The sequence below is a fragment of the Alteromonas sp. CyTr2 genome, assembly GCF_947311905.1.
In the GTDB taxonomy this organism is placed as follows: Bacteria; Pseudomonadota; Gammaproteobacteria; order Enterobacterales; family Alteromonadaceae; genus Alteromonas; species Alteromonas macleodii.
In genome coordinates this window covers 1-54,468 of the sequence record NZ_CAMZMZ010000030.1, presented here as the reverse complement: position 1 = coordinate 54,468, position 54,468 = coordinate 1, and the positions used below count along the sequence as shown (strand labels likewise).

At 44.3% G+C, this 54,468-nt stretch carries 47 protein-coding genes; 16 read left to right on the top strand and 31 right to left on the bottom strand.

The genetic code is table 11. The features are described from left to right. The first annotated feature begins 324 nt into the window (after window positions 1-324). On the top strand, window positions 325-1,035 hold the full coding sequence (locus tag QME20_RS14905) for a hypothetical protein (RefSeq protein WP_281716182.1): 711 nt from the start codon (window positions 325-327) through the stop codon (window positions 1,033-1,035). Between the two features lie 93 nt (window positions 1,036-1,128). Here QME20_RS14905 and QME20_RS14900 read toward each other — a convergent pair whose 3' ends face one another. Next, window positions 1,129-1,632, bottom strand: coding sequence for a DUF2938 domain-containing protein (locus QME20_RS14900; protein ID WP_281716181.1), 504 nt, complete (start codon window positions 1,630-1,632; stop codon window positions 1,129-1,131). Between the two features lie 92 nt (window positions 1,633-1,724). Here QME20_RS14900 and QME20_RS14895 point away from each other — a divergent pair, with 92 nt between their 5' ends. Continuing rightward, window positions 1,725-2,144, top strand: a complete 420-nt coding sequence (locus QME20_RS14895; RefSeq protein WP_281716180.1) for a helix-turn-helix domain-containing protein — start codon at window positions 1,725-1,727, stop codon at window positions 2,142-2,144. Between the two features lie 60 nt (window positions 2,145-2,204). Here the strand turns inward: QME20_RS14895 and QME20_RS14890 are convergent, their stop codons facing one another. Both QME20_RS14890 and QME20_RS14885 read right to left on the bottom strand, forming a co-directional pair. Beyond that, complete coding sequence (locus QME20_RS14890; protein WP_281716179.1) at window positions 2,205-2,693, bottom strand: GNAT family protein; 489 nt, start codon at window positions 2,691-2,693, stop codon at window positions 2,205-2,207. A gap of 5 nt (window positions 2,694-2,698) precedes the next feature. Then, on the bottom strand, window positions 2,699-3,430 hold the full coding sequence (locus tag QME20_RS14885; protein ID WP_281716178.1) for an SDR family oxidoreductase: 732 nt from the start codon (window positions 3,428-3,430) through the stop codon (window positions 2,699-2,701). 119 nt (window positions 3,431-3,549) lie between these two features. Between QME20_RS14885 and QME20_RS14880 the strand changes: the two genes are divergently transcribed. After that, window positions 3,550-5,076 (top strand): ATP-binding cassette domain-containing protein, encoded by a 1,527-nt coding sequence (locus QME20_RS14880; protein ID WP_348648756.1) that lies wholly within the window; start codon window positions 3,550-3,552, stop codon window positions 5,074-5,076. Between the two features lie 223 nt (window positions 5,077-5,299). Here the strand turns inward: QME20_RS14880 and QME20_RS14875 are convergent, their stop codons facing one another. From QME20_RS14875 to QME20_RS14865, 3 genes are all read right to left on the bottom strand, one after another. Further along, window positions 5,300-5,983 carry a DUF1826 domain-containing protein gene (locus QME20_RS14875; protein ID WP_281716176.1) on the bottom strand — a complete coding sequence of 228 codons (684 nt, stop codon included), beginning with the start codon at window positions 5,981-5,983 and terminating at the stop codon, window positions 5,300-5,302. 1 nt (window position 5,984) lies between these two features. Further along, window positions 5,985-7,187: a zinc metallochaperone GTPase ZigA gene (gene zigA, locus QME20_RS14870; protein WP_281716175.1), complete on the bottom strand. Its 1,203-nt coding sequence runs from the start codon at window positions 7,185-7,187 to the stop codon at window positions 5,985-5,987. A gap of 81 nt (window positions 7,188-7,268) precedes the next feature. Then, window positions 7,269-8,225 carry a helix-turn-helix domain-containing protein gene (locus QME20_RS14865; protein ID WP_168462841.1) on the bottom strand — a complete coding sequence of 319 codons (957 nt, stop codon included), beginning with the start codon at window positions 8,223-8,225 and terminating at the stop codon, window positions 7,269-7,271. 104 nt (window positions 8,226-8,329) lie between these two features. Here QME20_RS14865 and QME20_RS14860 point away from each other — a divergent pair, with 104 nt between their 5' ends. Continuing rightward, window positions 8,330-8,875, top strand: a complete 546-nt coding sequence (locus QME20_RS14860; RefSeq protein ID WP_281716174.1) for a cysteine hydrolase family protein — start codon at window positions 8,330-8,332, stop codon at window positions 8,873-8,875. Between the two features lie 32 nt (window positions 8,876-8,907). On the opposite strand, the gene QME20_RS14855 is transcribed toward QME20_RS14860, so the two are convergent. From QME20_RS14855 to QME20_RS14845, 3 genes are all read right to left on the bottom strand, one after another. Then, window positions 8,908-9,468 carry an isochorismatase family protein gene (locus tag QME20_RS14855; protein ID WP_262385765.1) on the bottom strand — a complete coding sequence of 187 codons (561 nt, stop codon included), beginning with the start codon at window positions 9,466-9,468 and terminating at the stop codon, window positions 8,908-8,910. 82 nt (window positions 9,469-9,550) lie between these two features. Next, the gene (locus QME20_RS14850; RefSeq protein ID WP_187447234.1) at window positions 9,551-10,858 is read right to left on the bottom strand and encodes a TIGR00366 family protein; all 1,308 of its coding nucleotides are present in this window, start codon (window positions 10,856-10,858) and stop codon (window positions 9,551-9,553) included. Window positions 10,859-10,925: 67 nt separating this feature from the next. Beyond that, window positions 10,926-15,059 (bottom strand): hybrid sensor histidine kinase/response regulator, encoded by a 4,134-nt coding sequence (locus QME20_RS14845; protein ID WP_281716173.1) that lies wholly within the window; start codon window positions 15,057-15,059, stop codon window positions 10,926-10,928. Between the two features lie 375 nt (window positions 15,060-15,434). On the opposite strand from QME20_RS14845, the gene QME20_RS14840 reads away from it, so the two are divergent. Further along, complete coding sequence (locus QME20_RS14840; protein ID WP_187446662.1) at window positions 15,435-15,776, top strand: carboxymuconolactone decarboxylase family protein; 342 nt, start codon at window positions 15,435-15,437, stop codon at window positions 15,774-15,776. Window positions 15,777-15,838: 62 nt separating this feature from the next. On the opposite strand, the gene QME20_RS14835 is transcribed toward QME20_RS14840, so the two are convergent. The 4 genes from QME20_RS14835 to QME20_RS14820 all read right to left on the bottom strand — a co-directional run bounded on the left by QME20_RS14835 (window position 15,839) and on the right by QME20_RS14820 (window position 21,085). After that, a complete protein-coding gene (locus QME20_RS14835) occupies window positions 15,839-18,592 on the bottom strand; it encodes a pitrilysin family protein (RefSeq protein ID WP_281716172.1) in 2,754 nt (917 codons plus the stop codon). A gap of 203 nt (window positions 18,593-18,795) precedes the next feature. Continuing rightward, window positions 18,796-19,089, bottom strand: a complete 294-nt coding sequence (locus QME20_RS14830; protein WP_281716171.1) for a YfcL family protein — start codon at window positions 19,087-19,089, stop codon at window positions 18,796-18,798. Between the two features lie 96 nt (window positions 19,090-19,185). Then, window positions 19,186-20,349, bottom strand: coding sequence for an ATP-NAD kinase family protein (locus QME20_RS14825; protein WP_281716170.1), 1,164 nt, complete (start codon window positions 20,347-20,349; stop codon window positions 19,186-19,188). A gap of 25 nt (window positions 20,350-20,374) precedes the next feature. Continuing rightward, window positions 20,375-21,085 (bottom strand): elongation factor P hydroxylase, encoded by a 711-nt coding sequence (locus QME20_RS14820; protein ID WP_281716169.1) that lies wholly within the window; start codon window positions 21,083-21,085, stop codon window positions 20,375-20,377. A gap of 154 nt (window positions 21,086-21,239) precedes the next feature. On the opposite strand from QME20_RS14820, the gene QME20_RS14815 reads away from it, so the two are divergent. From QME20_RS14815 to QME20_RS14800, 4 genes are all read left to right on the top strand, one after another. Beyond that, window positions 21,240-21,950, top strand: a complete 711-nt coding sequence (locus QME20_RS14815) for a hypothetical protein (protein ID WP_281716168.1) — start codon at window positions 21,240-21,242, stop codon at window positions 21,948-21,950. 64 nt (window positions 21,951-22,014) lie between these two features. Then, window positions 22,015-22,464 (top strand): thioesterase family protein, encoded by a 450-nt coding sequence (locus QME20_RS14810; protein ID WP_187446659.1) that lies wholly within the window; start codon window positions 22,015-22,017, stop codon window positions 22,462-22,464. Further along, window positions 22,461-23,699, top strand: coding sequence for a retropepsin-like aspartic protease (locus QME20_RS14805; RefSeq protein WP_281716167.1), 1,239 nt, complete (start codon window positions 22,461-22,463; stop codon window positions 23,697-23,699). The genes QME20_RS14810 and QME20_RS14805 overlap by 4 nt, the downstream gene beginning before the upstream one ends. Before the next feature lie 83 nt (window positions 23,700-23,782). After that, window positions 23,783-26,044, top strand: a complete 2,262-nt coding sequence (locus QME20_RS14800; RefSeq protein WP_281716166.1) for a multiheme c-type cytochrome — start codon at window positions 23,783-23,785, stop codon at window positions 26,042-26,044. Window positions 26,045-26,104: 60 nt separating this feature from the next. Here QME20_RS14800 and QME20_RS14795 read toward each other — a convergent pair whose 3' ends face one another. The 3 genes from QME20_RS14795 to QME20_RS14785 form a co-directional block, all read right to left on the bottom strand. Then, window positions 26,105-26,467 carry a HopJ type III effector protein gene (locus QME20_RS14795; protein WP_281716165.1) on the bottom strand — a complete coding sequence of 121 codons (363 nt, stop codon included), beginning with the start codon at window positions 26,465-26,467 and terminating at the stop codon, window positions 26,105-26,107. A gap of 142 nt (window positions 26,468-26,609) precedes the next feature. After that, window positions 26,610-28,652, bottom strand: coding sequence for an NADPH-dependent 2,4-dienoyl-CoA reductase (locus QME20_RS14790; protein WP_281716164.1), 2,043 nt, complete (start codon window positions 28,650-28,652; stop codon window positions 26,610-26,612). Window positions 28,653-28,770: 118 nt separating this feature from the next. Then, window positions 28,771-29,610, bottom strand: a complete 840-nt coding sequence (locus QME20_RS14785; protein WP_014976911.1) for a crotonase/enoyl-CoA hydratase family protein — start codon at window positions 29,608-29,610, stop codon at window positions 28,771-28,773. 137 nt (window positions 29,611-29,747) lie between these two features. Here QME20_RS14785 and QME20_RS14780 point away from each other — a divergent pair, with 137 nt between their 5' ends. Then, window positions 29,748-30,359, top strand: coding sequence for a TetR/AcrR family transcriptional regulator (locus QME20_RS14780; protein ID WP_039225239.1), 612 nt, complete (start codon window positions 29,748-29,750; stop codon window positions 30,357-30,359). 52 nt (window positions 30,360-30,411) lie between these two features. On the opposite strand, the gene QME20_RS14775 is transcribed toward QME20_RS14780, so the two are convergent. Next, complete coding sequence (locus QME20_RS14775; protein ID WP_187446656.1) at window positions 30,412-32,064, bottom strand: choline dehydrogenase; 1,653 nt, start codon at window positions 32,062-32,064, stop codon at window positions 30,412-30,414. Window positions 32,065-32,278: 214 nt separating this feature from the next. Between QME20_RS14775 and QME20_RS14770 the strand changes: the two genes are divergently transcribed. Then, window positions 32,279-33,004 carry a DUF1439 domain-containing protein gene (locus QME20_RS14770; RefSeq protein ID WP_187446655.1) on the top strand — a complete coding sequence of 242 codons (726 nt, stop codon included), beginning with the start codon at window positions 32,279-32,281 and terminating at the stop codon, window positions 33,002-33,004. 28 nt (window positions 33,005-33,032) lie between these two features. On the opposite strand, the gene QME20_RS14765 is transcribed toward QME20_RS14770, so the two are convergent. Genes QME20_RS14765 through QME20_RS14755 form a run of 3 tightly spaced genes read right to left on the bottom strand, consistent with a single transcriptional unit; the run spans window position 33,033 to window position 36,413 of the window. Then, complete coding sequence (locus tag QME20_RS14765; protein WP_049587742.1) at window positions 33,033-34,472, bottom strand: wax ester/triacylglycerol synthase domain-containing protein; 1,440 nt, start codon at window positions 34,470-34,472, stop codon at window positions 33,033-33,035. 10 nt (window positions 34,473-34,482) lie between these two features. Further along, on the bottom strand, window positions 34,483-35,148 hold the full coding sequence (locus QME20_RS14760) for a TetR/AcrR family transcriptional regulator (protein ID WP_014976915.1): 666 nt from the start codon (window positions 35,146-35,148) through the stop codon (window positions 34,483-34,485). Between the two features lie 56 nt (window positions 35,149-35,204). Further along, entirely contained in the window at window positions 35,205-36,413 is a 1,209-nt protein-coding gene (locus tag QME20_RS14755; protein ID WP_014976916.1) for a DUF445 family protein, read from the bottom strand. A gap of 414 nt (window positions 36,414-36,827) precedes the next feature. Between QME20_RS14755 and QME20_RS14750 the strand changes: the two genes are divergently transcribed. Both QME20_RS14750 and QME20_RS14745 read left to right on the top strand, forming a co-directional pair. Further along, window positions 36,828-38,288 carry a DUF3336 domain-containing protein gene (locus QME20_RS14750; RefSeq protein ID WP_187446654.1) on the top strand — a complete coding sequence of 487 codons (1,461 nt, stop codon included), beginning with the start codon at window positions 36,828-36,830 and terminating at the stop codon, window positions 38,286-38,288. Between the two features lie 78 nt (window positions 38,289-38,366). Then, window positions 38,367-39,800 carry a hypothetical protein gene (locus QME20_RS14745; RefSeq protein ID WP_049587740.1) on the top strand — a complete coding sequence of 478 codons (1,434 nt, stop codon included), beginning with the start codon at window positions 38,367-38,369 and terminating at the stop codon, window positions 39,798-39,800. 228 nt (window positions 39,801-40,028) lie between these two features. On the opposite strand, the gene QME20_RS14740 is transcribed toward QME20_RS14745, so the two are convergent. The 4 genes from QME20_RS14740 to fadR form a co-directional block, all read right to left on the bottom strand. Then, a complete protein-coding gene (locus QME20_RS14740; protein WP_281716163.1) occupies window positions 40,029-40,778 on the bottom strand; it encodes a hypothetical protein in 750 nt (249 codons plus the stop codon). Window positions 40,779-40,961: 183 nt separating this feature from the next. Further along, complete coding sequence (locus QME20_RS14735) at window positions 40,962-41,321, bottom strand: phasin family protein (RefSeq protein ID WP_014949994.1); 360 nt, start codon at window positions 41,319-41,321, stop codon at window positions 40,962-40,964. Window positions 41,322-41,496: 175 nt separating this feature from the next. After that, complete coding sequence (locus tag QME20_RS14730; RefSeq protein ID WP_281716162.1) at window positions 41,497-43,674, bottom strand: S9 family peptidase; 2,178 nt, start codon at window positions 43,672-43,674, stop codon at window positions 41,497-41,499. A 353-nt stretch (window positions 43,675-44,027) separates the two neighbouring features. Continuing rightward, window positions 44,028-44,738, bottom strand: a complete 711-nt coding sequence (fadR, locus tag QME20_RS14725) for a fatty acid metabolism transcriptional regulator FadR (protein WP_014949996.1) — start codon at window positions 44,736-44,738, stop codon at window positions 44,028-44,030. Window positions 44,739-45,168: 430 nt separating this feature from the next. Between fadR and nhaB the strand changes: the two genes are divergently transcribed. From nhaB to QME20_RS14710, 3 genes are read left to right on the top strand one after another with little or no spacing between them, the layout of a single operon-like run. After that, window positions 45,169-46,743 (top strand): sodium/proton antiporter NhaB, encoded by a 1,575-nt coding sequence (gene nhaB, locus QME20_RS14720; RefSeq protein WP_014949997.1) that lies wholly within the window; start codon window positions 45,169-45,171, stop codon window positions 46,741-46,743. Between the two features lie 3 nt (window positions 46,744-46,746). Then, on the top strand, window positions 46,747-47,274 hold the full coding sequence (gene dsbB / locus QME20_RS14715) for a disulfide bond formation protein DsbB (RefSeq protein ID WP_014976923.1): 528 nt from the start codon (window positions 46,747-46,749) through the stop codon (window positions 47,272-47,274). Next, window positions 47,271-47,825, top strand: coding sequence for a GNAT family N-acetyltransferase (locus QME20_RS14710; RefSeq protein ID WP_075177519.1), 555 nt, complete (start codon window positions 47,271-47,273; stop codon window positions 47,823-47,825). The genes dsbB and QME20_RS14710 overlap by 4 nt, the downstream gene beginning before the upstream one ends. Before the next feature lie 15 nt (window positions 47,826-47,840). On the opposite strand, the gene QME20_RS14705 is transcribed toward QME20_RS14710, so the two are convergent. From QME20_RS14705 to QME20_RS14675, 7 genes are all read right to left on the bottom strand, one after another. After that, window positions 47,841-48,335 carry a YcgN family cysteine cluster protein gene (locus tag QME20_RS14705; RefSeq protein ID WP_014950000.1) on the bottom strand — a complete coding sequence of 165 codons (495 nt, stop codon included), beginning with the start codon at window positions 48,333-48,335 and terminating at the stop codon, window positions 47,841-47,843. Then, entirely contained in the window at window positions 48,332-49,000 is a 669-nt protein-coding gene (locus tag QME20_RS14700; protein ID WP_281716161.1) for a fumarylacetoacetate hydrolase family protein, read from the bottom strand. The genes QME20_RS14705 and QME20_RS14700 overlap by 4 nt, the downstream gene beginning before the upstream one ends. Beyond that, window positions 49,000-50,082: a lytic murein transglycosylase gene (locus tag QME20_RS14695; RefSeq protein ID WP_281716160.1), complete on the bottom strand. Its 1,083-nt coding sequence runs from the start codon at window positions 50,080-50,082 to the stop codon at window positions 49,000-49,002. Before QME20_RS14695 ends, QME20_RS14700 begins: the two co-directional genes overlap by 1 nt. A gap of 6 nt (window positions 50,083-50,088) precedes the next feature. Continuing rightward, window positions 50,089-50,385 carry a YcgL domain-containing protein gene (locus tag QME20_RS14690; RefSeq protein ID WP_239301781.1) on the bottom strand — a complete coding sequence of 99 codons (297 nt, stop codon included), beginning with the start codon at window positions 50,383-50,385 and terminating at the stop codon, window positions 50,089-50,091. A 120-nt stretch (window positions 50,386-50,505) separates the two neighbouring features. Further along, window positions 50,506-51,663 (bottom strand): ribonuclease D, encoded by a 1,158-nt coding sequence (gene rnd / locus QME20_RS14685; protein WP_014950004.1) that lies wholly within the window; start codon window positions 51,661-51,663, stop codon window positions 50,506-50,508. 62 nt (window positions 51,664-51,725) lie between these two features. Continuing rightward, window positions 51,726-53,378 (bottom strand): long-chain-fatty-acid--CoA ligase FadD, encoded by a 1,653-nt coding sequence (gene fadD / locus QME20_RS14680; RefSeq protein WP_281716159.1) that lies wholly within the window; start codon window positions 53,376-53,378, stop codon window positions 51,726-51,728. A 121-nt stretch (window positions 53,379-53,499) separates the two neighbouring features. Then, on the bottom strand, window positions 53,500-54,339 hold the full coding sequence (locus QME20_RS14675) for an alpha/beta hydrolase (RefSeq protein ID WP_281716158.1): 840 nt from the start codon (window positions 54,337-54,339) through the stop codon (window positions 53,500-53,502). Window positions 54,340-54,468 lie beyond the last annotated feature (129 nt).

The following is a 54,468-nucleotide window of genomic DNA, read 5'->3' as shown; positions in this document are numbered from 1 at the left end:
TTCCGGCCATTTACTTTCTCCAGCTAAAGTTCAATTATATCCTTAACTGGACTGGTCAACTCAATTAAACCACCTCATATTAAGAACAAATAAATAATTGTGGCTGTTTTGGTATTTTAAACTTTCTTATCAGCAATTGAGGTAAGTAATTTCGTTATTCATTGTGATATGTTGTTCTTGGTTCGTGTTTTAATCTTTATAAAATAGTGACACGCTTTACAGGAACTGTTGGTTAAGAGCATAAGGAATAGCGCTTTTTGACAGAGGTAATCTTCCCCACAACAAGCACAATCTCTTTCAGTTATTGAAATAAGGATATTTATATTGAAAAAACTCTCTTTTGTTTTGACCGTAGTATTGTTCACTACCGTGGGTTACTTTATCGGTTCGTTAACCAGTGAGCCACGTATTCAGAAGAAAGACCAAGCAACTAACCTGAACAATACAGCAGTTCCCCACGCGGATAAGTCAGATTCAACTTCGTCCCAAGAACACACTTCAGCGGAAGAACTTATCGTGACGAAAATTGGTACTGACGCTGAGCTAAAAAATGAAAAGCTAACTAGTAATGAAACCAATGTTCATCCTCTAATTGAACCAGAAGAACCCATTGACGATACAAGTCACATTTTGCAGGTCAATAACGACATTGCCATATTGGATACTAAGCGCTTAGGCTCTTTAACTATTACAGAATTAAGAGGACTCGTAGAGACAATAAAGTTCGCTCCCAAAACTAGTGAGACCCTTTTAATAGAGAACGAACTGCAAGATTCACTCTACGACAGACTAGAAGAGCACGACGCAGCACTGTATCGAGAGGCCGTTTGTAATAACGACCTTTGTGCAATAGAGGTGGCGTCAGGTAATTTGGAAATATTAAATAGTCTAGTTGATGACTTAATGTTTGATGCAGACATATCCGCCAGTATGCAAGGAGGCTTTGTTAGGCTGTACAGTGAAGATAATCAACACTTTGCTACATTTCTTGGCGTTAGAAAAGGTAAGGCATCAACCGTAAGAATCGCCAACTAAATGCTCTCTAATTGCTTATTTTACGAATCAACGCCTCACTGTTGTCAGGCTCTGTCTAGCATTCTGCAGCTTTCACTTTTATTCATCGCTCGATCAATTCAATAGTTCTAAAGACAAGACGAGCTTTAGTATCATAGCTGAAAGGTACAGCCCAACGCCAAATACGACGTGATTAATAATACTGTGTAACCGAGCGGTATTAGGGTTAGGCGTTTTCGATGCGGCAACACCAGCGCCCATACCTGGCTGCAATATAAAGAACGGTGCAACGACCGTAGCGATACCGAGCGCCACTGCTGGACCCAGCGTCGGTTCGAACAACCAAGATTCTCCGCATATGAAAATAAGCAGTGCTGCATAGGCAATTCCAATTAGGTAATGGGCTGTCCACCCAATAGTACTTTCCCCGTGAACAGCATGGGCACTTGAAATAGAAGTATGACGAAACTGCCCTTTTTTCATATGCCCTATCCAGCGCCCCACCATGCCCCAATTGGTAGGGGCAATATCAAATAATTGCTTTCTCAACAAGGCCCATAAATCCATCACTAAAGTAGCTCCAATACCTATCAGCAAGATAAAAACAATACTTTTCATATTCACTCTCAATAACTAGTTTCAATTGACATGAGATGCTAGCCTACAACTTCAAGTTAACTTTAAGTCAAGTGCCTTTATGGGTAACAAGTATGGAAATATCTCGCGTAGCAAAAAAGTCAGGAGTGTCGGCATCAACACTGCGCTTTTATGAAGAAAAAGGCCTTATCAAATCTATTGGTCGACAAGGTATACGTCGCGTATTTAGCTCAAACGTTTTAGAGCACCTTGAATTAATCGCACTAGGCCGCGCAGCTGGTTTTTCACTGGAAGAAATTGCAGGAATATTAGGAACCGATGCAAAGCCTGATATAGATCGCGATCTACTACTTAAAAAAGCGAACGAATTAGATGGAACAATCAAAAAATTAGAAGCAATGCGTGATGGTCTGCAGCATGCAGCTGCTTGCACAGCACCGAGTCATTTGGAATGTCCGAGGTTTCGTCGATTGATGAACCTTGCAGCCGCAGGGGTGATTGAAGGCGTTGCCGCGAATAAAGCAGTAAAATAAAAATCCGTATCAATGGAAACCACTCAGCGCTTTGCGGGTACTAAAGTCACCATCGCAGAGCTACCTCAAAATGGCAAAAATATGGCTATCGTAAAACAGTCCATTTTTAAAAATGGCGCGTTGCAATATCGCTTCTTGCTTAAACCCTGCATCTAACAGCAGCTTTTGCGAAGCAAGATTGGATGAAAATACGCAGGCAAAAATGCGCTCTATACTTGTGTTTGAGAAAGTAAGGGCGATAATTTGGCGCAGCGCGTCACGCATAATCCCTTTTCGCCAATGTGATGAACAAAGCCAGTATCCGACCTCTCCGGCTCTTTCATATTCAAAGTTTCCTGGGTTAACACCAATACATCCTACTAACTCGCCGTCGTACTCTACAGCTCTTATAAAACCCTCTTTGCTCCCTTCTTGAATCCACCATGTTGCATCTTCTTTTGTATAAGGGCTGGGAATTTTTGTCGATAGAAATTGCGTGACCGACGGTTGATTCAAAATATCTACCAGTCTACCTACATCGCTCATTTTAAAATCTCTGAGTGTTATCACGCGCTTTACTTCCCACCCGCTAAATCAATAAACGACCCTGTAACATATGAAGACTGAGGTGATAGAAGCCAGGCTATCGCCTGTGCGACTTCATCTGCTGTACCGCCCCGCTGCATAGGAATTTGTGAGCTTAACCGTTCTACTCTGCCAGGTTCACCACCATCGGCATGAATGTCTGTTTTAATAAAACCAGGCCGGACGCTGTTTACACGAATGTTCTTCGCAGCAAGTTCTAATGAAAGCCCTTTGGTGAATGAATCCATTGCCGCTTTCGACGTCGCATAGTCGGCGTATTCAAAAGGAGCACCAGTACGAGAGGCAATGGACGAAACATTAACGATTGCGCCCCCTGCAACGTTTTGTTTTACAAAAGCCTTCGAACACAAGAATGCGCTAAGCACATTGGTATTAAGTACTTTGGTGAAGCGCTCTGCAGTGACGTTAATTAACTCAGTTTTGGTGAATAAAACACCCACATTGTTAACCAAATGCGTTATTTCACCCCATCGGCCGTTCACAGTCTCAAACATGTTCAGCACTTGCGCTTCATCTGAAACATCGGCTTTATGAGCAAATGCAACGCCACCGTTGTCAGCTATCGACGCACACACGCTATCAGCTGCGTTTTTATCCGAAAGATAATTTACGCAAACTTTATAATCGCTACTTCCCAACAATTTAGCAGTCGCAGCACCAATACCACGACTAGCACCTGTGACAATAACTACCTTGCCCACAATTTGATTCCCTTAACTGGCCATTGAACGTGGCGCTAACTTTATAAGACTAACTTACCAGCTAGTTCTGGCTTCAGAAAGTCTTATTCACCATTGACACGTAATCAGAAAACTTCACAATGGTTCTACTTTATATTCACTCGCGATCATTAATGCTGTACCTTTCTGAATTTCAAATAAAGCTTCCTAATCAATACATTACTCCTGCATTTTCGCTAGCGCTCTGTACTGAAAGTGCGCCGTCGCACTTCCTTATCGCAGGTAGAAACAGTAGCGGAAAGTCACTCTTAATTTCCGCGCTTGCCGGTAATGGGAAGGTAGCAAGCGGTAGTCGTGAATGTACTTCGGTTGTTGCAGAGGTATCGGTTTTTAAACAGCAAGCGATAATTGAAGAAGAAAAACAAAAAGACAGTGCAGATATTTTAGACGTAATAGCTGAGCCAACACAGGTTCGCGAACTATTCGCACAGACTAATGAGGATTATAAAAACCACCCTTATTACGACGAACTCGCCTCTGCGCTTAGAATTGAGCATCTGCTAGATAATGCGTTTCTTTCACTTTCAACAGGTGAAACCCGCAAGATTATTATCATGTTGGCATGGTTAAGTAATGCCTCTATTATTTTGCTTGATGAACCCTTCGAAGGTTTAGATGTTGAAGCGATAAGCGCATTTAGTCTCTTTCTTGTCTCTCAGCAGCAAGCTTCTTTAGTACTTACCGCCAACAAACTCGCAGATATTCCCAAGAATATACAAGCTCAGTTGATTGTCATGGATGACTTGGCCATTACGTGGAAATCTGAAGATAAACTTAACTATGACGGTTTGCGCTCAGAACTAAGCACCTGGTTTGCACTAGAGTCTGATGATATCGATGTTCCCTCAGCCCTAAACGCTAAAGACAAACACGGCGATGACCCCAATCGCAATGACCGAAACCTCAATGAGCAAAACAGTGAGTTAGATTCACTACCTCATACCTTAATTCAGCTTAAAGATGGGTTCGTGCGCTTCGATGAGCGAACCGTATTTGAACAGCTTAACTTTACGCTTAACAAAAATGAGCATTGGCAGATCACTGGTCCAAATGGGTCAGGAAAAACCTGTTTGCTTCAAATGTTTACCGGTGATAATTCCCATTGTTATACCAACGATTTAACAATGTTTGGCATAAAACGTGGCACAGGCGAGAGCATATGGGACATTAAAAAGCACATTGGTATTATGTCTAACGCGCTCCACATGCAGTACAAAGTGAATGCAAGTGTTGAGCACGTTATCATTTCAGGCTTTCACGACAGTATTGGTCTGTACACTCGCCCCACGCTAGCGGAACGCATGGTGGCAGAGCAGTGGCTTGAAGTACTGGGTTTGAAACAGAAAAAGAACACGCCGTTTCAGTCACTGTCTTTTGGTGACCAGCGATTAGTACTTATTGCACGTTCTATGGTTAAGCACCCCGCCGTGCTTATTTTGGATGAACCTTGCAATGGTTTAGACGACTTCAACCGCCAAAAAGCGCTTAAGCTTATTGATATATTGGCTAGGGCTGGCACAAGTACACTGCTGTATGTGAATCACCATGAAGAAGAACGCATTCCTAGCATTCACAATACGTTAAATATGAAAGACTATAATGTTTAAGGGTATATGTTGAAAAACTTGGCCTTTGAGGTCTTCGCTAAAAAGATATGGCACTTGCCTGTTAGACTATTTACCTTAACGCTGGAAGCTTAAAAGGGGATATTTAAGAAGATAAGCGAGGTTAGGTACCGAGAAAGAAAAAAGCGCTATCACAAGGGAAAACTCATGGAAAAAGTGATAGCGCCGAAGTAACCGAGGGTGAGGTACAATAAGAACTTAAAAACTACATGGGATCCAGGGTAAGCAACACGCGATGAGCACCAGGTATGACTTTGCAGGACCGATGCACGGCGGCAAATTCTTCATGGCCCTGCCACGACTTACCTTTAAGTAAACCCACATCAAACGCGTTCATTTGCCTAACGCTGCTCTCTCGATAGTGCTGGCCCAACCTATTCTTAGTAAGCCCTTGTGTATTCGCGTCGTTAAGACCAATCATTGGGCGTGTAACCACACTTTCTTTCGGCAGCCACTCTGTACCTTCGCCTAAATAAGTATTCACCAACCGAACAGGAATATTGTCCACATGAAAGCTTGGGCACATTGCTGATGAAAGGGGCACTAACCTTACGCCCACACTGTCACAGTCAAATAACGTGGTGAGCATGTCAGACAGCAAATAAATATCGTCAATGGCAGCCTGCTTTCCGGCACTATTTCTTCCATCAGGTAAAAGCTTTGCGATTTCCTCTTTCAGTGATGTTAAAGAGAAAACACCGCGAATCCCCATTCCTAATAATTTAAAAACGTCGACATAATATTGCGTGACAAGTGGTACTTCAGGCCTTGTCCATACCGCAACGCTAATACCTTTATCGAAGATATCGCCCAACACCATAGCATCGGCGCTTGAGCGCCAAGAACTGCTGCGTTCGAATACGGTATTGTAGTCTTGTAGCGCCTGCATATTAGTGCTCCCACGCAGGAAATGGGTCAGGCATTTCAGCCCAAACATGATGGCCTTGAATAAGCTGATCGTCTGTTAACAAGCAACGATCTAACCGCTCGATAATGTCGTTTTTATTAAGCCCTTGTCCAATGAAGACCAGTTCTTGACGCATGTCACCGAAGGGCTCCATCCATTGTTCTTCAATCGCTTTAAGGTATTCAGGGTCTTCAGGCCACTGCTCTTTGGGTACGGCTTTCCAAAACAGCCCAGCAGCCCCGTATCTCGCCATACCGCCAGCTTGGCTCCAACTGCCCGCTAATTGAGGGCGTGTTGCCAGCCAGAAGAAGCCTTTTGAACGAATTAACTTACCTGCAATGTCTTTACTATGAATAAAATCATAAAACTTCTGCGGATCGAACGGACGTCGCGCTTCGTACGAAAAGCTGCTTATACCAAACTCTTCAGTCTCTGGTACGTGCTCGCCACGCATTTCTTTCAGCCAACCGGGCGACTGCTGAGCACGCTCGAAGCTAAACCGCCCTGTGTTCAGCACTTTGTCGAGGGGCACTTTTCCATGCTCGATAGGAATTTGAATAGCCTCGGTATTAAGGGTTTGCAGAATACTTTTAAGGCGCGCCAACTCTTGTTCAGAGACTAAGTCGGTTTTGCTCATTAGCAATATATCAGCAAATTCCACTTGTTCGACCAACAAGTCTGCCACGCTTCGCTCGTCTTCCTCCCCCAAGCTCTCACCCACTTCGTTGAGAAACTTAGCTTCGTCATAGTCTTTAAGAAAATTCAATGCGTCAACAACGGTAACCATCGAATCGAGGCGTGATATTTCCGACAAGCTTTTACCGTCTTCATCGGCAAACGTGAAGGTCTCAGCTACAGGCAAAGGCTCCGAAATACCTGTAGACTCTATTACCAGATAATCGTATCTACCTTCATGCGCTAAACGCTCTATCTCTTCAAGCAAATCTTCTCGCAACGTGCAGCAAATACAGCCATTGCTCATTTCAACCAGCTTTTCTTCAGCTCGATTAAAGCTAACTTCATTTTTCACCGTAGCAGCATCGATATTGATTTCACTCATATCGTTAACAATGACGGCTACTCTTAATCCATCACGATTATTCAGAATATGGTTTAGAACCGTGGTCTTACCGGCGCCTAGAAAGCCCGATAGTACGGTAACGGGAAGCTGAGTTTGAATAGACATAACGACTCGCTAAGTTTCATTTTAAATCTCGAATTCAATAAATGTTATAACATAACAATTAAAATGAAAATAACGATATGATTAATTTATTGCAAAACGCTTGCGGTATTCCACCGGACTAAGCCCATACTCTTTACGGAATATCTTCCTAAACGCATTGACGTTTTGATAGCCAACGTTGAATGCAATATCAGCAATGCTACGCGTTGATACTTCAATTTGCTGACAAGCATGATGAAGTCTCAGCTTCTGCAGATAGTCGATGACTGACATACCTAACGCTTGCGTAAATCTTCGCTGTAAGGTTCGCTGACTAACGAAAGTGTGGCTAGCTAAATCGCTAAGAGAAATTGGCTGACTGTAATGGTTTTCCAAGTAATTTTGCGCTTTAACAACGAGAGCATCGCCATGATCTTTTTTAGGTGAAAACTGGTGATAAAAGCCTTGCTCCCTGTAACCTGTATCCACCACCATCTCTTTAGAAAGATTCAAGGCAATGGTGGGTGAACTTAAGGTCGATATGATTTCAAACACAAGATCAATCCACGCCATTCTCCCGCCAGCTGTTATTACACCCTCCCCGTTTACCACGATAGCCTTAGCATCTAGCTTTGCTGTGGGAAAGGTTGCCATGAAGTGATCGGCAATTCGCCAGTGTGTAGTACACACTTTGTTATCTAAAAAGCCCCCTTTGCCAAGAATAAATGCACCTACGCAAGCAGATGCGAGCAATGCACCTTGGGACTGCATGACTTCCATATAGTTGATGAGTGATGTGAAGTCATGCTCAAAAAATGTTTCACTCATGCTTGGCGGCAAGATGACGACGTCAACCAGTGCATTTGAGTTTAACTGTTCCGCTTTGTAAATACTCGCGCTAAATGCCACATCAGCGTTGATTTGCTCACACATCGTATTTGCTAACTCTAACATCTCAACGATGCCGTAAAGCGCAGATTGGCTTGCGGTTGGATAGTTTATTACTGCTATTTTTATTTCTTTCATCGTTTCATTGTCGTTCTGTGAACGCTGTCGCATTTGGCGCGCTTTTTGTCATTATCGTCACTCTCTATTACACGTGAAAATCTGCAAAATAGTCAATATCGAGTAAGCACAACTTAAACCGTGCTAGAGACTATTTCTTGGATAAAGAGGGTAAGACCGTGGTTAAACAAGCACTTATTGTTATAGATATTCAAAACGATTACTTTCCTGAAGGGAGGTATCCTTTACACAAACCAGAGCTTGCGATGCAAGAAACACTTAAAGCGATGGCTATTGCAAAGGAAAAGAGCATTCCGATTATTCACATACAGCACCTTGTGCCTGTTGAGGCCGGAGAAGGGTTGTTTTTCTATGAAGGATCTCATGGCGCTGAAATTCATAAAGAGGTGATAGCCGCTGCCCCGGATGCGCCAATCATCACAAAGCAACACGCCGATTGTTTTGAGAACACCAACTTAGAAGAAACCTTACAGTCATTGGGCGTGGATGAAATTCTTCTTGCAGGTGTGATGACGCACAACTGCGTAACTCACACAGCATTATCACCAGCTGCTGCCAAGTATTCCCCCAAAGTCATTGAACCTTGCACCTGCACGCGTGACGCCATTGGTCATCTATTGGCGCTGGATTCTATGCAAGTGCGTGGTATTGACATTGTATCGATAGAAACCGCATTCGCTTAGCTCCGACTTGTTTCGCTCATCACGTTGTTCGACTACTTGATGAGCGCTAACACTTCTCGGAATTTTGGATGTTGGCATGATTTTAAAAGGCCAAAAAGTGTCATCTCAAAACTGCTGATCCGTGCGCCCTGCTCACGCATATTTTGGATGGCGAGCACAGCATTTGAAGACTCTCTTGAAGAAATGCAGTCCTGTATTACTTCCACAATGTGATTATTTTCCAATAAACCCGTTACCGTTTGATAAACGCATACGTGCGCTTCAATTCCCACAACCAGCCATCGACTTAATTCCATTTCACCAATGTACGCCAGTATTTCGGACGACCACTGGTCAGTACCCGCTACAGCGTTAAAAGTAAACTTCTTAAAGTGAGGATCGCTTGCGACATGAGTTTCAATTTCAGGGACCGTTCTCCCCAAGCCATCAGGATTTTGCTCAAGTACAACTACGGGAATATTGAGCAATTTACAACACTGTATTAACTTCACCGTTTTGCAGATCATTGTCTGGCTATCATTGACTTTTCGAGCCAGCGCACCCTGAACATCTACGATCAACAACCCTACCTTTTCTTCGTCTAAATGCATCATTCACACCGCTTGTATTTAAGTTGTGGCTTCACATTCGGCTCTTTTCGCTTTGTTTTACGGCGTTAAATTGCTCTCGAAATCCTCACACAAACCGCAATACCAAGGAAATAATGACACCGGTTACGATAAGCTGAACCAAGCAAAAGCCCATAATGTCTTTGGCTTTCAGGCCGGCTATGGCAAGTACGGGGAGCGCCCAAAATGGCTGAATCAAATTGGTCCACGCATCACCCCACGCTACCGCCATGGCAACTCTATTTATTTCGGCTCCAAGTTCAGCGGCAGCAGGCAAGATTACTGGGGCTTGCACTGCCCACTGCCCTCCACCCGACGGCACAAAGATATTAACAATGCCTGCGCTAATAAAACTCCATACTGGCAGCGACTCTGCAGATGCAAAGCTAATCAGCCACTCTGACATGGTTTGGGCCAATCCTGATTGAACCATTACCGCCATGATCCCCGCATAAAATGGGAACTGTATAACAATACCACTACCGCCCTGAACGGCTTGCTGCAGGCTGTGCAGTACATTGCGTGGTGTGCCGTGAAGGACAATAGCGAGAAAGAGAAATAGCATATTAACGATATTGAGATTAAGCCCGCCCCCTGAAGCAAAGTAGTTAGTGAGATACGCAAGCCCGGCAAAGCCTACAAGCAACCCAAGAGCTTTACTATTTTCAAGCTTGTCGGCGGGCCGCTCGTTTTCTGCTGAAGGTAAAGCATCGTCTTGTAGCTTTGTGCTATCAACAATCACGCTTTCAGATTTAGGAGGTAGCATTAAGCGATTTACAAGGGGGATAACTACAAACATAATCGCCAACAACAGCAAGTTAAACCCGCTGAATATAGTCTCGCTTGTACTCATTACGCCAATTTGTGCTTCTGAAAAATGGCCCGGTGTTGCAATTGTTAAGGGCACAGAGCCCGCTAAACCACCATGCCACACAATAAAGCCTGAATATGCGCTTGCTACTAATAACCGATAATCCACCGTCACTTTTCTTGCCAAGGCCTTAGCAAACAACGCACCTACAACAAGGCCAAAGCCCCAGTTAATCCAGCTTGCAATCAGCGATACCAAGGTGACCAGAACAATGGCGCTTCCTGGACTTTTCGCTACGCTGGCGAGCCTTTCAAGCAGTGCCTTTACTAACGGCGTGCATGCCAACATAAACCCGGTTACTAGTACCAAGAGCATTTGCATTGAAAATGTGAGCAGCCCCCAGAAGCCGTCACCCCACTGTTGAACTGTGGTAAGTGGTGATTGGCCTTGAATGACCACTGCAAAGACAAGCGTTATGAGCGTTAACAATAAAACGAAAATATAAGGGTCGGGAAGATATCTTTCGACGAGTTTTACGAAGGGTTTAGATGCACGATTTAGCATTAACGCTCTCACAACTTGTTAAAAACTTGTTGCATATTAACGCGTTTACTTCCTCGTTGGCGAGAGGCTAGTTAATTTTGCTTAGCCACTTCTGTAAGGTTGAAGTTACTTTTTGGTGATCGATAGGCTTTGTTAGAAAGTCGTCCATACCTGCAGCCATGCACATATCTTTATCTCTCTGCATGGCATTGGCCGTCATCGCAATAATAGGCGTACTTTTATAGATATCTCCTGCCGCTCCTTGGCGGATGCATTTCGTTGCTTCAAATCCATCCATTTCTGGCATTTGGCAATCCATAATAATTGCGCTGTATTGTGCTTCAAGCTTGCGGTTCTTCAACATATCTAACGCTTCTAAGCCGTTGTTCGCCACATCTACCTGATACCCTTCGCTTTCGAGCGCATTAGTAGCGACCAGTTGATTTATCACGTTATCTTCAACTAACAAAATTCGTGGTGCTTTTATAGTAAGGGGGCGGTTTTCAGTTTCTTGCTCTGCCAGGCCTTCATTTGGACGTTGCTCTGCAAAGTCTGCAGTACCCATACCCAACTGCCCTGGATGCACATCGTTTTGTGTGCCGGGTTTGCCTACCGTATTTTCTAGTATTCTTAGTAAATCTGTTGTCGTTATGGGTTTTGGCAGACATTCGTTAATTGGCAGACCTCTAAACTCGCTATAGCTATCGACATCGCCTAATTTGGTCATAAGAATAGTACGACTGAACCTTAAGTTTTCGATACCCTCAAGGTTCAGTAAGTGATTGTCTTGCTCGTGGTCATCAACGACTTTTTCCAAAAACAAAATATCAAAACTTAAAGGGCCTTGTTCACTAATCTCATCAGCTAAGTAAAGCGTGGCAGCCTCTTGTAATGACGATGCAGTTGACGCATTCACACCCCACAGCCCAAGCTGATTTTGCAAGGTATGTCTTGTTGATGCATTGTTATCCACTATTAAGCAACGCGTGTTCTCTTTAACAAGTTCAGATTGCAGTTTCGTGCTTTCCTTCGAGCACGTAACTTTGCATATAACGTTGAAGCAGCTACCTTTGCCAAGCTCTGACGCAACGCTTATGTCACCACCCAATAAATGACACAAATTCTTTGTGATACTTAAACCAAGTCCAGTACCTCCGAAGCGCCTCGTTGTAGACGCGTCTACTTGGGTGAAAGCGTCGAACAAATGAAGAAGTTTGGATTCCGGGATGCCTATCCCCGTATCTTTTACAGTTAAGTGAAGCATAGCTTCATTTTCAACATCACTTGGAAGTAACTTTGCTGCAATGTAAATTTCACCCTGTTCAGTGAATTTAACGGCATTGCTTAAGAGGTTAGTCAGAATTTGTTGAATTCGGTTTGGATCTGAATATATCTTTGTTTCGCTAATTTCAGAGACATCAACGATTAGCTCTAGTCCTTTTTCTTGTGCTGAGTGCGCTACTGATAGCGCGACACTCTCCACCAGTTCCCTTAGGTCAAAATCCAAAGACTCTAATTCAAGCTTACCCGCTTCTATCTTTGAAAAGTCTAGAATGTCATTGATAAGCACAAGCAGTGAGTTGGCACTGGTTTTAGCAATACTCACGCGCTGGCCTTGTTCTACTGTTAGGTCGCTTTTTTTCAACAGCTCAAGCATGCCAATAACTCCGTTCATTGGCGTCCTAATTTCATGGCTCATATTGGCGAGAAATTCAGACTTCAACTTCGTGGCCTCTTCAGCACGTTCAAGCGCTTGTTTTAAATCGTTCGCCTGCGCTTTTAGCGACGCAGTTTTTTCAGATACCTGCTGCTCTAGTGTTTGAACAAAGCGCTTTTGTTTTGTAATTTCCGTTTGTTGTAAGCGGGTGCGCAGGTAAATCACCGAAACAACCATACCTAACAAAAGTAAGCCATAGATAGTGTATGCCCACCAGCTTTTCCATGGTGCTACTTCCACATGTAAATTCAACGAGAGGGGATCATCACCCCACTCTCCATTTGGTTTCTTGGCTTTTACGAGTAACCTGTAGTCCCCCCCGTTTAAGTTGGTAAACGACACCGAAGTATGATTTCCAATATCAATCCACTGCTCATCGTACCCTTCTAACTTGTATGCAAAGTGGGCGCGCTTAGGGTCTGAAAAATCTAAAAGTGCAAAATCTAATGAAAAAAAGTAGTCTTCATAAGAAAGGTCGATATCAGTGACATAGGACAGTGGATTATTAAGCTCTACTGATTCCCCCATCTTTTTAAAATCGGTGAGAACTATTTTTGCGCTAACGGCGTCAGTTTGCTCTTGGTTATATTTGAAGTACTCTATTCCCCGCTGACTACTCGTAAAGAAAGTTTTTCCACTCGCTTTAATTAAACTACCTGAGTAAAAGTTTTTGCCTGCCAAATCTGTAGTACTGTTGTAGCTAATAACATTTTGTGTGTCGGGATTATAAAGAAAAACACCTTTATTGGTGGTAAGCCACAGCCTGCCGTCCTCACCATCGGCGATAGCTCTTATTAAGGTGGTGGGCAGCCCATTCTTTTCACTAAAATGCTTAAAGGATTTAGACTCTGCAAAATACTGGTACAACCCCCTTTGGGTAGCTATCCATATTTCTCCAGCATTTGTTTGGTGAATATCTTCCACAATGCTATCGACCAAACTTCCCTGCTGGCCCTCTGCGCCACTAAAGTTCGCGAAACTTTCACTATCAGCTGACCACAAATTCACACCTCCGCCCGAGCCAACCCACATATTTCCGCTGGCGTCTTTGTATAAGCTATGAATTTCTGGGTGCGTTAAACCGTCTTCGGTTGTGAGATGCTTAAATTCCTTGGAATGCTTGTTGTAAATGTAGATACCGTGCTTATAGGTACCAATCCAAACGTTGCCATCATTATCTAGTTCAAGTGCTCTGAACTCACGAAACTGGCGATAATTACTGTCAGTCTTAGAGTATCCAATGCGGCTTATTGCTTTAGTACGTCGGTCAACTTTGGCCACAAAGTCATCTTGCGCTACCCACAGAAACCCGTCTTGATCCGGAACTATAATAGGTCTTTCTATAACCCCACGCTCTTTATAACCTTTAAACTCTTTAAATACCGAGCCGTATTCTTTTTGCAAAAGCTCTTCTTTCACTTTCCATTTGAATACGTCGGCATTTGCCGTAACGATGAGCACATCGCCACTTTTATCTTCATTTTCATCTACATTATCAAGTGCGATACCACTTGGTGCTGTTAGTAATTCACTATTGATTTGTTTAATTTTACCGCGAGGGGAAAATTTAAAAATTCCATGAACCTCACTGGTAATCCATTTGGTTTTAGTATGGTCTTCAAAAATTATGCGAAGGCCATTTTCATAACCAAAGTCAACCTTTTCAACGTAATTCCCCTCTCCGGTATGTCGATACACCCCCTCGGTAGTAACGAACCATATTTGACCATCATGATCCTCAATCATAGAGTTTACTTGACTTAGTGGTTTACCTTCTCGTGTCGTTTGAGGCAGAAAAACACCGGAACTTGGAAAGAATAAGAAAGGCCCGTTTTGCGTAGCGACAAATAGCTGATGAGAAGATGTACGAAGTAAGCTGCGTATTTCATTTGCGCCTGTCGCAGTTTTGTTTTTGGGTTCAGGCAAGAAATGCTTGGCGTTTAGCGTCTTTTTATCGAGTAAATTTATCCCATAGCTGGTTGCTACCCAAAGGCTATCAGCGTCGTTATCAATAATGTCCCAAATGCGATTATGGGAAAGACTGTTTTTATCTCCTGGTATTTTTTGAACTCGCTGAAATTGCCCATTGCCTAGAAAACGGTTAAGCCCTTTGTCGTAAGAGCCTAGCCAGATATCACCTGCGTTATCTTGGAAAAGTGACTGAATTCGGTTTGATGACAGAGAATTTACATCATCAGCCACATTTAAATAGCGCGCATACTGACCGGTCGTAGGGTCGTATCGGTTGACACCACCGCCCCACGTACCCACCCAAATATTGCCCTCTGCATCCAACATTAAGTTACCGGCATCGTTATGAGAAAGGCTTTGGTCGTCTTCACTGCTCGACTCAAAGAGCTTAACGTTGCGACCGTCGTAGCGCATTACGCCATTTTCTGCTGTGCCAAACCAAAGGAAGCCTTGGCGGTCTTGGACTATGGAATAGATTTCTGATGAAACGAAGCCATCTTCAGCTGTTAAAAGTTCAACAGCATATTCATTCATTAACTTGTTCGAACCAGATGCGAGAGCAACGCTAATGTAGATTACATTTAGAAGAGCTACTGCAAACACGCGAATGGGTGAGAGTATAAATTTTGTCGTGTTCACCAGAGACGTTGTCTTCAAATCAAAAATGGAACTGCTAATTAAACTTGTTTAACTTTAGTACATGTTGCCGCCGCTCACCATTCTACAAAAGGCGCATTTGTACAATATCCTTAACAGTTATTGACTTACGTCATAGCGCACTATTAACTTTAGACTAAAATAGATACGTATTGAACGATAAGATTTGCTTTGAACTTTATTTAGATTAAGCCTTAGTATCTATAGATGTTCAAGCCTAATAGGCTATTACATTTTCATCAGGGAAACTCTATGACGAAGTCATATAAAGAAATTACAGATAACTTAAATCCATATCTAGCCGAGGTTAAAAAAGGCGTGCCAGAAGTCATGAAGGGGTTCTCAGATATGGCCAAGGCGGCGACCGCCGATGGTGCGTTGGATAAAAAGACGAAAGAACTTATTGCCCTTGCGATTGGTATTGCAACGCGATGTGATGGCTGCATAGGTTTTCATGCTAAAGCGTTAGTGCATTTAGGTGCTACCCGTGAAGAAATAGAAGAAGTGTGCGGTATGTCGGTATACATGGGCGGAGGCCCATCATTTATGTACGCCGCCGATGCTTTGCGTGCGTTTGACGAATTTAGCGAATAATTCTGAATAAAAAAGGGCCGAGAAATTTCTCGGCCCTTTCGCTTGCTTTGCAGTGTCGCTTATTACAGTGAATTCATGCTTTGCACGCTAACAGGCCCGAGCTGAGCCGCTTCAACTTCTGCTTTAATCTTCTCGGCATCTCCGATGATTATCCAGGTTAATTTCTCTGGGTGCAGCACTTCTTTCGCCGCGTTACTCAAATCGTCTAAAGACAAGCTGTTGTATTTCTCGACCAAGGACTCTGGGTAGTTATATTGTCTGTTAAATCTTTCACTCGACAGTAAGCTATACAATACCGCGTTAGCCGTCTCAAATTGACCTGGCAAAGAGCGAACTTCGTCTAACCGCGCCCTTTCAAGTTCATTCGCCATTGGCGGCTTTTCACCTAAGTAAGCGTTAAGCTCTTTCTTAAGCTCAAGCAGTGATGGACCTGTTTTATCGGTTTGCACCGGCGCATAAACCATAAACGGACGCTGTCCCCTAGCATCTTGCAGGAAGGTGTACGCGCCATAAGACCAGCTTTTATCTTCACGCAGGTTCATATTAACGCGAGCAGTAAAAGCACCACCTAAGGTTAAATTCATGGCATTAATTGCAATATTGTTGTCAGCCCCTGTTGGTGGCGCTAAATGTGCAGCCAGAATAAGTGACTGTTGTGCACCAGGGCGGTCGATAATAATCGCTTGGCCTTGCTCAGGCATTGACGCTTCAGCAATTTGCTTCGCACCTTTGCTACCTTCTACCTTCCATTTTCCAAACTCTTTCTCAAGCATGGGTTGAATGGCACCTAACGTGGTGTCGCCAACAACAAAAATTGTCGCATTGTCTGGGCGTAGCCACGTATTTTTAAAGTTAACAAGGTCATCTCGCGTAATCGCTTGTACGTCTTGTTCAGTTCCGGTACCGGTAAACGGAATACCGTACGCATGGCCTTCACCATAAATAAGAGGCGGAAGTAACGTAAGCGCAATACTTACAGGGCGTGTTTTTTGCTGTGCAATATTACTTAATATAAGCGCTCGTTGACGCTCAATCTCTTCCTTTTTGAACGTTGGTGATTTCAAGATATCACCCATTAGCGCCAAAGAAGGCTCCATGTTTTCCGTTAACATTGACATGCTAACTGTGGTGGTATCTAGGTTTGAGCCAGCGTTTAAATCAGTACCTAACTGCTCAAGCTCTGCCGCAAGCTCCAGCGCGTCATATTTTCCCGCGCCTTCGTCGAGCATCTGTGTGGTGAAGCTCGCAAGTCCTAACTTGCCACCCGCATCAGCAGCGTAACCTGCGTCGAATTGCACCGCAACATTCACCAATGGAACCGTAGAGCGTTTTGCAAATACTACCTTTACACCGTTAGAAAGCGTAGTTTCTGTCACCTCAGGAAAGCTCAGTTGAGTCTCTGCATCGATTGAAGGCAAGCCAGAACTGCGGTCAACGCCTTCGGTAGATGCTGTGTGCTCAATAAACGGAACAACCGTGATTTGATGCCACCCTTCTTTTAGCCATTTATTCGCAGCCGCTTTAACCCCTTTAGGAGTAGCCTGTCCTAGCTCACTCAATTCAGTTTTGAAGTAGTTAGGGTCGCCAGCAATGAACTCACCACTAGCAAGCGTATCGGCTTTACCGCCAAAGCCCCCAACCTCTTCAAGCCCGCGAATAATTGAAGCACGTCGCTTAGTCGACACCAATTTAACTTCGTCTTTGCTTGGACCTTTACTCAAAAACTCGCTAATGACTTTATCTATTTCTTTTTCCACTGTCGCAACGTCAACGCCATCTTTTACGTCAACCGTCACACCAAAAATAGACGCCATTTGTAGCTCGTAGTTAAACACCGAGGCATTGGTAGCAATTTGTTGGTCGTACACCAGTTCTTTGTAAAGGCGTGAGTTTTTACCATCGCCCATGACACTCGCGGCAATGAACAAGTCTGTTGCGGTTGAAGAGGTATTTTCAGGTGAAACCCAAAGGCGGTAAATGCGCGATTGAGGTACTTTGTCTTGAATCACTTCGCGGGTGTTTGCGCTACGCTTTGGCACCCATGCTTCCCACTTAGATAGTGCTGGGCCCGGCTCAATGTCAGCGAAATATTTGTTAACCAGAGGTTTGGCTTCTTCTGCGTTAATGTCGCCGCTTAGCACCAGTATTGCGTTATTCGGTCCGTAATATTGGTTAAACCAGCCCTTAACGTCGTCTAACGAGGCGGAGTTAAGATCTTCCATCGAGCCAATCACCGTATGATGGTAAGGATGCCCTATGGGAAATAAGCCTTCAAAAATATGTGTGAATACGCTTCCATATGGCTGGTCTTCGCCCTGACGTTTTTCATTTTGTACAACGCCACGCTGTTCGTCTAATTTCTCTTGTGTTACCGCACCTAACAAGTGCCCCATGCGATCAGATTCCATCCAGAGAATACGATCAAGTGCAGGTGTCGGAACGGTTTGGAAATAGTTAGTACGGTCAAAGTTTGTGGTACCGTTTAATCCTGTTGCCCCAGCTTCTTGTAACGGCCCAAACCATTCATCGTCATAGTTCTCCGTGCCGTTAAACATTAAGTGTTCAAATAAGTGCGCAAACCCTGATTTGCCGTTTGGTTCGTCTTTTGAACCCACCTTGTACCAAACCGCAACGGCAACCACTGAGGCCTTGCGGTCTTCATGAACAATTACGGTTAACCCATTATCAGTAGTGAACTTTTCGTAGTCGATATTGATATCATTTTTAGCAAACGCTGAGCCAACCAGCGTACTACTTACTGCCAGCACACCTACACTTACTTTTAAGCGCTTGGTGAGATGCTTAAGTACAGTCATTTCGTCATCCTTAATCTTATTATCTGTGCTGAACACTAAAATGTGCCAGGCACCACAAAACGGCTTTACGCCAGTACTAAACATAAATCAATTTGGTAGTTTATAAAGAGTTGCGATGTAGAAAACTGTAACGGATTGTAAAAGAGAGGATAAACGACGAACGAAGAAATATTGCTAGGGGAAAGTAGAGAAGAAAGTCGCAATTATATTGCGACTAACCGTGCCCAAAGCGCTTTTACTTGTTTAGCATCTTCACTTTCTAATTCGTTGTTGGCGAATGCGCTATTAAGGCTTTCGAGCATTTTATCATTAAGCATCGTAACCGTAGCATCTTCTTGCATTTCTAACTGGCGAGCCTCTACTGCAAAGTGACCTTGCAAGTAGCTGGCTATAAACAATTCGTCATCACTACCGTGATTTACCACGTCATCAAGCGATGCCTCAATATCTGCGATGGCGTTAACGACACTTTCTGGTGCTGCAGCAGGTGGTAACACGTCTTACTCCTTCCTGTTTTTAAATATCAAATCTTAGTTCGAGATAAACTCATTTTTTATGGCTATACATGTGCTGTGTTGTATCAAACTGCGTCTTTAAACAGCTTGGCAAAGTACTTTATCTTTATACCCAGTGATAACCGTGAACGCGCCTGCGAGTTCAGCGTCTAGCGTTGCATCGCTTGAGTCTAAGCGAAGCGGCTTACCGTTTAATGCCTGTAGTTTTTGTTTAGTGGCAACAACGAGCATATTCTGCTTGCCAATTTGACGGATAAAAGCAGGGCTAAGCTGCTGATTTCCGCGACCTAATATGTGGCCCTGACCACCGATCACCGTCAAAATGACTTTAGTGGGCTTGTCATGAGTCAGCGCAATCAGTTCGCTCGCAGTAACGTCACTTGCGATTAGCTCACCTTGTTTAACCACATCCACACCTAACAAGGTATTTTCTAGGCCAAGAAAGTCCATGACCGCACCTACGGTGGAGCCGGATCCCATGACAAAATAGGTGTCAGGCTCATCGTCAATAATTTCACCAACGTAAGCGGCAATGTCGTCAAGCACTAAGGCCTCGTCTTCTTTCCCGCCCATTTTTACTGCTTGAACGTAAGTGAGCTCTGCGGGTACGCGCATTTCACCATAGTGTTTGGCAATAACTTTGCCCTCGCGAAACGCGTTTTCGTCAATATCACGCACTTCGGCGTCCATTTCACTCACAAGCTCGCCTGCGATCATCTGACTTACTACCTGCCCTGCCGCTGACGGCGACACGCAGTAAACGCCAGAGTGAATTTTGCAACCTGCAGGCACACCTAGCACGGGCACCTGTGTGCCAACTACGCTACAGATATTACGGGCTGTGCCGTCGCCACCGGCAAAAAGCAGTAAGTCGACGTTGGCGTCCACCATTGCTTTAGCTGCACGCTCTGAATCTTCGCCCTCGGTTTGCACGGCATCAGCCGTGTAGATTACCTCATAAGGAATACCTAGAGATTCACAGATTGTTTCACCCATATCGCCCGATGCTGTCACGACGGTAAATTGACCAGATAAGGCTTCTAGAATACTGAGCGCTTTCGCCATTTTTTCGTTGGCTTTTTTCTCTGCTCCCATAGCCAGTGCTTTTTCGCGAATTTCTGCACCGTCGCTGCCTTTAAGCGCGAATGCTCCGCCTATGCCGGCAAAGGGGTTTACCACAACACCCAGTTTGAATTTGGGTTTGTTATCAAACGTTGATTGGTTAAGATCAGTTTGATTCATTCGGCATCTACTCCTATCCCGCCACCTAATTTGCTGTTAGCGTATTTTTTGACGTGTCTGTTACCGTACTATTTATTATGCTGCTACATGAACCAGACGACTTACCTTTACCAAACGTAGATGACAGCGCATTAATAAATTGTTCAGCCCGAGGCGGAAAGCCCTCAGATTTATAGCGTTCAAGCTGTGCGGCTACGTTTCGCGTAAAACCTTCTCTGTCGGGCTCAGCGCCGTTTAAGTTATCCGTGCTTACCTGAAACTTTCTTCCTGCTGCTTCTGTAAACGCCCACTCAATGGCCTGGGGCTTAATTTCTACTTTTTCGAAGTCAGCTTGCTGTGATGCATCGCGGCCATCTGGGCAATACCAGTAACCGTAATCTTCTAATAGTCGACGCTTTTCACCCGCAATACACCAGTGCGCAATTTCATGCAAAGCGCTTGAAAAAAATCCATGAGCAAACACGACTTGATGATAAGGTGTTGCGCTGTCTGCTGGGATGTAAATGGGTTCGTCATCACCTAAAACCAAGCGCGTATTAAAATCTTCAAATGTCGAATTAAACAACGCGATTAACACAGGTACATCAACGTCTGCTTCTGAGTGATCCGACCCCGTAGTCGTTTCTCGGTGCATGCCCGGATATTCACTTTTTAGGCTTTCAACGTTTGAGCCTTTAGTATCGGTATTTTTAGTTTCAGTCTTGGCAAACAATGCGTGATGACTTGCGATATTCATGGCGGCTAATAAATTCTACATAACAGAGCTATTTCAATGGCGGTGGAGTATACCAGTAAAACTTTGTCTTCTCACTTGAAAGGCTCGCTTGCTTAGGTCAATCTAGGTTTACAACAACGAATTAGCCACACTATCTCAACAGGGAGTTTGTCATTTGGCGCAAGAGATAATTAAACATATTCATCGGGTCAATGCCCTTCGTGACTTAGCCAATCAGTTGGGTGTAATGCCTATCATTCATCAATTGCAACACTGGCAATGCGAACGCTTACTGGTCACCCACGACGATTTAGCACAGCAAAAACGTTACCAAAAAGCCATGGCTTTTTTTGTAGATGAATTGTACGGGCCAAAAGATTTTAGCCAACGGGACGCTGATTTAGTGCGAGTTATTCCGAAGCTCGCAAAAGTATTGCCTGACAAAGCTATGAACGCCATGGACGACGCATTGTCGTTAAATGCACTATCGTTCGATTTAGATATGGCGATGGCTCAGTACTTACAAAGCCATTTTCCCGGAGAACCTATCAACCGAGATAACTACGCTTTGGCGTATCGTAATGTGGGCAGAATTGAGGATAGAAAGCATCAAATCGACATAATTTCCCATTTGGGCGATCAACTCGCCGACGTTATAAAAATTCGTGGTATAGGTATGTTAATTTCACTGTCCCGTCGTCCAGCTAAATTAGCAGGATTACTCGCATTGCATGAATTTTTGGAACGAGGGTTTGATGCGTTTAAAGCGATAGGTGACGTGCAGAGCTTTATTGACCCCGTATTGGTGAGAGAAAAAGCGATAATGCAATTATTGTTAAACGATGATTTAACGTTACCTGAAGATAATCCCCTGCCTGTGGTATGAGGCACAATACCTGAACGTGAAGAAGCAGAGTAGATCAAAGCAAAAATATGAATAAGGAAAAGATTTGAGCACCCCAACGCTTAATTGGATGTTAGACGCCCCCTTTGTGCAGCAGTGGCATATTGATGAAACGCACATCGACCACTATCAGCACGTTAATAATGTGGCATACCTGTCGCAGTTAGAAAGCCTAGCATGGGCCCATTCAAACGCGCTTGGCTTGCAGTTTGCCGATTATCAATCGCTTAACCGTGGCATGGTCATTAAGCGCCACGAGCTAAACTACCACCTGCCAACACATCTTGGAGATACGTTAGAATGCGCTACATGGATAGTGCATTGCGACAGCAAACTTACTTTGAAACGCCAGTTTCAATTTATCTGCCCAAAGCGAAACAAAACCGTATTTGATGCTATGACCACATTCGTATGTGTTAGCCTTGATACTGGCGCCCCAAAGCGAATGCCTAAACAATTCGTGGACATCTATGGCAAAGCGTGTGTGGCGCAATGAAAACGTGGCTAGCGATAGTGCTTTCGCTCTTCCTTATTGTGTCGTTAGGCATAAACGTTTACCTATGGCTTAGTTTAAAGCAGCACAATGATAAAGCTTATGCACTAGAGGCCAGTTATGAACACCGTTTAGATAGTGACAAGCAGCTAGAAACCCAAGCACAGTTGGTGGATGAAACTCAGGTAAACGAAAAAGCTGAGCCCTTCAACAATGAACGCTCTCCCGCCAACTTTTCACCTATGACAGGCACTAACACGGCACCCAACGCACTTGACGATCTACGCACCTCTTCACCACTCGTTAATCAAGAGCAATTAGAGTCACTGACTACCCTACTCAATAACGAGCAATACGCGTTGCTCGCCACTGAATTAACAAACCTTTTAAAATATGACCCGCTCAACGAATCTCTGTTGTTGCTAGAGGGTGAACTGATTGAGTTAACCAAGCCTCTTTCAACGGCCATAGTGCACTACTACGACTTGGCCGAACTGCCTCTTTCAACTGAAACTCTCTCATTTATTGACGCAAAAATTGCCACTTTGTATCAACAGGCGCAGACGCAGTTAAGTCAAGACGAACAATGGGAATTGGTTGCCAGATTAAATGAGCCACTGTATCAACGCATACCTGACGCTAGGCACTACACCCTTAATTTGGCTGAAGCGTACGCTTATCAGCAAAAGCTTACGTTAATGGAAGACGTGCTTGCTGCCCTTCCATCAAACGACAGAGACGCGAATATCATTCGCAATAAAGCCTATGAAATGCGCGATATTGCCAACGCAGACGCTACGCCGAACAAGAGTGAAATAGAGCCAACAGGCGCTGAAGCCGCAGGTTATCAAACCCGTGTAGCCTTAGAGCGCATTGGCGATCAATATCGCCTTGATGTAAAGGCGCTTAACCAAAAAGCCACCATGATTTTAGATACGGGTGCCAGTACCACCGCAATATCATCGCGACTCTTTGCGCGTTTAGGCCGAATGCGAAACCTCACGTTCATTGGTAACTTCAACATTAGAACCGCGTCAGGAACCATTGAAGCCCCTCTGGTACAAATACCCCGATTTTACTTTGCTGGCTACGAGTTCAACGATGTTTCTGCCGTCGTGCTGCCCGAAGACGCTCTACCCGATGCCGACGGATTGTTGGGAATGAACGTTCTAGGTCATTTTGACTTTGCAATAATGCCCCAGTCTAGTGAGTTGATTTTGACAGAGCGTGATGAGTAACACTCTAATCAATGAAAGCGTGCAATATAAAAACTAATATTGTGATAAAATATTAGCTGTAATCGAAAGTCATGGATGTAGTAGTGTCGCGGTTGTTCTCACTCTTCGTTTTATTAACGCTAACAACAAATATCTTTGTTGTCGCACAAGCACAAGAAGCAGCAAATTGCGTAAACTGCCACAAAGAGCAAGTTGAACAGTGGAAAATATCTGACCATGCCAAAGCGATGGACCATGCTACCGACTCGTCAGTACTTGGTAACTTTGAAAAAGCGACCATCACACACTTCACACAAACCTCGTATTTCTTCAAAAACGGTGGCGATTTCTTCGCAAAATTAACTGAAGCCGGTGTTACAACAACCTACCCCATCACCTATGTCTTTGGGCACTATCCGCTGCAGCAATATCTAGTAGAAACGCAGAACGGGCAATTTCAGGTTTTTCCTTTCGCATGGGATGCACGTGACAAGAAAGAAGGCGGTCAACACTGGTATCCCAATTATTCATCAGAAGATATAGCGACCAACGACAGGTTGCATTGGAAACAACCATTGCAAAACTGGAACGGTATGTGTGCTGACTGCCATTCTAGCGGCTTAACGCGTAATTTTGATACAGACTCCCTCTCATTTAATAGCCAGTTTGATGAAATCAACGTCTCATGTAAATCTTGCCACGGCGAGATGTTGTCACACGCTGACGTTAAAAACAGTGAATTTGAGAAAAACGAGGGGAACCACTACCGCTTAAGTGAACCTGCTGATGAATTTCACAAAAGTTCAGGTACCACGCTTGCCAACACTTCTCCCACGTTATCCCGAAATGAGCAAAAGTCGCTAGGAAAATGGCTGTTAAAAGAAGGAAGTCGTATTGCGACATGGCATGAAGAAAAAGATGGCGAATTTGTTCCAGCTTCCCGGGACAATTCGTTTATGGATACCTGTTTCGCCTGTCATTCACTTCGCAGTGCACTTACTGATGGTATCGAGCCACAGCAGCCTTTCTTAGACCAGTTTTCCCCTTCGCTGCTGCTTCCCCCTCTTTACTTTGCTGACGGCCAGATTCGAGAAGAGGTGTATGTTTATGGCTCGTTTTTGCAAAGTCGGATGTATGAGGCAGGCGTTAACTGCAATGACTGCCACAATCCCCATTCTATGAAGCTTAAAATAGAAGGTAACGGCTTATGCTTGCAATGCCACTCAGTCGCCACGTATCAAGGTAAAATCCACAGTAGACATGCTGAAAGTGAAGGTGCTAATCAGTGCATAAACTGCCATATGCCTAGCCGCACTTATATGGGGGTTGATGCTAGACGAGATCATAGCTTCAGTATTCCAACTCCGCAGGTTTCTGCTATAACAGGTTCACCCAATGCATGTTTGAATTGCCATAACAAAGACAACGCGTGGGTATCGAAGCAGCTAACAAAATGGTACGGAAGAGATTCTACGCTAAGTAGTATTGAAGAAGATTACGTGTCACTTATGCACGGCGATAGTTTTAGCAATCAAGCTATATTACGTATTGCACATTCAGCATCGTTGCCTGCAATAAAGCGAGCAACGGCGATAACCATGCTCCCTTTAACAAATCAGCCGCTCAGTAACAAAGATTTACGACATTTCATTCAAAGTAATGAACCGCTAATTAGATTAGCAGCAGCGCAAGCCGGCCGAGCTCTTCCACTTCATGAACGGATGAAATCGTATGTCAAACTGCTTGATGACCAATATAGAGCCATTCGCATTGCGGCGGCAAACAACCTAATTGGCTCCGATAAAAAAAGTAAAAGCTTTAAGAGCGCACTGTCGGAACTTACGCTGTCAAATAAGGTAAATCAATGGCGTGGTGAAGGTAGCCTGAATCAAAGTTTAGTTGAATACCAACTAGGAAATGTTGGTCAGACAGAAGTATTATTAAAACAAGGTGTCAGAGTAGACCCATACTTTGAAGCCAACTATATAAATCTTGCAGAGCTTTACCGTACTCAACACAAAACACAGTTGGAAAAGCAGATCTTACTAAATGGGACAGAAAATATGCCCGAAAGCGATCTATTTAATTACGCTCTCGGGATGTTTTATATTCGAAATCAAGAAAAGCCAACTGCGATTACTTACTTTAAGAAAGCCACAGAACTTGCACCGGATAATCCACAAAATTGGTATATCTATGCACTTGCACTTGATAGTATCGGAGAAACTGAAACTGGGATTAGTATTTTGAAAAATGTCATTATCACAACCCCAGACAGCTCTCTTGTTAAACTAGGCTTGTCGTTGTCACGGAAACTCGGCGATGATGCCTCAACCCTCTTTTTTCAATCAAAAATGAGACAATAGCCTGCTCCCTCAGTTTGACTGTGAGGGAAACTAGCGGCCGAGCTATACTAGATTCAACCACTACATAGCAGGAGTGGGTACCAAAGGAAACGTCTCAAACACCACCCCTTCATGCCCCGTTTTCATAAAATTGCGGATATTAGCGTGATCGCTACCGTTCGGATTATTGAGCACGTCTTCTCGATAAAAACGCCCAAATAAGTCTAGCGTTTGCGCTTGATTGAGGTTTAAGTGCTGACCGAGTGCGAGCAGTTTGCAAGAGCCGTTATTCTGATTGGCTTCGTTTTTCACGTCTCCATTAGTGAAAGCGGTGGGCGTGAAAACAAACGCGCTATCAACGAGCGTGATAACGTCGTTAAATTCGATAGTATCTGGGGAATTAGTGACTGCTTGAACTAAGTCTTGGGTGCTGCTGTATGCCATGTTTATCTCAAAAAAAGAAAACGATAATAACAGGTCTATGTCTTTACAAAAGACCACAACAGGTTCACTTTTGATATAAACAGAAAAAAGCGCCTCTCCATGAGGCGCTTATAATGCTAACAAGGTTGGGTTTACTAGCTCGTTAAACCGCAGCGCACACGCGCGTACCTTGGTCGATGGCCCGTTTTGCATCTAGCTCTAATGCTTCGTCTGCACCACCAATTAAGTGATAAGGCATTTTTAAGCCTTCAACAATATCACGCATCGGCTCTTGGCCTGCACAGATGATGATGTTGTCTACCGGCAATATTTGGCTGTTACCATCAACCGTAATATGTAGCCCTTCGTCATCAATTTTATCGTAACTTACACCTGGGATCATGGTCACGCCTTTGGCAAGTAGTCCTACTCTGTGCGCCCACCCCGTTGTTTTGCCTAGACCCGCGCCAACTTTGGTTGTCTTGCGCTGCAACAGGAAAATCTCTCTTGGCGATGGCTCAGGCTGCGGCTTAACGCCTTCGATGCCCGCGCGAGCAGAGAAGGTCATATCAATACCCCACTCTTTCATAAATGCAGGAATATCTTGGCTTGGCGTTTCTTTGCCATGAGACAAGTACTCAGCGGTATCAAAACCAATTCCACCAGCGCCGATAATGGCCACTTTATTGCCAACGGGTTTCTTTTCCTTCAATACTTCGATATAGGTCAGCACTTTTTCGTGCTCAATGCCTTCAATCGCTGGCGTACGCGGCTTGATCCCCGTCGCAATCATCACTTCATCGAAACCTTCGTCGTTTAGCGCAGCCGCATCAACATAAGTATTCAATTTAAGGGTAATGTTCTTATGAAGCTCAATTTGGCGCTTGAAATAACGCAGCGTTTCGTAGAACTCCTCTTTGCCTGGAATTTGTTTGGCGATATTAAATTGACCACCAATTTCACTAGATGCATCATAAATCACCACGTCGTGACCGCGCTTGGCAGAAGTCACTGCCGCTGCTAATCCAGCTGGGCCCGCACCTACCACTGCAACACGCTTTTTGGTTTCTGCAGGCTTGATGTTAATTTCAAGCTCGTGACAGGCTCGTGGATTTACCAAACAGCTGGTCATTTTGCCGTTAAAGACATGGTCTAGGCATGCTTGGTTGCAGCCAATACAGGTATTAATTTCGTCGGCTTTATTTTGCTGGGCTTTGCGGACGAAGTCAGGGTCTGCCAAGAACGGACGTGCCATAGACACCATATCTGCATCGCCGCGAGACAACACTTCTTCAGCAACTTCAGGCGTGTTAATACGGTTCGATGTGATCACTGGAATTGAAAGCGCCTCTCTGAATTTTGCGGTAACCCACGTAAATGCCGCTCGCGGTACTTTAGTGGCAATGGTTGGAATACGCGCTTCGTGCCAACCAATGCCGGTGTTAATAATAGTTGCACCGGCTTTTTCAATTTCTTTGCCAAGCTGCACGACTTCATCATAAGTAGAGCCACCTTCCACCAGGTCTAGCATCGATAAGCGATAAATAATGATGAAGTTCTTACCTACCGCCTCGCGCACGCGGCGTACCACTTCAATAGGCAGACGGATACGATTCTCGTATTCGCCTCCCCACTGATCGTCACGGTGGTTTGTGCGCTTTGCAATAAACTGATTAAGGAAATAGCCTTCAGACCCCATGATCTCAACACCATCATAACCCGCGCGCTGGGCTTGAGTTGCGGCTGTAATGAAATCTTTAACTTGCTTCTCAATCTCGTCAGCTTCAAGTGCCTTGGGCTTAAACGGATTAATAGGCGCTTGTACCGCAGAAGGTGCAACAAGCTTAGGGCTATACGCATAGCGCCCCGTGTGCAGAATTTGCATACAGATTTTACCGCCAGCAATGTGCACCGCGTCAGTCACTTCTTTGTGATTTTTCACTGCTTCGTCTGTATCTAAACGAAACGTTGACGGATGGGTAGCACCCTCTTCGTTTGGTCCTATACCACCTGTAACGATAAGCCCTACGCCACCTCTGGCACGTTCACCATAAAATGCCGCCATACGTTTATGGCCGTCGGGTAATTCCTCTAAGCCTGTATGCATAGAGCCCATTAGCACGCGGTTTTTAAGGGTGGTGAAACCTAAATCTAACGGACGAAATAAATGAGGGTAAACGGGATGATCGGTAACGGTCTGATTCATGATACATTCCTGAAAGTCGTTTTGGCTTGGTAAAAGCCGTTAAAAAGCCTGTTTAAATATTCTTATCTAATGCGCTCTTTCTCTGAAGGCGCTATGTAATTCAACGAATTACATAAACTTACGAATTCATTTTCTTAATGGCTGGGTGCAATGGCGGATATTCTGGCAGCGTTTTGGTTTTCTGTGCTTCCATGGCTTTAAACACATCTTCCATTTGGAACATGCCCGCTTGCCATGTGGCCATATAGGTCAAGCTCTCTGCCACCGTGTGTTCTGCCGCGTAGTTAATCATAGTCTTAGTGCCTGAAACTGCTAACGGCGAATTCATTGCAATCTGCTGCGCTATTTTCATCACTGCGTCTAGCAATGATTCTTGGTCGTCAAATACCTGATTTACAAAGCCAAGCTGCTGCGCTTCTGCTGCACCAAAATTGCGACCTGTATAAGCCAGTTCTTTAACTATGCCAATGGGAATGAGTTTTGGAAGTCGCTGAAGCGTGCCGACATCGGCTGTCATGCCTAATTGGGTTTCTTTAATAGTAAAAAAAGCATCTTGTGTGCAATAGCGCATGTCACATGCACTAAGCAAATCTACTGCACCACCAATTGCCCCGCCCTGCACGGCACCAATAACCGGCATACGTGCCTGCTCTATGGCGGTAAAGCTATCTTGAAGCAACATCACCATACGGCGCATACGCTCTGCTCTGCGCGACGGGTCGCCCTTAAAGTCTTCTTTCATATTCAGGAACACCGATAAGTCCATACCGGCAGAGAAATGCTTACCCGTTGATGAAATAACAATGACACGGGCGTTGCCTTCATCGTCTATTTCACGAATAGCCGCTGGCAATTCGGTCCAGAACTCTGGGATCATGCTATTCATTGCGTCGGGGCGGTTTAGTACTACGTGGGCAATATGACCCTCTTGTTTTACTTCTAATGTAGAGTACTTCATGGTTTGCGCTGTCTCCTTGGGCTGTTCCTGTTAACAAATTTGCAAACTAGACAGCGTCAAGATAAAAGGCTATGTTGACAGTGTCAAGATAAAACGTTATCTATTCGTCTCAATTTGAAAATGGAAACATCGGGTTTATGGCTAATGCAGTACAAAGCTACCATCACGGCGACTTGCGCAGCGCACTGATAGAGGCGGCAACGGCGCGTCTGTCTGAATACGGCGTTGATAGTTTATCTCTCAGAAAGCTGGCAGAAGATGCCGGAGTGTCACGTACTGCGCCCTATCACCATTTCAAAGACAAGAGTGCGCTTTTAAGCGCCATTGCAGCCAAAGGCTTTAGCGATTGGCATACCGCAGCTAAACGAATCTTCGAACAAGAAGACAAAACACCGCAGGCACGTTTCCGCGAATTTGTGCACGAATACATTGGCTACGCTGCCGACAACCCAGAGATGTACGAATTGATGTTTGGTCGCACAATTTGGCAAAACCAAGCGGCGACCAACGATCTGAAAGAGGTTGCATTTCCCTGCTTTCAGTTTCAAGTGACGATGACGCGCTATTGGCAAGATAAAGGGCTTCTCCCAAATAATCAGGATGCGCTGAGACTCGCACAGGTTACTTGGGGCACGTTACACGGGATTGCACGATTGCTTATTGATGGTATCTACGCTGACAGCAGTCATATCGAGGAAATGTGTGATTGTGCAGCAGATTTATTTATGCAAAAGCAAATGGATGCTTAGAACGGATGAATTGCCAGAGCGAGACGAAGACTCGCTCGTAGCACTTTTTTAGTTACGCCGATTCCGCTTTAGCCATAGATACTGGCTGGCCTTCGTGCGTCGCTTTAATAAACTCAGCAGCACGTTCAGCAATCATGACGGTGGGCGCATTGGTATTGCCGCCAATTAGGCTGGGCATCACAGAAGCATCTACCACTCTAAGACCTGCTATACCTCTTACCCGCAATTGGGTATCAACCACTGCCATCTCATCGTCATCACTGCCCATTTTACAGGTACCAATTGGGTGATAGATAGTTTCAGCACGCTCACGTAAAAACTCTAATATTTCTTCATCTGTTTGTGCTTCTACCCCAGGATATAGCTCACTGCCTTGGAACTTGTCGAAGTCTGGTGCAGATAGCAGCTTACGAGCAATGCGCACACCTTCAATCATGACTTGCTGATCTTCCTCTGCAGTCAAATAATTGGGGTCAATAAGGGCTTGATCAGCAGGATGGTTGCTTTGAAGCGAAATAGTGCCGCGACTTTTGGGGTATAGACAGCATACGTGAAGGCCATAACCGTAACCAAAAGCTAACTGTCTTCCATGGTCGTTTAAAATTGCCGGTAGAAAGTGAAACTGGATGTCTGGACCTTGTGTCGCTAAGCTTGAGCTAACAAAGCCACCTGCTTCGGCAATGTTGGACGAGAAAATACCTTTGCGCCTAAACGCATAGTCTGCGGTGGCTTTTACGTAGGAAGGCAAGGCCCCTAACGCCACGGCATAGCCCTCTCTCGCTTTACAAGTATATTGTACAATTGCATCAAGATGGTCTTGTAAGTTTTGACCCACACCAGGCAAATCTTGCTGAACAAAAATCCCCTTTTCTTCTAGCTCTGCTCTGGGTCCTATACCTGAAAGCATAAGAAGTTGTGGTGAATTAATCGCGCCGCCACACAGGATAACTTCGCTTTTAGCAAAATAGCGATTTACTACGCCTTTTTCACGTACCTGAACGCCAATTGCACGCCCCTCTTTTAACAGCACTTTTTCGGCTGCGACTCTAGTAAGTACAGTTAAATTGTTGCGATGCTTAGCCTGCGTTAAATACCCCTTCGCCGTTGAACAGCGTTGCCCGTTGGCCTGTGTAACATGGTAATACCCTAACCCTTCCCTGTCGTTTCGGTTAAAGTCGTCCAGCTGTTGATAGCCTGCAATCGACGCTGAGTTCACAAATGCGTCTGACAGCACGCTGGTATGCCTAAGCTTGCTAACATTGAGTGGGCCGCCTGTGCCGTGGTATTCATCAGCACCTTCTTCAAAGTTCTCAGAGCGTTTGAAATAAGGCAGTACATCATCAAACGACCAACCTTCAGCCCCTTCTTCGTTAGCCCAGCGGTCGTAGTCTTCTTTTTGCCCGCGAATATAACACATCGCATTAACCGAACTGCTGCCGCCCAAGGTTTTACCGCGGGGCCAGAACAGTTCTCTGTCATACATCTCTTTTTGGGGTGCTGTGTGATAACCCCAGCCAATCCCCTCAAATCTACTGAGTAAAGACAACCCAAACGGGATATGAATAAGCGGATTAGTGTCCTTTGAGCCAGCCTCTAATAGCAAAATATCTAACGCGGGGTTTTCTGATAAACGGGTGGCAAGCACCGCGCCCGCAGAACCGCCGCCTACAATAATGCAATCGTATTTGCTCAGTACTTCGCTCATTTCGCCAACTCCTTGAGGGCAAGACTATTAAATGTTAAAAAAACGTTGTGGTACGACCAGATTACCAAACAACACTTCGCCAAGAAAAGACTTAAATTGTAAGATTTAAAAAATCTAATAATCCTGATAACTTAAGTGCTATATCGAAGTAGCCCCTACTCTGAAAAAACTAACAACAAGCCACCGCCTAGTAGATTTAGGCTAAGAATGAACGTTGACCAAAAACCTATCGTTTAAAGACAAATGTAAAGTCTACCTTGCACAATGGCTTGTGAAATGGGGCAAGCTGAAGCACGACGACTTCACGAAATCAGAGCTTCATGACCTCGTAAAAGGCAGCTTTCCTTACTCATTCACTTTCGATATCCCCATGGGAACTGGCACGGTTACCGTGCTTGAAGGAAACATCACGCTAGATAGTGAAAGCAACCGTATTGGTCTGCAGTGCCTCGCTGCGCTTAATATTGTGGTTGCCACCACGACTATTTATCGCGCTCATGTTGTATTTACCGTGTCAGCTTCACCCTATTACGACAAAAATATGAGTACACTCTATTTGACAGGCGTCGCCACTGACAGCGTCACCTTAGTTAACGATGATTACGCGTTGATTAAAGACACGCAATTTCTGATGTCGCGACTCTTCCCCAAAAGCGTTAATTCTTTGCTTGGTGGCTCTTTAAAATCAGCGTTATCACTGTTTAGCGCCGGCACATCCGATATAGCTGCAGACTATCTAAAGGTCTATTTATCTGGCTCGAAACAAGCCGTGTTGGACTACCACATCCCTCTCATTAACAACGCCATTAAAAAGCAAATTAAGCAGGAAGACTTAAGCCATACCATGCGTAACGACCATTGGCGCGAGGTTCTGTTCTCAAAAGCTGGCCAAAACGTGCGTGTAGAAGACGACGTACTGCGCTTTTACCTCATTGAATGACAACGCTTACTGTTTGAAGCAATGCACGCTAGTGATCTGACACAATAGAAACAGGGACGGTATCCACCTGTTCGCCAATATCGTCGATGTTTAGCCTGGGATCGTCCACACTTGCTTCAAGCATATCGAACGCCTCTTTGACGTAGCGCGCTAACGGCTGTAGCGATTCAATATTTTTATTGCAGCACACTAATCCCACATTTGCCGTGCCTGCATATGTCATAAGCGTAATATTTACCCCGCCACCAGGCGTCATGGTAGAAATGGGGTAACAAGCCAGAAGCTCTGCATCTTTTAGATACCGCGTATCTTTTGGCCCAGGTACATTGGAGATTAAGATGTTGGCAATGGGTTTGACTACGCTAGATAGCCTTAACCACTCAAAGACCAGTGCAAGCGATTGAATAACAATAGTATAGCCGCTAAATGCTGCGGGCCGCGCGTGCTGCGCTGCATGTTTTACAATGCGGTGATTCACTACAATTTGGCGCAAACGTAAATAAGGATCGGTTTCGCCGTGAGCAAGCTGTACCGGCACAATAGCTATCTTATTGCCCGTGGTTTTCTCGCCGGGTTTACGCAAGTTAATTGGCATATTGGTGAACAAGGCTTTTTTAAATACTTGCCCGTGGTCTTGCAGCAGTTTATGTACGCCAATATCGAAGGCACAAAGCAACACCTCGTTTGCCGTAGAGCGCGTTCGCCTTGCCAGGGCTTTTACACGCTTAAAGTCTAAGTCCATGGTAGCCACAGCCCTTCCCGCTTTCACTTGTCCAGTCAGCACTGTTTTCGTACCAGTGAAAGGAATAGGCATATAATGTGGGTTCACTCGCAGCACTTTCATGAATATACGAATAAAGATAATTAGCAAATCAAGCGCGGTTTTAAGCGCGTAACCCACTCCCACTAAGCGCTTGTAAAAGCTCACAGGCTCTCTGCGCTTATGGCGCAGTCGTTTTACTGCCCATACTGGTGTGAACTTAGTCTCGTGAGAGTTTGATACATATCCCGCTTGGAACCAGCGCACTAAGGTTGCCCCATCGCCATACATATGATGAACCCGCGCATAAATAGCAAACGTCTCGCTGTTGTCATCAAAGATGAAATGGTATTGCCAAAGGGGCTTGTCGGGATCTAACCGCGAAGCATGTAATCTTGCTACAAACGCATCGAGTGCTTCGCGGTTTGTAACATCAGCCACACGATGAATTTGAACGTGATAATCCATGTTGAGCTTTTTTACCGGCGCAAATCCCACCGGGTACCCCAATACCGTTTTTACCGCACAGTTGAAGGGAGAAGTAGCACGGGCATAGCTTCTTATTTCCTGGAATAATTGAGGGACATATTCGGTACTTTTTGCCCCTTTAGGTATGGCAAGTAGCTGCAAGCAAGCTACGTGTTTTGGGTTCTCGTCTGACTCGGTTATCCAAAATGACTTATCTAAGAAACTGAGCGTTTTTGCCATTACTATTCCTTTACGCGAAGTCGAGGGGTGACGGGGTTGAGGCATCTCTCATAAAGTCATGAGAGTCGAGCATCTGTTCTAACTGCTGTTTTTGTTCATCGGACAGTGCCAACCTTGGCAATACGCTTACCATCATTAGCGACAAAGCATGATAGCGCTGCATCGTACTATCCATATGGCTGTTTAATTCATCAAATTGACAAGACTGTGTGATGATTAAGGACATTAAATCCACCATAAGTGCCCTGTCGGCCTTTGAGGCAATAAGAATGTCTCGTTTCGATAGTGACTCAAAAAGAAACGCTAATTGTTTATTCAAGCTAGACAATATGTGCTGTCTAGGGCGCACGATACTGGGATATTTCTCTGCTAAGTCAGCCGGGCTACGGTAGAAAAAGCGAAATACATGGATACTGTCTATAAGCAAATACAGGTAATACATAATTTCTTCAGGATGAAGTGTATCGAGCTTTTCTCGGCTTAGTATCTTCTGCATCTGCTGTTCATGCATTTTCATCAACGCGTTAACCAGGCTGTCCTTGCCTTTAAAGTGGTAGTAGAGATTCCCCGGACTAATATCCAGCTCAATGGCGATATCAACACTGGTAACAGTGTTTTCGCCGTGCTCGTTAAATAAGGTTAGCGCGGTGAGTAGTATTTTCTGCGCGGTTTTCATAATTTAATTCAATCCTTTGCCAACCCAGTGCGTTAATTTTTTATTCGTGAAACACGCTACATAAACACCAGATAGAGTTGAGCAATACCAGCTACCATACCTAGAATAGCGCCGGTTACGATGAGCTTCCACTCATCCTGTTGATAAGCTGGGCGCAAAACGCCTTCAAATTCTTCAACACTTAACGCCTGCATGCGCTCACTTAAATCGTGCCCAATCTGCATAGCATTATTAGCGTAATCAAACGCATAAAGCAGATACTTATCAGAATTATCAAATATCTGACGCACCGCTAGTGCCTTCATTTTATGGTAATTTTCTGACCCCACACCCAACGCAAAATACGGTTGCGCTATAGCAACATAGCGTTCAATAGCGTCGTTGACATGAAGCTCAATGAGTTCTAAAAGCTGGGCTGAGCCTGAACCATGCAAGATTACATGGGTGATGTTTTTAGGCGTTATAAGCTTTTCTTCAATAATGTTTGAATAGACTTCGGACACTTCTTTTTGGCGCTTTAAAAACATACCTTGAATAGTAATCGGCCCCAGTTTTCTTGGGCGTTTGGGTTCGAATATGATTTTGATAGCAATCCAATTAGTGGCATAACCCACGAGCAGCCCACCTAACGGCAGAATCCACCATGCTTGGTAGAAATACCAAAGTAGCATGGTAGGCAAACCAAACAAAAAGCCAAAATAGAAGCCAGAACGCACAATAAACGGAAACTCTTTGCTGCCTGCCGTTAAGAAAATTTCATTAACGAGCTCGGGCGCATTCACCAGCTGCTCTACCACCAGCTCTTTAATATCTAAAATTTCTGAGACATTGTGCTGAAAGTCGTCCACCATTTTATGAACCACATTAGGAATGTCGTTTTCGATGCGTTGATAGACTAAATTTTTGCCCTGTACAGGCAACGCAGCCCAAAGTTGAGGCGCAGATTCTGCCATTACATCGTTAACGACTTTGCGAATAACTTGACTTAAACGCCGCTCAATTGCTTTAGTGAGCTCGTCTGCATCTAAACGCTGCGCTAACTCTTCAACACTAAGCAGTTTGCCTAGCACTAGCTCAACCTCAATCTCGGCCATTTGGCGGCGCTTCGCAGGAATGAGTCCCTGCCACCCTAAGAAAGGCTTAATACCAACAAACTCAATGGGGTAAAACATCATTTTTACCGCCAGATAGTTGGTTAGCCATCCAACAATAGCGCTAATTAAAGGAATTGATAGCAGACTTAGCGTTTCAAAGTTCCATTCCATACTACGAACATGTGGTCCAATTTGTTATTTTCTCTCTCAGGCTACTGAGTGCTTATGAAATGGTCAATGTAAAAAGTGAAATTACTGCTAATTGTTGATTGAAAACAGCTAAATGAAAGTCTAAAAGTTAGAACGTTTGACCTTATGTGATTCACCTAATGTGCATCAGTTTTCTCAACAACAAACGATTAGGTAGTGAATTCTAAATTTACGCCATACACTCAAAATAGTGTATGAACCGCTGTTCTCATGCCCGTGCTTTGAGTCTTCGTTATATGGACATTTAAAGACCTGTAATTTTTGAGAACTGCGTTCTAAGTGAAAACTATCGTTTTGCTGGTGTTTTTCGGGTCAGTGTACTTTTTCAAATGAGTAGAAGGCACAGCCCTCATCAATCAAAAATAGGTACTCGTCATGGCAGTATTCGACTTGCGGTTAAAAAAGCTTGAACATGAAATCGAGCATGCAGGCAATTATGATGAATATGAGGCCGCGTGCTTAGCGCACGATGCATTGTCTGGTGCAGAGGAATGGAAAGCCGAAGACGCTAGCGATGATTACGACTACAAACTAATTCGCAAACGAGTTCAGCGCCTACAGCTTGCCAGAAGCAAAGGCGATTTACATGCGCTTATGTCGATTCTGCACGAGGGGCTACACGGCAATTTAGGCAATATTGCCAACCCCGTATTACTTACCCAGTGTAAAATAGGCACTAAATATCTTATTGAACAGTTTATTGACGAAGTGATATTGGCGCTAGAGCAAATTTATCACGCCGATGAGCAAGATGTAGACTTTTACGAAAAACTGTCATTTTTTGAAGAGACTGCACACGCCTTCGGGCGCAGCTGCCTTATGCTTTCAGGTGGCGCAGGCTTAGGCTTTTTCCATGCTGGCGTGGTTAAGTCATTAAACGAAAAGAATTTGTTACCTACCGTAGTGTCTGGCTCTAGCGCTGGTTCTATCATCGCAGCCATGTTGGGTACACGAACTCACGACCAATTATTAGAAGCACTCAGCGCCGACTTTATTTATGAGACTTTTAAACACTGGCGAAGCTTTGCCGGTCTTGGAAAGAAAGGGCTATTTGATAGCTCAGTACTTGAAAATGCACTGATTGAACTTTTCGACCTTACCACTTTTGAGGAAGCCTTTAAGAAAACAGGTCGACACATTACTGTGACGGTATCCCCTGCCGACCTCCATCAACATTCGCGCTTGTTAAATGCTAAAACCTCACCGAATGCAATTATTACTCAAGCGGTACGTGCATCCTGTGCAGTTCCCATCATTTTTAGCCCTGTACAGTTAAGAGCGAAAACGCCTTCGGGCGATATTGTGCCTTATATTCCCAACCGTCGTTTTGCCGATGGCTCATTAATGGCCGACCTTCCCTTCGAGCGCTTAGCGAGGCTATATGGCGTAAATCACAGTATCGTGAGCCAAACAAACCCGTTGGCAGTGCCATTCATTTCCGCAAACCGCATTGACCCCAACTCGCTGTGGGATATGTCTGCGCGCCATCTTGGCCAACTAGCGAAAACTAACAGTATTTTCGCCATTGATATCATTGAAAGATTAACCGGTAATAAAAGTGCCAAATTGGCTATTCATAAAGTTCGTTCTATCATTGATCAGCAATACGTAGGTAACATCAATATTTTACCCAAGCGCCAAATTAGAAATTTATCGCAGGTGTTGTCTAATCCAACGCGCGAAAGCATCAATCAGTTGATCGTCAGTGGCGAACGGGCATCATGGCCGCAACTTCATGTTATTAAAAGAAATACCAAAATTAGCGAAAATTTACGGTATCATCTAGGCCAATTGAAAAAACGTGAGGCAGTAGAGCTTGGGCACGAAGTAAGATAGCGTGTGCGTCGCTTGACCTGTCTTGAATTGCCAATAGCAAAGTAATGGCAATTCGCAGCATCTTTTGAAAGGAAAACGGTGAGCGCACAAAGCCAAAACCCCGACAGCATTTACACGCAGCAAGTAAAACAACTAATCAATATGATTTATCCTCAAGAAACGGGCTACGGTTCGGTGTTCGAGGATGCGAGTCACTATTTTTCGCTTACCCCCTCTCTTGAGCAGCACATTGAAGACTTGAAAGCTCAGCTTAAGAAAATTGAGGGAAATAAAAACAAAGAGGTGCTTGCAGAGCAACTGACCAAGCAAATAACAAACAGCACTGAAAAGCTTGAAGAAGAGCGTCTGGCAAGGATAGAGCGGCTTGACGCTGTAAGCACCAAAATTATTGAGCTTTGTGAGGGCGATAACTGGCAAGAAACACAACAGCTCAGCGCTAAGTTGCTTGGTACACTTATGCTGCTCACACGAGGACCAGAGGGCAACTTTGCGCGTGTGCACATGCGCTTCAAACCGCTCTACAAAGCGGTGCTTACACTGCGCTTAGTCGATAGACTGTTAGAGCACGACACGATTGCTCACAAATATCTCTCGAAGTATCGCGAAGCTGCATCCCGGTTTCGTGGGAACCGCTATTGGCGCGATAAATGGAAAACTGAGCTTGGGCGACCGCTAATAACCGCAGCGTTACTTCAAGATATTGGCCTGCAAAGCCCTGCCGCACTCACCATCTTGAAAGGGGAAAATGGCGATCTAGACGAATTTCGTTTGCTGGAAGAGTCGCAGCGAAAGGATCTTCTGAAGCTAAACTATCACTTCACTTTAAAGTACTTGTCTGAGGGGTTAGGCCTACCTAAGTATGTAGGAAACAACAAAGAAGAAAGGGATCGCTTTGTTCAAACTCACAAAGAAGCCAATGAATTTTTGCAGCAGCTGGTAAAAGATGCATTTGTGTCGAAAACGGGGCTGGGAGAGATTGTAAAGATCCCTCAAATTTATGTTTCGATTGTGCTTTCAACTAAGTCTGACTACTCACGTATGAGCTTGCCTAAAGGCTACATGCTCATTGAACAATTAGCGAAAAAAGGCGGCTTAAATAAGCAGTTAGCGCAGGACTTTGTTGAGCTTGTGGGGTATTTCCCACAAGGGTTCGGCATTACCTACATACCGATGAATGAGAAAGGTCATGAAAAGGACCAGTACGAATGTGCAATAGTGATTGGCCTCAACCCTGCAAATCCAGCTGAGCCTTTATGTAAAGTGGTAACAAGAAATCAGAAGTACATTACCAGCGGTACGCAAGAAATCATTCCCAAAGGAAGAAACCTTTATTTCCCAGCTAACCGCAAGAAACTCATGCGCGTAGGGAAAGACAGGTTAAGTGAAATTATGAGTCAATTGTCGAGCAACTTCACTCCAGACGCACTTGACGATTTAGTACCGAGTTTCTGGGAACCCTATGACTTCTTCGGTTTTAAAAAGCATCAGAATTTGTGGGCGAAAAATAAATAGTGGGCTTAGTTACGTGAAGTTTGTGATGGAAAAATTGAAGTTTCACTTCAATAAAAGCTCATAGTACAACTTCTACAAAACACCTCTCAAGAAAATGTAAAACTAAACTTAGCTATAGCTATCACTATGTCTATCTAAAGCGTTTCTGGACGAAGCTGCGCCAATTAACCACATATGTAGTTAATTGGCGCTCATGCCGAAAGCGAGGTTTATCTTTAGGAAGTGCTTTTATTCGTCGTTCTTGGTTGTATCAGTCGCGCTCTTAGTCGACGTTGCTTCTGCACTAGCCGCTTTCTTTTGTGCCGCACTCTTAGTAGTTGTCAATTTGGCCGCAGTACGCTTATTAGTTGTTCCCGCAGAAGCTTTTTTAGTCGTACTTGATGATGCAGATGCCGATTTGGTTGTACTGGCTTTGCGAGCACGAGAAGTTGAAGAAGCGGTCGAAGACGACTTTGTCGATGTACTCCTCGTTGCTTGCGTAGACTTTGGTGAGGTATTCTTGGGCGCTGCAGTCTTGCTAACGGCGCTTTTCGCCTCTGCTTTTTTAGCCGCCTCTTTCGCAGCTAAAAGGGCTACCTGCTCTACAAGCAAATCAACTTTTGCGCTTAATAGTTCAAGCTGCTGCTCTTTTTGCTGGCGCTTCTGGCCGCCTGAGAATGCAGAAAAAAGCGGCGTTGACGCCACTAATTTCTGAGCAGCATCAACCAAGGCAAAGGGATTAAGTGTTCGTCTTAACTCGCTTTCAACCTCAAGCCCTTTCGCCTGCATCGAATTTATGGTTTCTTGCGTGTCATCAATTTTCTGACTAACAACGCCTACAGCGTGGTCTAATTTCGCCGATAACAAATCTGAGCCAGCGTAAAGCCAACCAAATAGAGGGGACGATTTAAGAGGTGAAGTAGCAGTACCGTTAAGTACTGATGAATCTTGATCGACTGTCGACACAGATTCTGTAGATGAAATTTTTTTGTTGCTCATAACGCCTCCAATACGGAGATTTACTAAGCATGACAGCATAAAACGGTTTCTACAGTCATTGAACTTTGTAAAAATGCTTCGCTGTCACTCAATTGCAGCTTTTAACACGCACTTTCAGCACTGAAAAGCTTATGAAAACTGCATGGAGGGCACCACAAAATGGTGCCCGGAAGGAAAACCGTTTTACTTGCTGGCAGCTAGCTTTGCAACCGCTTCAGTCAAGGCATCGATTTTTGCTGAAAGCTCTTCGATGCGCTGATCAGCTGGCTCTGAATCAAGGCCAAGCTTCTTGCGCACGTCTGCAACGCGATTTTCAACATCGTTAGTCGTAGATTTGAACTTACTCTTTGCGTCTTCTTCTAGCGTTTCGCCCTTTGTCACTAGCTCGTCAAACATTTTGTTCGCTTCTTCGCTTAGCTTCTCGTAACGCCCCTGCGCTTCTTCAACGCTCTTACCATAAGCGCCTAGGCCTGCTAACCAAATTTTACGTGCCATTTCTTCGGCTTCGTTGATTTTACCTTTAATTGTGTCAGTAGTCGTCATGTTCAGCTCCTATGAATGCTAAATGAGAGTGTATTTCAACACCATGGCTTTACTTTACGATTAACAATTAGAATCCGCATACTAAAAACACAAAAAAATAAAAATGCCCGAAAAAGCGCTAACTTGCTCGGGCGAAATACCAGAGGAGACTGGTTTTAAAAAGGTAGTTGTAAAGTTAGAGTGGAACACCTGCAAGATGCAATACAAACGCATATTCAAGCGCGGTAGACTCGAATCGTTTGAAACGTCCTGAAGCTCCACCGTGACCCGCTTCCATGTCGGTTTTGAATAGCAGTAAATTATCGTCTGTTTTGTATTCTCTTAGCTTCGCCACCCACTTCATTGGCTCAAAGTACTGCACTTGTGAGTCGTGTAGTCCGGTTGTGACCAACATATGTGGATAGTCTTTTGCTTCAATCTGATCGTAAGGCGAGTAGGAAAGCATATAGTCAAACTCAGCTTTGTTGGCTGGGTTACCCCACTCGGTATATTCGCCGGTAGTCAGCGGAATAGACGCATCGCTCATCGTGGTCACTACATCAACAAATGGAACGTGCGCGCTCACACCTTGATAGAGTTCAGGTGCCAAATTTACGATTGCGCCCATTAATAAGCCACCCGCGCTGCCGCCCATAGCAAAGACGCGGTCTTTGTCTGCGTATTGCTTTGCCATAAGTCCTTTTGAAACGTCAATAAAGTCAGTAAAGGTATTTATTTTCTGATGCATTTTGCCGTCTTCATACCACTCGCGCCCCAACATTTGACCTCCGCGAATGTGTGCGATCGCGACAACAAAACCTCTGTCTATCAAAGACAACCAGCTGCTTCTAAACGTTGGGTCTACAGTCGAACCGTATGAGCCATAGGCGTATTGATATAATGGATTGGTACCGTCTTTCTTAAACTTATCTTTGCGATAAACTATCGAAACGGGAACCGACGTACCGTCTCTCGCTTCAATCATCACGCGCTCAGAGGCATAGAGAGAGGAGTCAAAAGTGTCAGATACACGGGTTTGTTTCATCACCTCGCTTTCAAGGGTATCTAAGTTGATATCAATGATAGAACCAGGCGTGGTCAACGAGCTGTAATAAATTCTAAGCTTATTGGTATCCATTTCAGGGTTTGCATTAAAATACGCACCGTAAATTGGATCTTGAGTTGGAATAACTTTCTCTTCGTTTGTCGTCAGATTGTGAACGACCAAGCGCAGCATCCCGTTTTCTTTTTCTTTAACCACTAAGTGGTTGTTCATTACTTCAATACTTTGAAGGAAAACGTCTGGACGATGTGCAATCACTTCTTGCCATTTCGACACATCGTTAGTGGCGTCTGATGGTGCTTTCATCACTCTAAAATTCTTCGCACCAATATTAGTCAACACAAAATAACCGTCACTCGCTTTTGCTACACTGTATTCTTGTCCGTCTTCAATTGGCAAGAATACTTTTGTTTGAGACGTTGGGTTATTCGCATCAATCAAAGTCACACCTGTTTTTTCGGTGTTGTCATGGTGAATGTATATGACACTATCGTCTTTACTTTTACTGATATAGGTATAAAAGGTAGGGTCGCTCTCTTCATAAACTAAAACATCTTCGCTTTGAGACGTGCCCAATTTATGGCGATAGACTTGGTATCCCAAAAGAGTCTGCGGGTCTTTCTTCACGTAAAAGAGGTGGGTATTGTCGTTCGCCCAAACTACACTTCCAGATGTACCTTCTAATACGTCATCAAGCTTTTCTTCACTCTCTAGGCTTTTGACATACACAGTGTAGATGCGTCGGCTAAGCGTATCTTCAGAATACGCAAGCAACTTGTTGTTGCTGCTCACCGCATAACTGCCAATACTGAAATAATCATGCCCTTCAGACATTCGGTTTGCATCAAGCAATACTTGCGGTTCAGCGTCAAGTGAAGGTTTTCTTAAATAAATAGGATACTCGTTTTCACCTGAGTAGCTGGTGTAGTACCAGTAACCATTGTCGAGAACGGGAACGGTTGAGTCGTCCTTCTCAATCCGAGACACGAGCTCCTCATAAAGCGCTTCTCGGTTTTTCTTAAGAGGAGCCAAAACAGTCTCAACATAGCTGTTTTCTTGTTCTAAATGGGACAATATCTCTTCGTCGGTGCGGGAGTCATCACGCATCCAATAGTAATTGTCATTACGGGTGACACCATGCGCGGTCATTTCATGCGGCACTTTTTTCGCCACAGGCGCACTTACTTGAGTATTTAGCATAACGGATGGCGCTGCACTTTCAGCTACTTGTTGAGGATTTTCAGTTTTATTTTCGACGCCACAGCCTGCTACCAAGCCACCTGCGGCAAGTGCTATCCATAGATATTTCATTATTATTCCTGTTGTGCACTTTTATTGGCGCTTTGTTTACCGCCAAGCGATTGAAGACAATCGACTTTTGATCATTGAAGATTTAAGAAAGCAGCTAAACTAAGCGAAGTTTATAAGTAAAGTGAGTATATATAAATACGATTTAGGGTCTAGCGTTACTTAACGCGAATGAGACTAAGTAAGGGTTAAAATGTTACAAGATATGTGAAACTGTGTTTCATCGCTGTAAATTCACCAACGAGCGTTAGTAGAAAGCGATAAAAAACGCCGCATATTCAGAAATAATGCGGCGCTTTTGTTGTTTATTGTAAAAGTCGTCGTATGGAAACCAACAGCCCTTGGCAGCCTAGTGTTTAGTCGACCAAATCCTTAGGCATGTCATCACGAATAGCAAGCCACACCTTTCCACTTTCTATACCGTACTTTCTAACTACTACAGGGACACGGTCGTATTCGCCTTTCTCAGCAACATCAAGCAAGTCTGCGTAATACTTGTTTGCCACGTCGCGTGCTTGTTGGTGCGAGAAGAAATAGCCACCAATACGCGAGTACAAACCACGGAAACCGTTCATCATCAAAACAAATACGTTATTGTTAGACGCTAACGCCAAGTCATGTGACATTTGATAGTCGAACTGGGCAAAAGCTAAACCTTCTTGCTCCACATTTTTATAACGGGCAATAATTTCAGCAGACTCTTGAGGGTTGTTTCGAATTGCGCCTCGAATGAAAACCGCACTTAAATTAGTGCGCGCTGCTAATAAATTATCAACCAGTTCAGGGATCCCTTCTTGGTCTAAACGAGCGAGAGTTTCTAAAATGTTTAACCCACACGTTTCCCAGAAATTGTTAACCTTGGTCGGCTTACCGTGTTGAATTGTTAACCAACCATCACGAGCTAGACGCTGAAGTACTTCACGCAGTGTAGTACGCGTTACACCAATTAACTCAGAAAGCTCTCTTTCTGCAGGCAAAATGGTGCCAGGTGGAAATCTTCCACTCCAAATAGATTCAACAATATATTCTTCGGCGAATCCAGCTGGACTCTGTGCCTTATAAATCATAACTAATCGCCTGCACGTTATTGTTATTTTGCAACTGATTGTACCAGATGCTGTTTTATTATCACAATGAATTATGCCTCGTCCACTAAAGCTTTTAACAACTTGTTAAAATTAAAGTGTTATTTCAAACACCATTAAACACTGCTTGTACATTTTATGTTCGAAATATTACGTATTTTCAAATTCAATGATAACTATCATAAAAAAAGTGATAAATATTCAGTGACTTTCACATGGTGGGGTCTGTGAATTGCTTTCTCAAGACGTTAATATCATGTACGCTTAATTTCCGACTATAATGACAGCAGCAAAACCGCGGTAAGGCGAAATAAATCGCATAGCGCCAGCAGTTTATGTATGCAATAACCGGAACTACACAGTATAAAGATGCGCAAAAACGCGTGCTTTGTTGTAAAAGGAACAGGAACTCATGCAAACCTCAATGATCGCGGCGATCTATAAGAATTTCCTGGGACATGCGCCCGACTGGTATAAAAAAACCATTATTGCCTTTCTCATTGTTAATCCCTTTATCTTTATGGTGGACCCATATGTAGCGGGCTGGACGCTTGTAATCCAATTCATCTTTACCTTAGCGATGGCATTGAAATGTTACCCGCTTCAACCAGGCGGCCTGCTTCTCATCGAAGCGATGTTTATAGGCATGACATCGCCTGGCCATATGATGCATGAGATTGAAGTTAACTTAGAAGTGTTATTGCTATTGGTATTCATGGTAGCGGGCATTTACTTCATGAAAGACCTGCTTATGTACTTGTTCACCAAATTGGTGATTAAGGTTCGCAACAAGCTAATTTTATCCCTATCGTTTATTTTTGCATCTGCATTTCTATCGGCGTTTCTCGATGCATTAACGGTTGTTGCAGTAATAATCAGTGTAGGTCTGGGCTTTTACTCTATCTATCACAAAGTAGCGTCGGGCAAGGAGTTTCATTCTGATCACGACCACACAAGCGACGACGAGCTGGGAAGCCACGACTTAGAAGACTTCAGAGCTTTCCTACGCAACCTTATGATGCACTCAGCGGTAGGTACTGCCCTTGGTGGTGTTATGACCATGGTAGGTGAACCACAAAACCTGATTATTGCAGACAAGGCCGGCTGGGACTTCGTTGAATTTTTCATCCGTATGGCACCTGTTACTATCCCAGTATTCGTATTTGGACTACTTACCACCGTAATTCTGGAAAAAACCGGTATGTTTTCATACGGCGCAAAATTACCTGCAGCGGTAAGACAGATCTTGGTCGACTATAACGACCATATGGACAAGGGCCGCAGTAAGCGTGAAACCGCTAAGCTGGTAGTACAAGCACTAATAGGTGTTTGGTTAATCATTGGTCTTGCAACGCACATGGCGTCAGTGGGTCTTATTGGTCTGTCAGTTATTGTACTTGCTACTTCTATGAGCGGTGTTATCGAAGAACACGCACTTGGAAAAGCGTTCGAGGAAGCACTGCCATTTACCGCATTACTTTGCGTATTCTTTGGTGTAGTAGCCGTTATCATTGACCAAGGCCTTTTCCAGCCGGTAATCCATTGGGTACTGTCGTTTGAAGGCGAAACGCAAATGGTTATGTTCTATCTTGCTAACGGTGTGCTTTCGATGGTGAGTGACAACGTGTTTGTGGGCTCTGTTTATATCACTGAAGTAACAGCTGCTCTACAGGCCGGTCAAATCACACGTGACCAGTACGATATGCTTGCTGTAGCAATCAATACGGGAACCAACTTACCCAGTGTGGCAACACCAAACGGTCAAGCTGCTTTCCTATTCTTGCTGACCTCAGCCATCGCGCCACTGCTTCGTTTGTCGTACGGCCGTATGGTTATGATGGCATTGCCATATACCATCGTGCTGACCATCGTTGGTTTGTTAGCAACTTACATTGGACTTGCTGATGCTACTCAGGTGCTTTACGACATGCACCTCATTGAACACCACACCGCTGCTGAAGCGGGTGCTCAAGCGGTAGGTCACTAGTCTATGCGCGGAATCATTCACAGCATTAGCCAATGGGCAGAGCACAAGTCTTCATGGCTTGTGCTTTTCGCCACGTCATTGGCATTAGAAATTGCTGCGCTTTACTTTCAGTATGGCATGGGTTTAAAGCCGTGCATTATGTGCATTTATCAACGAACCGCCATGTACGGTATTGTGTTGTCAGCACTTATTGTCGTTATTAAAAACAATGGCTTTACACGCATGCTTGGTTTCGCTGGTTGGGCTGTATCTGCAGGATGGGGCTTCTTAATTGCCAAAGAACACGTTGGCATTCTCAATGCTGCGAACCCATTTTTTGCCAGCTGCGAAATTGTGCCAAACTTCCCTTCGTGGTTACAACTTCACGAGTGGCTACCCGCTGTATTTGCTGCTGAAGGTGACTGTTTAGAAGATTCATGGCAGTTTTTGTCTATGGGGATGGCTGAGTGGATGCAGATTATTTTTGCTGCCTACTTTGCTGTATTCGCTATTGTGTTTGCATGTCGATTATTGGATAAGAAACCCTTTTGATCGACTTATCCATTCTACCGTCACGCCTACCTCCAATACATACGGAGCAAGGCCCCATTTCCATTCAGCGCATTGCGGAGAAACACTGCTATGCGCTTTGTGAGGCTGGGCAACAGTCTATCCATCACGTAAAACCTTGGTTTGGTTCAGCGGTTTGCCCTGTTACGCCTGCACTCTCCAAGCAGTGCATCGCCAACATGGAAAAAGCACGAGATACAGGCTATGGACTTACCTACTTGCTAATGCACGACGAAAAGTGCTTAGGTATGGGCATTATCAATCATATTCACCACACGCACCTTACCGCTAATCTTGGCTACTGGCTCAGACCAGATGCGTGCGGAAAAGGTTTAGCTACCGCGATTTGTGAAGCCTTGAAGAAGCTTGCGTTCTCTCAAATGAATTTGCATAGATTGGAATGCTTTATAGAGCCTAACAACAAGGCAAGTATACGTGTAGCAGAGCGAATTGGTGGTACAAAAGAAGGGCTTTGTCGCAAACGCGTATTCGGGCGCGATGCGTTGCTTTATGCGATTGTTAATGGCAATTAACGCGCGTTCTGCGCGTTAATCTAAGTCTTCTAAAGGCCAAATGGCTATATAGTCTTCAAAGTTATTTAAATCCACATCGGTTTCAAAAACAGTCTTGTTGCGTACCGACATGCCCTTTGCGTGCATCACGTGTTTCTTCCCCTTGTTTAACAATGGGTGCCACGACGGTATGCCCCTTCCCTCATAAAGGCGACGATAGGTGCAGCTATTTGGCATAAAAAAGATATCCTTCAGATTCTCTTTTGTCAGCTTCACGCAATCAGGCACCAGCTCTGTGCGCCTTTCATATTGGGTACATTCACATTTTTTTGTGTTCAAATACGTACACACAATATTGGTATAGTGAATCTTCTCATTATCGTTAATGTGGTCGGTCACTTCGTATTCTTCTACCGCGTCATCATCGATAAATTTTTGCAGACAACATTTACCACATCCATCACAAAGTGATTCCCATTCCTTTTGGGTCATCTCCTCTAAAGATTTGGTTTCCCAAAACGCTGCCGTCATTCTGCTATTACCTCAGTTTCCACGGTTAAATGATTGTCTAGCGTTGCAACAATCGTATCTTGCGAACAAAGCTTACCTACCCCTTTGGGCGTGCCTGTAAGAATCACGTCACCACTGTCTAACGTAAATATAGATGACATATGGGCGATAAGTGGGATGATTTTGTGCAGCATCAGCTCGGTATGTCCCTGCTGTCTAACCACCCCGTTTATGGTTAAGGTAAAACGCAGGTCTTCCAAGTTTTCTATTTCACTTAACGGCACAAAGCCTGACAGCGGAGCACTGTTGTCAAAAGACTTCGCTCTTTCCCAAGGCTGGCCTTGCTTCTTAAGCTCGGCTTGAACCTCGCGAAGGGTTAAATCGAGACCAAGTCCAATACCCCATATCGCGGCTTTTACGTCATCTACACTTGCATTCTTCAATGATGATTTTAGCAGCACAGCGACTTCAAGCTCGTTGTGACACTCGCCTTTGTCGGTAGGAATGGCAATAGGCTTCTGCATATAACATAAGGCAGACTTTGGCTTCATAAACAGCAAGGGTGCTTCAGATACGGTAGAATTCATTTCTTGAATGTGGTCGAGGTAATTTCTACCTATACACACTACTTTACTAACGGGTAGTGATATTTCATTGCCTTGAGAATCGATGTGACGATAAGCCATTAGTAACCTCGTTTTATCCGCTCTGATAAATACCCAACCGAAACGCCAAAGTATGACGAGCGGTTCCACTTCATCAGTGTGTGAAAATTGTTATACACCAAGTAAATTCGACCTTGCTCACCATCTGGCATAATAAGCGATGCACTGATTTCTGCATTGGGGAGTTCATTTCCGTTGTAGCGCTTGACGCCATTCTGCTGCCAAAAGGCCAACGGCTTCATGTTAGATTTCGCTAACCCTGAAAAAGGTACTGGTTTGGTTAGTATTACTTGGCGTCCCCACGTCCCTTCACTATCCCAACCTTCAGATGATAGATAGTTGGCGATTGACGCAAATACGTCTGCCTTGGTCCCCCAAATATCCTTTCTGCCGTCGCCGTCGTAGTCCACTGCGTAATTTAGAAAGGATATGGGCATAAACTGTGTTTGTCCCATCGCACCGGCCCAAGAGCCTTTAAGCGCCTCTACAGAGATATGCCCTTCATCTAGAATCTGAAGTGCCGCAAAAAAATTGTCTTTAAACAGCTTTTCTCTTCGCCCTTCATACGCCAAAGATGCCAGTGCAGACAGCACACTAAAGTTGCCCTGAATTTTACCAAAGTTAGACTCATTACCCCACAGCGCAACAATAAAGCGGGCCTGAACCCCATATTTTTGAGCAATTTCGTCAAGCAGTACTTTGTGTTCATTGTACTGCTCAACCGCCTGCTTCACTTTCCAGTCGGGTACTCGCGTTGCTAGATAATCATCTAACGTAATTTTTTTCTCTGGCTGGCTTTTGTCAGACTTGACGACCGTGGGCCTGAAAGTAATGTCAGCAAACGCCAAGTCTAACTTAGTCTTATCTATGCCCTTTTCGGCCGCTTCTTTTTTCAGTTGAGCAACATAGCTTTTGAAGCCCGTCTCGCTAAGCTCACTGTCATTACTTGGTTGATTTTCGGCATGAACTGTCAGTGAAAAGCTTAAGGTTATACTCGATAAAACTAGGGCAATATTGCGCGGTTGAGGAAATAAGCTACGGTTTTTACGCTTAGCTATAAAGATAATTCGGTTAACTAAGCGGTTTAGAGTCTTTAATAACATGGAAATTTAAAACTTCTTATCGGGCGTTTTTGACAGCCCAAGAGATTCACGGTGTTGCTCTAGCAAGTTATCTTCTTTTGGCGGCATTTGAAGGTAAAAGCCTTTTTCATTAAGCTCGTCGATAAGCTTTTGCTTGTCAACCATGCCAAGTTTCTCGCGCTTTTCTAGGGCGATGATAGTCACTAGCTCTGGACGACCAAACTTTGCCATAAGCGGCTCTGGCACGTCTTCAAAATGGTCTTTCTTTGGCACGTACAAATACATGCCGTCTTTCTTTCGCGTTTTATAAACTGCGCATAACATAGAATTTTTGCTCTTTCTTAATTCGTTTGTTTAGTTCTTTTGGGGTCACTATGCAGATTTAATTGGCCAGAGAACATACACCTCTCGCCAATACTGCTCACCCATATTGCTTTTAAAGCACTATTGGGCCGGAGCGTCGCCAAGTAAACGGGTTACGTGTGAGCGAAACAATGGCTCTCTCCACGTCGACAGTACATCGGGCATTAGTCCCTGCACGCGGGTTTCATCAACCGAAAACCAGTACCATTTTAACAGTTGATTCAGCTGTTTTTTAGAGGCAATAACGTCACTATTTACTGCATTGTCTTTCGCTATCTGGTCGCTGATAACTTTAAGCTCGGCCAGCGTTTTTTTGTACTTGGCGATATCAATTAACCGCAGCACAACCGGAAGCCTGAGCTTTTCTGGTGTTTGCGCGTACTTTGCTCTCGCCTCTTCAATTAGCGTGATGATGGTGTCGCCGTAGCGGCGTACCGATTGATGATTCACGCCGTTAATACGCGAAAGGCCAGATTTACTATCGATAAGACGCTGCGCCGCTTCAAACAAATGCCCTTCTTTGAACACAAAGTTTAGGGCCAGATCTTTTTTTCGTGCGGTATTCAAGCGCCATGCCGCTAGTGCCTGTAATACGGTGAGCTGCTCGCTGTTCAATCGCCAGTTATTCTTAATGCTTAAGTACGCAAAATCTTCAGGCATTTGAGCGCGCTTCTTATCAACTAGCAAAGCGATCTCTTGGTAAATCCAGTGCACTTTCCCCGCCTCTTGTACTTTACTGGCTAACTGTTGGTAGCAAGGCAGTAAATACAGCACATCATTCGCTGCGTAGCTAAGCTGCGCTTCACGTAGAGGTCTGGCTAACCAATCGGTTCGCGACTCCCCTTTGTCCAAACTGATATCACACAGCAACTCTACAAGCTTTGCATAGCCAAGTGACGGTCCCATGTCCAAAATACTTCCCGCAAGCTGCGTGTCGAACACAGGCGTTGGTACGGTATCAAAAGCGGTAAGGAACGCCTCAATGTCTTCAGAACACGAGTGCAGTACTTTTACGACTTCGGTATTCTCCATGAGATCGATAAATGGCTGCATATTGTCTATGGCGAGCGGATCAATGAGTACCAGCTGATGGCCATCATAGAGCTGGATAAGGCCTAAATGAGGAGTGAGGGTTTTCGTTCTTACGAATTCGGTGTCTAAGGCTACCGCCTCTTGACGCTGTGCGGCAGTGCACACTTTTTCGAGTTGTTCAGATGTTGTAATTAATTGATATTGCATATTTTTGCACAGTAATAAAAAAGCCGGCTTACGCCGGCTTTCACAAAACTATTTCAACGAAATTAGTCTCGAAGCTCCCGACGCAGTATTTTACCTACATTGGTTTTTGGTAAGTCGTCTTTGAAAACAACTTGCTTAGGCACTTTGTAACCCGTTAAGTGATTACGGCAATGCGCGATAACGTCTTTTTCAGTAAGTGAGTCGCTGTTTCGAACTACGAATAATTTCACAACTTCACCACTGACTTCATGAGGAACCCCAACCGCAGCTGCTTCAACAATGTTCTCATGCATTGCAGCCACCTCTTCAATCTCGTTAGGAAACACGTTAAAGCCTGAAACTAGGATCATATCCTTTTTACGGTCAACAATATAGAAGTAACCTTCATCATCTACCGTTGCGATGTCACCTGTGGCTAACCAACCGTCTTTTAGAATTTCTTCTGTCGCTTCTGGTCGGTTCAAATATCCTTTCATTACCTGAGGGCCTTTCACCCACATTTCACCAGGCTCACCTTTTTCAACAGGATTACCGTCGTCATCAAGAAGCTTAATGTCTGTAGAAGGAACAGGCATACCGATTGCGCCTTTATAAGCTTCAATCTGTGGTGGGTTAACCGCTACCACAGGCGAACACTCTGTTAGCCCGTATCCTTCAAGAAGCACTGTACCAGTGACCTTTTCCCACTTTTCTGCAACAGGGCGCTGAACAGCCATACCGCCGCCTAAACCAAACTTAAACTTGCTGAAATCAAGTTCGCTGAATCCAGGCGTATTTAACAGGCCATTAAACAAGGTATTTACACCAGGTAAAATGGTGAACGGATATTTGCTAAGTTCGTTTACAAAAGCCGGCATGTCACGCGGGTTGGTGATAAGCAAGTTACGGCACCCGTATTTAACGAACATCAAGCAGTTCGCCAGTAGCGCAAAGATATGGTAGAGCGGAAGCGCGGTAACAACAAAGTCTTCGCCTTCTTCAATCACTGTTTCTAAAATTCCCGAGACCTGCTCAAGATTAGCCACCATATTGCGATGAGTAAGCATGGCACCTTTAGAAACTCCAGTCGTGCCACCTGTGTATTGAAGAAACGCTAAATCGCCGCTATCGATATCTGGGCGTTTATATTCAAGAGATTGCCCTTTTTTAACCGCCGACATAAACGATGTCGTTTCAGGAAGATTAAACGAAGGCACCATCTTTTTAACGTACTTCACTACTGCGTTCACGATCCAGCGCTTAGGTGCCGGAAGCATATCGCCTAAAGCGGTCAGAAAGACTTCTTGTAGATTTGTATCTGCGATGACTTCTTCTAGAGTACACGCGAAGTTTTCAACAATAACGATGGCTTTCGCATTAGCATCATTTAGTTGGTGCTTTAACTCACGAGCTGTATAGAGAGGATTTACATTAACCACAACCATCCCTGCGCGCAGAATACCAAACATGGCAACAGGGTATTGAAGAAGGTTGGGCATCATGATTGCCACAGCATCACCGCGTTTTAGTCCGCTTGCTTGCAAATAAGCAGCAAACTGAGCTGATAAAGTATCTAACTCTTCAAACGTGATTGAATGCCCCATATTAATGAAGACTTCTTTGTTTTTAAACTTCTTTACCGACTGCTCGAAAATGTCTACTACAGATGCGTAACGATCGGCATCAATTTCTGCGGAAACGCGAGGGTCGTAATGCTTAAGCCAGGTTTTTTCCACCAAAACCTCCTCTACTTTATTCTTATACTATTTTATAAGTGCATGGGGAGCTGCACTTATATAACTGGTCTGATAACTTGCGAATAGTATAGGATGTGTAAAAAAAAATAAACGGCACAATTTACAATTGCTCAACAAAATGACGAATTAATACCCCTACATCGTCAGTATTTTCCATGTGAATATGGTGACCGCCTACTAATTGTTCGTATTGCGCATTTAAAAACCACTCCTTGCGATTGGGGAAAACAGTCTCAAGGTTTTTAAAGCTGTTAGATGCACCAATAAAAAGAATTGGGCATACAATAGCACGCATTAGCGATTCTGCCTGTTTTTCTGTGAGTCTTAATGTAGATTTTGTACGAAGCTTCGGGTCGCTCGACCAGAAACAATGTCCCCCCGCATCTTGGGTCAAATTTCTCGATAAAATAGAACGCGCGTGTTCGGCAGGAATATCGGATACCTTGCACCTGGCTTTCACTGCGTCGTCTAAATCAACGATTCGCAGTTTATTTCGCGACTTCGCGTGACGACTCATTATTGCGTCACGCATTTGTGCTGCGGTTGTTTCTTCAGTTTCGGTAAGCGGCCCACAAGCATCAATACTTATTACAGCAGTGACTTTTTCCGGAAAAAGTGCAGCGAAAAGGCTCGCTAGTATTCCGCCGAGAGAATGTCCTAATAAAATGACTTCTTCCCACTCTTGAGATTCTATTAGCGCATAAAGGTCTTGCAGGTAATCAGCTTGATTGTAATGTGCGCCTAGTGCACGGTGACCAGAACGACCATGACCAGCTAAGTCTAGCGCAATAAAGCGGTGAGTTTGTAGGTAGGGTGCTAACAGCCGTAAGCTCTCTGCGTTATCCAAGTAGCCGTGTAAACCAAGTACGACTTTGCCGGCACCTTGATTATCTAACGCAGCTAAATGTAATGCCCCAATGTTAAATTCTGTTTCAATCATCTTTCATCCTTTGCGGCAATAAATCGCCGCGCGCTTTCCATGACCGTCCTAATGTGTCGTCCTAATATAGGTTGACAGTTATTAGGCCAGCTCTCGAAGCTGGCCTTTTCTATTATGCACTGCGTTAGG

Coding starts and splice junctions, on each gene's coding strand:
- QME20_RS14900 (WP_281716181.1), bottom strand. CDS start 1,632: ATGAAAAGTATTGTTTTTATCTTGCTGATAGGTATTGGAGCTACTTTA.
- QME20_RS14895 (WP_281716180.1), top strand. CDS start 1,725: ATGGAAATATCTCGCGTAGCAAAAAAGTCAGGAGTGTCGGCATCAACA.
- QME20_RS14880 (WP_348648756.1), top strand. CDS start 3,550: ATGGTTCTACTTTATATTCACTCGCGATCATTAATGCTGTACCTTTCT.
- QME20_RS14875 (WP_281716176.1), bottom strand. CDS start 5,983: ATGCAGGCGCTACAAGACTACAATACCGTATTCGAACGCAGCAGTTCT.
- zigA (WP_281716175.1), bottom strand. CDS start 7,187: ATGTCTATTCAAACTCAGCTTCCCGTTACCGTACTATCGGGCTTTCTA.
- QME20_RS14865 (WP_168462841.1), bottom strand. CDS start 8,225: ATGCGACAGCGTTCACAGAACGACAATGAAACGATGAAAGAAATAAAA.
- QME20_RS14855 (WP_262385765.1), bottom strand. CDS start 9,468: ATGATGCATTTAGACGAAGAAAAGGTAGGGTTGTTGATCGTAGATGTT.
- QME20_RS14850 (WP_187447234.1), bottom strand. CDS start 10,858: ATGCTAAATCGTGCATCTAAACCCTTCGTAAAACTCGTCGAAAGATAT.
- QME20_RS14845 (WP_281716173.1), bottom strand. CDS start 15,059: ATGAATGAATATGCTGTTGAACTTTTAACAGCTGAAGATGGCTTCGTT.
- QME20_RS14840 (WP_187446662.1), top strand. CDS start 15,435: ATGACGAAGTCATATAAAGAAATTACAGATAACTTAAATCCATATCTA.
- QME20_RS14835 (WP_281716172.1), bottom strand. CDS start 18,592: ATGACTGTACTTAAGCATCTCACCAAGCGCTTAAAAGTAAGTGTAGGT.
- QME20_RS14825 (WP_281716170.1), bottom strand. CDS start 20,349: ATGAATCAAACTGATCTTAACCAATCAACGTTTGATAACAAACCCAAA.
- QME20_RS14820 (WP_281716169.1), bottom strand. CDS start 21,085: ATGAATATCGCAAGTCATCACGCATTGTTTGCCAAGACTGAAACTAAA.
- QME20_RS14805 (WP_281716167.1), top strand. CDS start 22,461: ATGAAAACGTGGCTAGCGATAGTGCTTTCGCTCTTCCTTATTGTGTCG.
- QME20_RS14795 (WP_281716165.1), bottom strand. CDS start 26,467: ATGGCATACAGCAGCACCCAAGACTTAGTTCAAGCAGTCACTAATTCC.
- QME20_RS14790 (WP_281716164.1), bottom strand. CDS start 28,652: ATGAATCAGACCGTTACCGATCATCCCGTTTACCCTCATTTATTTCGT.
- QME20_RS14785 (WP_014976911.1), bottom strand. CDS start 29,610: ATGAAGTACTCTACATTAGAAGTAAAACAAGAGGGTCATATTGCCCAC.
- QME20_RS14780 (WP_039225239.1), top strand. CDS start 29,748: ATGGCTAATGCAGTACAAAGCTACCATCACGGCGACTTGCGCAGCGCA.
- QME20_RS14775 (WP_187446656.1), bottom strand. CDS start 32,064: ATGAGCGAAGTACTGAGCAAATACGATTGCATTATTGTAGGCGGCGGT.
- QME20_RS14765 (WP_049587742.1), bottom strand. CDS start 34,472: ATGGCAAAAACGCTCAGTTTCTTAGATAAGTCATTTTGGATAACCGAG.
- QME20_RS14760 (WP_014976915.1), bottom strand. CDS start 35,148: ATGAAAACCGCGCAGAAAATACTACTCACCGCGCTAACCTTATTTAAC.
- QME20_RS14755 (WP_014976916.1), bottom strand. CDS start 36,413: ATGGAATGGAACTTTGAAACGCTAAGTCTGCTATCAATTCCTTTAATT.
- QME20_RS14750 (WP_187446654.1), top strand. CDS start 36,828: ATGGCAGTATTCGACTTGCGGTTAAAAAAGCTTGAACATGAAATCGAG.
- QME20_RS14740 (WP_281716163.1), bottom strand. CDS start 40,778: ATGAGCAACAAAAAAATTTCATCTACAGAATCTGTGTCGACAGTCGAT.
- QME20_RS14735 (WP_014949994.1), bottom strand. CDS start 41,321: ATGACGACTACTGACACAATTAAAGGTAAAATCAACGAAGCCGAAGAA.
- QME20_RS14730 (WP_281716162.1), bottom strand. CDS start 43,674: ATGAAATATCTATGGATAGCACTTGCCGCAGGTGGCTTGGTAGCAGGC.
- fadR (WP_014949996.1), bottom strand. CDS start 44,738: ATGATTTATAAGGCACAGAGTCCAGCTGGATTCGCCGAAGAATATATT.
- nhaB (WP_014949997.1), top strand. CDS start 45,169: ATGCAAACCTCAATGATCGCGGCGATCTATAAGAATTTCCTGGGACAT.
- dsbB (WP_014976923.1), top strand. CDS start 46,747: ATGCGCGGAATCATTCACAGCATTAGCCAATGGGCAGAGCACAAGTCT.
- QME20_RS14705 (WP_014950000.1), bottom strand. CDS start 48,335: ATGACGGCAGCGTTTTGGGAAACCAAATCTTTAGAGGAGATGACCCAA.
- QME20_RS14700 (WP_281716161.1), bottom strand. CDS start 49,000: ATGGCTTATCGTCACATCGATTCTCAAGGCAATGAAATATCACTACCC.
- QME20_RS14695 (WP_281716160.1), bottom strand. CDS start 50,082: ATGTTATTAAAGACTCTAAACCGCTTAGTTAACCGAATTATCTTTATA.
- QME20_RS14690 (WP_239301781.1), bottom strand. CDS start 50,385: ATGTTATGCGCAGTTTATAAAACGCGAAAGAAAGACGGCATGTATTTG.
- rnd (WP_014950004.1), bottom strand. CDS start 51,663: ATGCAATATCAATTAATTACAACATCTGAACAACTCGAAAAAGTGTGC.
- QME20_RS14675 (WP_281716158.1), bottom strand. CDS start 54,339: ATGATTGAAACAGAATTTAACATTGGGGCATTACATTTAGCTGCGTTA.